Origin of the sequence: Streptomyces sp. NPDC002870 (assembly GCF_042888505.1) — a bacterium.
Taxonomy (GTDB): domain Bacteria; phylum Actinomycetota; class Actinomycetes; order Streptomycetales; family Streptomycetaceae; genus Streptomyces.
This window is the reverse complement of record NZ_JBIAPW010000021.1, coordinates 54,835-110,885: the sequence shown is the minus strand read 5'-3', so window position 1 is coordinate 110,885 and position 56,051 is coordinate 54,835. Positions and strand designations below refer to the sequence as shown.

General features: G+C 70.5%; 51 protein-coding genes and 1 pseudogene (2 of these 52 only partly in view). 25 read left to right on the top strand and 27 right to left on the bottom strand.

Annotated elements, in window-relative coordinates; translation table 11 throughout:
• Both ACFYWY_RS24415 and ACFYWY_RS24410 read left to right on the top strand, forming a co-directional pair.
• Positions 1-1,058 carry the 3' end of a BTAD domain-containing putative transcriptional regulator gene (locus ACFYWY_RS24415; protein WP_389190138.1) on the top strand. It extends 2,209 nt beyond the left edge of the window, so the window shows 1,058 of its 3,267 coding nt (coding positions 2,210-3,267); the start codon falls outside the window, past its left edge; its stop codon occupies positions 1,056-1,058.
• A gap of 80 nt (positions 1,059-1,138) precedes the next feature.
• Complete coding sequence (locus ACFYWY_RS24410; RefSeq protein ID WP_389190137.1) at positions 1,139-1,984, top strand: NAD(P)H-binding protein; 846 nt, start codon at positions 1,139-1,141, stop codon at positions 1,982-1,984.
• 27 nt (positions 1,985-2,011) lie between these two features.
• Here ACFYWY_RS24410 and ACFYWY_RS24405 read toward each other — a convergent pair whose 3' ends face one another.
• A complete protein-coding gene (locus ACFYWY_RS24405) occupies positions 2,012-2,854 on the bottom strand; it encodes an alpha/beta fold hydrolase (protein ID WP_389190136.1) in 843 nt (280 codons plus the stop codon).
• Between the two features lie 31 nt (positions 2,855-2,885).
• On the bottom strand, positions 2,886-4,316 hold the full coding sequence (locus tag ACFYWY_RS24400) for an FAD-dependent oxidoreductase (RefSeq protein WP_389190135.1): 1,431 nt from the start codon (positions 4,314-4,316) through the stop codon (positions 2,886-2,888).
• A gap of 166 nt (positions 4,317-4,482) precedes the next feature.
• Here ACFYWY_RS24400 and ACFYWY_RS24395 point away from each other — a divergent pair, with 166 nt between their 5' ends.
• The gene (locus tag ACFYWY_RS24395) at positions 4,483-4,824 is read left to right on the top strand and encodes a sensor histidine kinase (protein WP_389190134.1); all 342 of its coding nucleotides are present in this window, start codon (positions 4,483-4,485) and stop codon (positions 4,822-4,824) included.
• 2 nt (positions 4,825-4,826) lie between these two features.
• Here the strand turns inward: ACFYWY_RS24395 and hypE are convergent, their stop codons facing one another.
• Genes hypE through hypA form a run of 6 tightly spaced genes read right to left on the bottom strand, consistent with a single transcriptional unit; the run spans position 4,827 to position 11,041 of the window.
• Complete coding sequence (gene hypE, locus ACFYWY_RS24390; RefSeq protein WP_389190133.1) at positions 4,827-5,894, bottom strand: hydrogenase expression/formation protein HypE; 1,068 nt, start codon at positions 5,892-5,894, stop codon at positions 4,827-4,829.
• A 4-nt stretch (positions 5,895-5,898) separates the two neighbouring features.
• A complete protein-coding gene (hypD, locus tag ACFYWY_RS24385) occupies positions 5,899-7,035 on the bottom strand; it encodes a hydrogenase formation protein HypD (RefSeq protein WP_389190132.1) in 1,137 nt (378 codons plus the stop codon).
• Positions 7,032-7,403, bottom strand: coding sequence for a HypC/HybG/HupF family hydrogenase formation chaperone (locus ACFYWY_RS24380; protein WP_389190131.1), 372 nt, complete (start codon positions 7,401-7,403; stop codon positions 7,032-7,034). Before ACFYWY_RS24380 ends, hypD begins: the two co-directional genes overlap by 4 nt.
• A 46-nt stretch (positions 7,404-7,449) precedes the next feature.
• Positions 7,450-9,819, bottom strand: coding sequence for a carbamoyltransferase HypF (gene hypF, locus ACFYWY_RS24375; RefSeq protein WP_389190130.1), 2,370 nt, complete (start codon positions 9,817-9,819; stop codon positions 7,450-7,452).
• The gene (hypB, locus tag ACFYWY_RS24370; protein WP_389190129.1) at positions 9,816-10,628 is read right to left on the bottom strand and encodes a hydrogenase nickel incorporation protein HypB; all 813 of its coding nucleotides are present in this window, start codon (positions 10,626-10,628) and stop codon (positions 9,816-9,818) included. The genes hypF and hypB overlap by 4 nt, the downstream gene beginning before the upstream one ends.
• Positions 10,628-11,041 carry a hydrogenase maturation nickel metallochaperone HypA gene (gene hypA, locus ACFYWY_RS24365; protein ID WP_389190128.1) on the bottom strand — a complete coding sequence of 138 codons (414 nt, stop codon included), beginning with the start codon at positions 11,039-11,041 and terminating at the stop codon, positions 10,628-10,630. The genes hypB and hypA overlap by 1 nt, the downstream gene beginning before the upstream one ends.
• Positions 11,042-11,250: 209 nt before the next feature.
• Here hypA and ACFYWY_RS24360 point away from each other — a divergent pair, with 209 nt between their 5' ends.
• The 10 genes from ACFYWY_RS24360 to ACFYWY_RS24315 are packed head-to-tail and all read left to right on the top strand — an operon-like array spanning position 11,251 to position 20,086.
• Positions 11,251-12,993 (top strand): hydrogenase maturation protein, encoded by a 1,743-nt coding sequence (locus ACFYWY_RS24360; RefSeq protein WP_389190127.1) that lies wholly within the window; start codon positions 11,251-11,253, stop codon positions 12,991-12,993.
• A complete protein-coding gene (locus ACFYWY_RS24355) occupies positions 12,990-14,045 on the top strand; it encodes a hydrogenase expression protein HypE (RefSeq protein WP_389190126.1) in 1,056 nt (351 codons plus the stop codon). Before ACFYWY_RS24360 ends, ACFYWY_RS24355 begins: the two co-directional genes overlap by 4 nt.
• Positions 14,046-14,078: 33 nt before the next feature.
• Positions 14,079-15,863, top strand: coding sequence for a nickel-dependent hydrogenase large subunit (locus ACFYWY_RS24350; protein ID WP_389190125.1), 1,785 nt, complete (start codon positions 14,079-14,081; stop codon positions 15,861-15,863).
• An 11-nt stretch (positions 15,864-15,874) separates the two neighbouring features.
• Complete coding sequence (locus tag ACFYWY_RS24345; RefSeq protein WP_389190124.1) at positions 15,875-16,438, top strand: NifU family protein; 564 nt, start codon at positions 15,875-15,877, stop codon at positions 16,436-16,438.
• Complete coding sequence (locus tag ACFYWY_RS24340; protein ID WP_389190123.1) at positions 16,435-17,127, top strand: DUF5947 family protein; 693 nt, start codon at positions 16,435-16,437, stop codon at positions 17,125-17,127. The genes ACFYWY_RS24345 and ACFYWY_RS24340 overlap by 4 nt, the downstream gene beginning before the upstream one ends.
• Positions 17,112-17,318: a hypothetical protein gene (locus ACFYWY_RS24335; protein WP_389190122.1), complete on the top strand. Its 207-nt coding sequence runs from the start codon at positions 17,112-17,114 to the stop codon at positions 17,316-17,318. Before ACFYWY_RS24340 ends, ACFYWY_RS24335 begins: the two co-directional genes overlap by 16 nt.
• Positions 17,315-18,004 carry a DUF6084 family protein gene (locus ACFYWY_RS24330; protein ID WP_389190121.1) on the top strand — a complete coding sequence of 230 codons (690 nt, stop codon included), beginning with the start codon at positions 17,315-17,317 and terminating at the stop codon, positions 18,002-18,004. Before ACFYWY_RS24335 ends, ACFYWY_RS24330 begins: the two co-directional genes overlap by 4 nt.
• On the top strand, positions 18,001-19,077 hold the full coding sequence (locus tag ACFYWY_RS24325) for a hypothetical protein (protein WP_389190120.1): 1,077 nt from the start codon (positions 18,001-18,003) through the stop codon (positions 19,075-19,077). Before ACFYWY_RS24330 ends, ACFYWY_RS24325 begins: the two co-directional genes overlap by 4 nt.
• Positions 19,074-19,958 (top strand): hydrogenase maturation protease, encoded by an 885-nt coding sequence (locus ACFYWY_RS24320; RefSeq protein ID WP_389190119.1) that lies wholly within the window; start codon positions 19,074-19,076, stop codon positions 19,956-19,958. The genes ACFYWY_RS24325 and ACFYWY_RS24320 overlap by 4 nt, the downstream gene beginning before the upstream one ends.
• Positions 19,955-20,086: a DUF6893 family small protein gene (locus ACFYWY_RS24315; protein ID WP_389190118.1), complete on the top strand. Its 132-nt coding sequence runs from the start codon at positions 19,955-19,957 to the stop codon at positions 20,084-20,086. The genes ACFYWY_RS24320 and ACFYWY_RS24315 overlap by 4 nt, the downstream gene beginning before the upstream one ends.
• Before the next feature lie 103 nt (positions 20,087-20,189).
• Here ACFYWY_RS24315 and ACFYWY_RS24310 read toward each other — a convergent pair whose 3' ends face one another.
• Together ACFYWY_RS24310 and ACFYWY_RS24305 are read right to left on the bottom strand one after the other, a co-directional pair.
• Complete coding sequence (locus tag ACFYWY_RS24310) at positions 20,190-21,269, bottom strand: mechanosensitive ion channel family protein (RefSeq protein ID WP_389190117.1); 1,080 nt, start codon at positions 21,267-21,269, stop codon at positions 20,190-20,192.
• 234 nt (positions 21,270-21,503) lie between these two features.
• The gene (locus ACFYWY_RS24305) at positions 21,504-22,361 is read right to left on the bottom strand and encodes a helix-turn-helix transcriptional regulator (protein ID WP_389190116.1); all 858 of its coding nucleotides are present in this window, start codon (positions 22,359-22,361) and stop codon (positions 21,504-21,506) included.
• Between the two features lie 134 nt (positions 22,362-22,495).
• Here ACFYWY_RS24305 and ACFYWY_RS24300 point away from each other — a divergent pair, with 134 nt between their 5' ends.
• Positions 22,496-23,191, top strand: coding sequence for an SDR family NAD(P)-dependent oxidoreductase (locus tag ACFYWY_RS24300; protein WP_389190115.1), 696 nt, complete (start codon positions 22,496-22,498; stop codon positions 23,189-23,191).
• Positions 23,192-23,355: 164 nt separating this feature from the next.
• On the opposite strand, the pseudogene ACFYWY_RS24295 reads toward ACFYWY_RS24300, so the two are convergent.
• Positions 23,356-24,029: pseudogene (locus tag ACFYWY_RS24295) on the bottom strand (SDR family NAD(P)-dependent oxidoreductase).
• Between the two features lie 214 nt (positions 24,030-24,243).
• Here ACFYWY_RS24295 and ACFYWY_RS24290 point away from each other — a divergent pair.
• Together ACFYWY_RS24290 and ACFYWY_RS24285 are read left to right on the top strand one after the other, a co-directional pair.
• The gene (locus tag ACFYWY_RS24290; RefSeq protein WP_389190114.1) at positions 24,244-25,077 is read left to right on the top strand and encodes a class I SAM-dependent methyltransferase; all 834 of its coding nucleotides are present in this window, start codon (positions 24,244-24,246) and stop codon (positions 25,075-25,077) included.
• The gene (locus tag ACFYWY_RS24285) at positions 25,074-25,625 is read left to right on the top strand and encodes a nuclear transport factor 2 family protein (protein WP_389190113.1); all 552 of its coding nucleotides are present in this window, start codon (positions 25,074-25,076) and stop codon (positions 25,623-25,625) included. The genes ACFYWY_RS24290 and ACFYWY_RS24285 overlap by 4 nt, the downstream gene beginning before the upstream one ends.
• A gap of 66 nt (positions 25,626-25,691) precedes the next feature.
• Here ACFYWY_RS24285 and ACFYWY_RS24280 read toward each other — a convergent pair whose 3' ends face one another.
• Positions 25,692-26,345 (bottom strand): hypothetical protein, encoded by a 654-nt coding sequence (locus tag ACFYWY_RS24280; RefSeq protein WP_389190112.1) that lies wholly within the window; start codon positions 26,343-26,345, stop codon positions 25,692-25,694.
• A gap of 304 nt (positions 26,346-26,649) precedes the next feature.
• On the opposite strand from ACFYWY_RS24280, the gene ACFYWY_RS24275 reads away from it, so the two are divergent.
• A complete protein-coding gene (locus ACFYWY_RS24275) occupies positions 26,650-27,672 on the top strand; it encodes an alcohol dehydrogenase (RefSeq protein WP_389190111.1) in 1,023 nt (340 codons plus the stop codon).
• Between the two features lie 67 nt (positions 27,673-27,739).
• Here ACFYWY_RS24275 and ACFYWY_RS24270 read toward each other — a convergent pair whose 3' ends face one another.
• Positions 27,740-29,536 carry a VanW family protein gene (locus ACFYWY_RS24270; RefSeq protein WP_389190110.1) on the bottom strand — a complete coding sequence of 599 codons (1,797 nt, stop codon included), beginning with the start codon at positions 29,534-29,536 and terminating at the stop codon, positions 27,740-27,742.
• Between the two features lie 264 nt (positions 29,537-29,800).
• Between ACFYWY_RS24270 and ACFYWY_RS24265 the strand changes: the two genes are divergently transcribed.
• Complete coding sequence (locus ACFYWY_RS24265; RefSeq protein ID WP_389190109.1) at positions 29,801-30,517, top strand: TetR/AcrR family transcriptional regulator; 717 nt, start codon at positions 29,801-29,803, stop codon at positions 30,515-30,517.
• A 350-nt stretch (positions 30,518-30,867) separates the two neighbouring features.
• Positions 30,868-32,406: an MFS transporter gene (locus tag ACFYWY_RS24260; protein WP_389190108.1), complete on the top strand. Its 1,539-nt coding sequence runs from the start codon at positions 30,868-30,870 to the stop codon at positions 32,404-32,406.
• A 130-nt stretch (positions 32,407-32,536) separates the two neighbouring features.
• Here ACFYWY_RS24260 and ACFYWY_RS24255 read toward each other — a convergent pair whose 3' ends face one another.
• The 9 genes from ACFYWY_RS24255 to ACFYWY_RS24215 all read right to left on the bottom strand — a co-directional run bounded on the left by ACFYWY_RS24255 (position 32,537) and on the right by ACFYWY_RS24215 (position 46,153).
• Positions 32,537-35,272, bottom strand: a complete 2,736-nt coding sequence (locus ACFYWY_RS24255) for a SpoIIE family protein phosphatase (RefSeq protein ID WP_389190107.1) — start codon at positions 35,270-35,272, stop codon at positions 32,537-32,539.
• A 292-nt stretch (positions 35,273-35,564) separates the two neighbouring features.
• Positions 35,565-35,774, bottom strand: a complete 210-nt coding sequence (locus ACFYWY_RS24250) for a Trm112 family protein (protein ID WP_389190106.1) — start codon at positions 35,772-35,774, stop codon at positions 35,565-35,567.
• Entirely contained in the window at positions 35,764-36,672 is a 909-nt protein-coding gene (locus ACFYWY_RS24245) for a DMT family transporter (protein WP_389190105.1), read from the bottom strand. Before ACFYWY_RS24245 ends, ACFYWY_RS24250 begins: the two co-directional genes overlap by 11 nt.
• A gap of 4 nt (positions 36,673-36,676) precedes the next feature.
• A complete protein-coding gene (locus tag ACFYWY_RS24240; RefSeq protein ID WP_389190104.1) occupies positions 36,677-37,396 on the bottom strand; it encodes a class I SAM-dependent methyltransferase in 720 nt (239 codons plus the stop codon).
• Positions 37,393-38,763 carry a condensation protein gene (locus ACFYWY_RS24235; protein ID WP_389190103.1) on the bottom strand — a complete coding sequence of 457 codons (1,371 nt, stop codon included), beginning with the start codon at positions 38,761-38,763 and terminating at the stop codon, positions 37,393-37,395. The genes ACFYWY_RS24240 and ACFYWY_RS24235 overlap by 4 nt, the downstream gene beginning before the upstream one ends.
• A complete protein-coding gene (locus ACFYWY_RS24230; protein ID WP_389190102.1) occupies positions 38,760-43,109 on the bottom strand; it encodes an alpha-(1->3)-arabinofuranosyltransferase family protein in 4,350 nt (1,449 codons plus the stop codon). Before ACFYWY_RS24230 ends, ACFYWY_RS24235 begins: the two co-directional genes overlap by 4 nt.
• Positions 43,102-43,872, bottom strand: coding sequence for a class I SAM-dependent methyltransferase (locus tag ACFYWY_RS24225; RefSeq protein ID WP_389190101.1), 771 nt, complete (start codon positions 43,870-43,872; stop codon positions 43,102-43,104). Before ACFYWY_RS24225 ends, ACFYWY_RS24230 begins: the two co-directional genes overlap by 8 nt.
• Positions 43,869-45,035, bottom strand: coding sequence for a glycosyltransferase family 4 protein (locus ACFYWY_RS24220; RefSeq protein ID WP_389190100.1), 1,167 nt, complete (start codon positions 45,033-45,035; stop codon positions 43,869-43,871). The genes ACFYWY_RS24225 and ACFYWY_RS24220 overlap by 4 nt, the downstream gene beginning before the upstream one ends.
• Before the next feature lie 167 nt (positions 45,036-45,202).
• Positions 45,203-46,153 (bottom strand): DUF3068 domain-containing protein, encoded by a 951-nt coding sequence (locus ACFYWY_RS24215; RefSeq protein WP_389190099.1) that lies wholly within the window; start codon positions 46,151-46,153, stop codon positions 45,203-45,205.
• A gap of 165 nt (positions 46,154-46,318) precedes the next feature.
• Between ACFYWY_RS24215 and ACFYWY_RS24210 the strand changes: the two genes are divergently transcribed.
• Positions 46,319-46,483, top strand: a complete 165-nt coding sequence (locus tag ACFYWY_RS24210; RefSeq protein ID WP_389190098.1) for a hypothetical protein — start codon at positions 46,319-46,321, stop codon at positions 46,481-46,483.
• Positions 46,484-46,508: 25 nt separating this feature from the next.
• Positions 46,509-47,738, top strand: coding sequence for a PucR family transcriptional regulator (locus ACFYWY_RS24205; protein WP_389190097.1), 1,230 nt, complete (start codon positions 46,509-46,511; stop codon positions 47,736-47,738).
• 11 nt (positions 47,739-47,749) lie between these two features.
• Here the strand turns inward: ACFYWY_RS24205 and ACFYWY_RS24200 are convergent, their stop codons facing one another.
• Complete coding sequence (locus ACFYWY_RS24200; protein WP_389190096.1) at positions 47,750-49,090, bottom strand: helix-turn-helix domain-containing protein; 1,341 nt, start codon at positions 49,088-49,090, stop codon at positions 47,750-47,752.
• A 138-nt stretch (positions 49,091-49,228) separates the two neighbouring features.
• Here ACFYWY_RS24200 and ACFYWY_RS24195 point away from each other — a divergent pair, with 138 nt between their 5' ends.
• Positions 49,229-50,578: a M64 family metallopeptidase gene (locus tag ACFYWY_RS24195; protein WP_389190095.1), complete on the top strand. Its 1,350-nt coding sequence runs from the start codon at positions 49,229-49,231 to the stop codon at positions 50,576-50,578.
• 121 nt (positions 50,579-50,699) lie between these two features.
• On the opposite strand, the gene ACFYWY_RS24190 is transcribed toward ACFYWY_RS24195, so the two are convergent.
• Positions 50,700-50,867: a hypothetical protein gene (locus tag ACFYWY_RS24190; RefSeq protein ID WP_389190094.1), complete on the bottom strand. Its 168-nt coding sequence runs from the start codon at positions 50,865-50,867 to the stop codon at positions 50,700-50,702.
• Between the two features lie 199 nt (positions 50,868-51,066).
• Between ACFYWY_RS24190 and ACFYWY_RS24185 the strand changes: the two genes are divergently transcribed.
• Both ACFYWY_RS24185 and ACFYWY_RS24180 read left to right on the top strand, forming a co-directional pair.
• Positions 51,067-51,651, top strand: a complete 585-nt coding sequence (locus ACFYWY_RS24185; protein WP_389190093.1) for a TIGR03086 family metal-binding protein — start codon at positions 51,067-51,069, stop codon at positions 51,649-51,651.
• Positions 51,652-51,829: 178 nt separating this feature from the next.
• Positions 51,830-52,171 (top strand): hypothetical protein, encoded by a 342-nt coding sequence (locus ACFYWY_RS24180; RefSeq protein ID WP_389190092.1) that lies wholly within the window; start codon positions 51,830-51,832, stop codon positions 52,169-52,171.
• A 90-nt stretch (positions 52,172-52,261) separates the two neighbouring features.
• On the opposite strand, the gene ACFYWY_RS24175 is transcribed toward ACFYWY_RS24180, so the two are convergent.
• From ACFYWY_RS24175 to ACFYWY_RS24165, 3 genes are all read right to left on the bottom strand, one after another.
• Positions 52,262-52,720, bottom strand: a complete 459-nt coding sequence (locus ACFYWY_RS24175; protein ID WP_389190091.1) for a CBS domain-containing protein — start codon at positions 52,718-52,720, stop codon at positions 52,262-52,264.
• A gap of 273 nt (positions 52,721-52,993) precedes the next feature.
• Positions 52,994-53,293: a hypothetical protein gene (locus ACFYWY_RS24170; protein WP_389190090.1), complete on the bottom strand. Its 300-nt coding sequence runs from the start codon at positions 53,291-53,293 to the stop codon at positions 52,994-52,996.
• 299 nt (positions 53,294-53,592) lie between these two features.
• Positions 53,593-54,864: a hypothetical protein gene (locus ACFYWY_RS24165; protein ID WP_389190155.1), complete on the bottom strand. Its 1,272-nt coding sequence runs from the start codon at positions 54,862-54,864 to the stop codon at positions 53,593-53,595.
• A gap of 253 nt (positions 54,865-55,117) precedes the next feature.
• Between ACFYWY_RS24165 and ACFYWY_RS24160 the strand changes: the two genes are divergently transcribed.
• Positions 55,118-56,051: the 5' portion of a cellulase family glycosylhydrolase gene (locus tag ACFYWY_RS24160; protein WP_389190089.1), read on the top strand. 551 nt of this gene lie beyond the right edge of the window; 934 of the gene's 1,485 nt are visible here — the first part of the coding sequence; the start codon lies at positions 55,118-55,120; the stop codon falls past the right edge of the window.

Sequence of the window (56,051 nt, the reverse complement as noted above, 5' to 3'; positions counted from 1 at the left end):
GATGTGCGGTTGCTCCGGACGACCCGGGGGGCGACAAGCAGTTGGAACGCACGGCGGGCCGCGCCAGGGCGGATTGGTTCCTGGGCTTCGCCCAGTGGAGCCTGGGAGCGCTGTCTGCGGGTGAGGAACAGGTGAACGGCGCGCTGGCCGATTTCCGCGCGCTGCGTGACGCATGGGGGGTGGCGGCCGCGATGAGCACCAGAGCCGCCCTCGCCATGGCCCGCGGCGACCTGGAAGCGCTTCGCAGCAATGCCCTGGAGGCCCGCCTGCACTTCGCCCAACTTGGCGACGCTTGGGGTCAGTTGAAGGTGACCGAGGTGCTGAGTGTACTGGCGGAGATCAACGCCGACTACGAACACGCGACCCGGCTTCACCACGAGGGCCTACGGATCGCCGAATCGCTCGAACTGTGGTCCGAGGTGTCTCGCAAGCTGTCCGGTCTGGGGCGTATCGCCCTGCTGATGGAACGGTACGCCGAGGCGGACGAGTTCCACGCGCGGGCACTGCGGCTGGCGGTGGAGCAGGGCAACCGGCCGGTGGAGCAGTTCGCCGAGCTGGGGCTGGCGCTCGGCGCCCGGCGGCAAGGCCGGCTGGAGACCGCCGAGCGGCATCTGTGGCCGTGGCACGAGTGGAACCGCAGCCGCGGCGCAGTCACCGGGCTGGCACTGGTACTGGCCGAACTCGGTTTCGTCGCCGAGCAGCGCGGTGACGTGGACTCGGCTCTCGCACTGCACCAGAAGGGGCTCACCGCGGCCCGGGCGACCGGCGATTCGCGAGCCGTCGCGCTCGCGCTGGAGGGGCTCGCCGGGGCGCACGCCCTTGCGGGCCGGCACGCCAGGGCCGCACGGCTGCTGGGCACCGCGGGGGCGACCCGCAGCGGCTCTGGGGCTCCGCTGCCGCCTGCCGAGCGCGGCGACGTGGACCGGATCTCGTCGCATATCCGCAGGGAACTCGGGGACAGTGCCTTCAGCGCGGCACTGAAGGAGGGGGAAGCGGTGGACCACATGGCCACAGCGGACGACGAGGAGCGGTTCGCCATCGTGCACGGCCTCGAATGACTTCGTGGTCCGCTCCGCGGTGGCCGTCGACTATCGGCCGAACCGGCGTTCCGTACCTTGCGCCGTGATCTACTCGCGGCATGAGAAACAGTGGTGAACGCGGACCCTTTCTGATCATCGGAGGCACCGGAAAGACCGGGCGACGGGTGGCGGACCGGCTGCGCCGGTCAGGCCAGGACATCAGAATCGCCGCCCGCTCGGCACCGACGAGATTCGACTGGTTCGACGAAGCCACCTGGGAAGCGGCGGTGTCCGGCGCCGCCGCCGTCTATCTGGTCGACGCGCAGGACGAGCGCGCCGCCGAACGCATGCGCGTGTTCGCGCCGTTCGCCGTGAAGCACGGTGTCACACGCCTGGTGCTGCTCTCGGCGCGAGGCTGGGAGGACTCCGGCGATCCCGGAATGCTGGCCACCGAGAACGCGCTCAAAGGCTCGGGCGCCGACTGGACGATTCTGCGCCCGACCTGGTTCATGCAGGGCTTCACCGAGGACGAGACGCTGTGCGCGCCGGTGCGCGCCGGAGAGGTCAGACTGCCGTCGGGGGACGGTCTGGAGCCGTTCATCGACGCCGAGGACGTCGCGGAGGTCGCGGCCGCCGTCCTCACCGGGGAGGGGCACCAGGGACGTACGTACGCTCTGTCCGGCCCCCGCCCGTTGAGTATCGGCGAGGCCGTGGCCGAGATCGCCAAGGCGACCGGCCGCACGGTCCGCTATACGCCGGTCTCCGAGGAGGAGTACGTGGCGCAGCTCGTGAAGGACGGCCTCGCGGTGGACCATGCCGCCTTTCTCGCCCGGCTGTTCGGCTGGATACGCGACGGAGAGGATGCCCACCTCTCCGACGGGGTGCAGCAGGTACTGGGCCGGCCCCCTCGGGACTTCACCGCATTTGCCAGGAGGGCGGCGGCCGCGGGCGCGTGGAACGACTGACGGAAACCGTGCTGCAGGCAAGCCTGGTCAGCCACGACCGGCACGGCGCAGTATCTCCGCCGCGATCGTCCCTGGAACCTGTTGGGGCTGCCAGTGCGAAACTCCCTTGAGCCGTACGGCGCGGTAGTCCCCGTTCACATGGCGCGCGGTCCGCTCCGCGGCGAACCTGCTCACCGACGGATCGTCCTCGCTCCAGATGAAGGTGGTCGGCACCGACACCGGCCCCAGCGGTCCGTTGTTCTCCACGAGGGTGCCTGCCCGGTACCACTGCAGCGCGGCCCGGAGCGTGCCGGGCGTCGTGTGCGTACGGACGTACCGCGCGATCTGGTCCTCGCGCAGGACGCCCTCACCGGCCTGCCGGAACCAGCCGTCAAGGTTCGCCGCGCCGTCGTCGAGGAAGTGGTCCACGGTGCTCTCGGCGCTGAGGAACGCTATGTACTCCGAACTGGCCTGCTGCTCGGGGTCCACGCGCAGCGCGTGCTGATACGCGTCCAGGTGCGGGAACGCGACCGCTGTCAGCGTGCGGACCCGCTGCGCAGACCGGGCCGCAAGGTACCAGGAGACCACGGCGCCCCAGTCGTGTCCGACCACGTGCGCCGACGCGATGCCCAGGACGTCCAGGATGCCCACGGCGTCACCGGCGAGCGCCGGAAGCCGGTAGGCGGCTGTCTCGGCCGGCCGGGCGCCCGGCGAGTAGCCGCGCTGGTCGGGGGCGATCGTGCGCAGGCCGGCCCGGTGCAGCACCGGCGACACGTCGGACCAGGACTGGCGGTTGTGGGGGAAGCCGTGCAGCAGCAGTACAGGCTCGCCGTCCTCGGGGCCCGCCACATCGACGTCGAATACCAGTTCGCCCAGGGATATCTTCAGCAAGGTGTCTGTCCGTGGTTGGCGGGAGGCCGGCTCATCGCGCGGCGCAGATCTCGCGGCCGGTGACCGCCTCGAGCATCCGGGGAGCGCGGAGCGCCTCGGGCGGGTCGACGAGCCCGATCACCCGCGCGTACGCGGCCGCCACCTCGCCGTCGTGTATCGCCGCTTCCAGTATCCGGCCGACGTACTCCTGGTCCGCGATGATCTCCGGCGTCCGCTCTCCGTCGACCTCCGGGAAGGACAGGTCGTTGCAGAGTGCCTGCCTCCATGCCTCGTCCACCGCGTCGCGGGCGAGGTCCTGGAAGTAGGCCAGGGGGTCCGGCGTCGCGCCGCCTGTGACATGGGAGCGCAGTACCAGGGACCCGAGGGCCGCGACGGCCATCCCCTGCGCGTATGTCGGGTTGAAGCTGCACACCGCGTCGCCCATGGCGAGCAGGCCGGCCGGATAGCGCTCGAGACACTCGTAGCGGCGTCGGAGGCTGGCGGGGAACCGATGGGACACCGGGACGTCGAGCGGCTCTCCGTCGACCAGTGCCTCATAGATCTCAGGAGAGGAGAGCGACTTGAGGAAGTCCAGGAAACCCTCCTGGTCGGCGGGGGGAGCGTCGCCGAGGATGCCGTACGCGGTCACCACGTAGCGGTCACCGTCGATGCGCGCACAGATCGCACCCCGTGGATGGTCCGGCGTCGCGACGATGTCGAGGGAGACGTCCCCGGGCGACGGGGCGGCAGCCAACCGGTAGTGACGGGTCGTATAGGTGATCCCCACGCTCGTCCGGTCTTCCCGGACTCCGGCCAGCCCTCTGTCGGCCAGCCAGTGCGCGACCCGTGAGCCGCGCCCCATCGTGTCCACCACCAGATCGGCACCGAGGACCGACTCTGCGCCCGCGCCGGCCCGGTCCACCACCCGCACCCCGGTCACTTGTCCGGGCGACCGGCCGCGCACGGTGTCGTCCGGCCGGCCGTTGCGGGAGGTGAGCCGTAGCCCGGTGACCTCGTGCCGGTCGAGGAACGTGACGTTCGCCAGCGCATGGACCCGGTCGCGGATGTGCCGCTCCAGGGTGGGGCGGGCGGCGGAGACGGTGAGCAGCCCGCAAGGGTGTTTCCGCATCGATCGGCCGTCCATGATCCACCTGACGTTGCCGGTCACATCACCGGTGACGGCACCGGCTGCCACCAACTCCGCGGTGATGCCGGGGAAATGGTCTTCGAATATCTGCTGGCCGCGAGCCAGTAGACCGTGCACATGCCGCCCCTGCGGCGTGCCGCGCCGAACCCCGGGCGCGTCGGTCAACTCGTCCCTGTCCACAACGACGACTTCGTCATAAGCCTCGGACAGCACCCTGGAGGCGAGCAGCCCAGCGATGCTCCCGCCCATGACGACGGCCCGCCGCCGAACCTCGCCCGGTACGGCGGACCGACTTCCCGCTTCCGTCACCGCGTGCCCCGCTTCCTCACGGCCCACTCGTGAAACATATGTCCCCTCAGCACCAGGAACGCTACCTTCCGCGAGGTAACCAGCCGCCCACGGCCGGGTAACCGAGGCGACCCGGCCCGAGCGGCCGCCAGCGCCCACGACCACCCAGCCCGGGCAGGGGCCGACCGGCGAACGCGCGGTCAGCGCGGCACGGGTGACCGGTGACACCGACGCGCTCTCACGGGTCGTACGCAACCTGCTGGACAACGCAGTCCGGTACGCAGCCACCAGCATCGAGGTACGCCTCGGCGTCGCCGACGGGTTCGCGCACCTGGTCATCGCCGACAACGGACCCGGTATCCCCGAGCCCGACCGCCAACGCGTCTTCGATCGCTTCACCCGCCTGGACGACGCCCGGACCACAGACTCCGGCGGCAGCGGCCTCGGCCTGGTCATCGTGCACGACATCGTGGACGCCCACCACTCCAGCACCCACATCGAGGACAACACACCAGGCGCCCGCCTCGTCGTCCACCTCCCCGCCGCCCACAGCTGACGTCAGCAGATCCTCGGCAGCTGCTCCCCGAGGGGTAGGTCGACGACACGTGTACCGCCCAGTCCGGTGCGGGCCACCACCATGCCCGGATGCTCGGGCACGCACTCGCCGATCACGGCGGCTCCCGCTCCCTGGGGGTGCGCGCGCATCGCGGCGAGGACGGCGTCCGCGTCCGTGCGCGGCACGAAGGCCACCAGACGGCCCTCGTTGGCGACGTACAGCGGATCCAGCCCCAGGAACCCGCAGGCGTTGGCCACGGCGTCCGGTACCGGGATGTCCCGCTCCGTGAGGACGACGCCGGTGCCCGAGGCGGCGGCGATCTCGTTGAGCGCCGTGCCGAGACCGCCGCGGGTGGGGTCGCGCAGGACGTGCAGTTCACGGGTGACGGCCAGCATCGCCTCGACCAGGCCGCCCAGTGGCGCGGTGTCGCTCACCACCTCCACCCCGAACTCCAGGCCCTCACGCACGCTCATGATGGCGATGCCGTGCATGCCGATGGGGCCGCTGACGATGACGACGTCCCCGGGAGCCGCCCGCTGGGGGCGGATGTCCACGCCGTCCGGGACGAGACCGATCCCCGAGGTGTTGAGGTAGACACCGTCCCCGTGCCCCGCCTCGACGACCTTGGTGTCGCCCGTGACGACGGTGACACCCGCCGCCGTGGCGGCCGCCCCGATCGCGTCCGCGATCCGGCCCACGACGGGGAGGCCGACCCCCTCCTCCAGGATGAAGGCGCAGGAGAGAAACGCGGCGTGAGCGCCGCTCATCGCCAGGTCGTTGACCGTTCCGTTGACGGCCAGGTCGCCGATGCTGCCGCCGGGGAAGAACAGCGGCCGTACGACGTACGAGTCGGTGGAGAACGCCAGCCGGGATCCGTCCACGGCAAGCACGGCGGAATCGCCCAGGCCCGCGAGTGTCTCGTTGCCGTACGCCGGAGTGAAGAGATGACGGGTCAGTTCGGCGGACAGGGCTCCACCGCCGCCGTGTCCCATGACGATCACCGGGTGGTCGCGCAGCGGGGCGGGGCAGGACCAATTGGCCGGGTCGACCGGAGCCTTCGTCTCTGTCATGGTTTCAGCCAACGGTCGTCGCCTCCTGGACTTGCACGGGCCGCGCCGGGGCTTCCAGGCGGCGGTAGAGGTAGTAGGCGGCGCACGCGCCCTCGCTGGAGACCATCGTGGCGCCGAGCGGGGTACGGGGTGTGCACTTGGTTCCGAAGGCCTCGCACTGGTGAGGCTTGATCAGCCCCTGGAGCACCTCGCCACTGCGGCAGTCCCTTGGCTCATCAGTGTGCAGGCCGCCCACGTCGAAGCGCCGCTCCGCGTCGAAGTCCCTGAACGCGTCGGTCAGTCGCCAGCCGCTGCGGGGAATGACGCCGATGCCGCGCCACGCGCGCTCGGTCACCTCGAAGACCTCTTCGATCATGCGCAGAGCCGCCGGGTTCCCGTCCGCGCGGACCGCTCTCTCGTAGGCGTTCTCGACTCGGTGCTCGCCTCGTTCGAGCTGGTGCACGGTGCGGCGGATGCCTTCCAGGATGTCCAGCGGTTCAAAACCCGTCACGACGATCGGGACTTGGAACCGTTCCGCGAGGTCCGGATATTCACCGGTGCCCATCACGCTGCACACATGTCCCGCCGCCAGGAACGCCTGCACCCGGCAGTCAGGGGCGCTCATGATGGCCTCGACGGCCGGGGGGACGCGTACATGTGAGACGAGCAGACTGAAGTTGCGGATGCCGAGGCGGCGCGCCTCGTGGACGGTCATCGCATTGGCGGGTGCGGTGGTCTCGAAGCCGATGCCGAAGAACACCACTTGGCGGTCCGGATGACGGCGCGCGATGCCGAGGGCGTCCATCGGGGAGTACACGACCCGGACGTCGCCACCCGCGCTGCGTACGCGGAACAGATCGCGGCCGGTGCCCGGCACGCGCAGCATGTCACCGAACGAACAGAAGATCACGTCGGTGCGGGACGCGATCTCCAGAGCTTTGTCGATCATCTCCAGAGGCGTTACGCACACGGGGCATCCGGGGCCGTGGATCAGCTCGACCGAGTCGGGCAGTAGCTGGTCGATGCCGTGCCGGATGATCGAGTGGGTCTGGCCGCCGCAGACCTCCATCATCGCCCACGGACCGCCGGTGGCAGTGGCGTGGATGTCGTCGAGCAGCCTTCGGGCGAGATCCGGGTCGTTGAACTCGTCGATGTACTTCATCGTGGCTCCTTCCGCGCCGATGTCACCTCGGGGACGCCGACGTTGGCCAGGGCGGACTCGGTCAGGCCCGCCTCGGTCAGGGCGGCCCCTGTCAGGCCCGCTTCGGCAGCCGCTCGGCCCCAGGGGTCGCCGAACTCCTCCTCCAACAGGCCCAGTTCCTCGAAGAGGCGCAGTGAGGCCATGGCCGACTCCTCGTCCAGACGCTGGAGGGCGAAGCCCACATGGACGATCACGTACTCGCCGACCTCTGCCTCCGGTACATAGGCGATGCAGACTTCCTTGACGACGCCGCCGAAGTCGACGCTCGCCATAGGCGTGCCGTCCCGTTCTCCGAGCCCGACCACTTTGCCGGGCACTGCCAGGCACATGGTGTTCTCCGTTCCTCGCTGGTTCGTTGGCTGACTGGCTGGCTGACTAGCGGTCCTGTTTCTGAGCCGCCACGACGAGCTGGCCGAGGGCGAGTCCGCCGTCTCCCGGGGGCACTTGCCGGTGGCGCAGCACCGTGAGGCCGGCGGCTGTCAGGCGCTCGGTGCACTCCTCGTCGAGGAGCGCGTTGGCGAACACGCCTCCGGTCAGGCCGACCGTGCCGATTCCGGTCGCGCGGCGCGCGGTCAGGCAGGCGTCCGTCACCGCTGCCGCGACCGCCCGGTGGAACCGGGCGGCGACGACCGGAACCGCGACACCGTCGCGCCGGTCACTGACGACCGCGCGCAGTACGGGTGCCGGATCGATCCGGGTGGTTCCGTCGCCGTGTGTGTTCCGCAGCCCGAAACGGTAAGTGCCGCTGTCGCCCCGGCCCCAGGCGAGCGCGGCGGCGGCTTCCAGTTCGACGGCGGCCTGGGCCTCGTACCGCGCACGGTGGCAGATGCCCAGCAGAGAGGAGACCGAGTCGAACAGCCGCCCCATGCTGGAGGTGGGCACGCAGGCGATGCTCCGTTCCAGCTGCCGGGCGAGCAGCCGCAGTTCCTCGGGTGAGCAGGCGGCCACGCACGGCAGGTCCGGCGTCCACGGCAGGCCCGCGGTGCGCAGCCGGGCCAGTGCCGTCCGGCAGGGGTTGCCGACACCCGCGTCGCCGCCGGGCAGCGGGGCGTACGTGAGATGCGCGAGCCGCCGGTATCCGCGGTAGTCGGCGAGGAGCACCTCGCCGCCCCAGACCGCTCCGTCGTCGCCGTAGCCGGTGCCGTCGAAGGCGACGCCGATGACGGGAGTGCTGCCGTCGAGTCCGTGCTCCGCCATGAGGGAGGCGATATGGGCGTGGTGATGCTGGACCAGGCGCAGGGTGATGTCCGTTTCGGCCGCGCGGCGCGCGGCCCTGCGGGAGGAGTGGTAGCCCGGGTGCCTGTCGGCCGCGAGCAGCCGGGGCGTGATTCCGGTCAGTGCCGTGAGGCCATGTGCCGCTTGTTCGGACGCCGTCATGGTGGCGAGGTCACCCATGTCGCCGATGTGCGGGGAGAACCACGCGTCACGGCCGGCTCCCAGACACAGCGTGTTCTTCAGGTCTCCGCCGACGGCCAGCGTCGGCGGCACCAGGACCGGCAGTCGAACCGGCGCGGGGGCGTACCCGCGGGAGCGGCGCAGCAGAAGTTCGGAGCCGTCGGGGCGCAGCCGGACCACGGAGTCGTCACAGGGCGCGGCGACGACCCGGTCGTGCCACAGCCAGGCATCGGCGATCCCGGCGAGCCTGCAGAGCGCTTCGGCGTCGTCGGTGACGATCGGCTCACCGGAGCGGTTGCCGCTGGTCATGACGAGGACGCGGGGGCCCGGCGGATCGCCGGGCAGACCGAACAGAAGCTGATGCAGCGGCGTGTAGGGCAGCATCACGCCCACCTGCGGACTGCCGGGGCACACGGCGTCGGCGAGTCCGCCCGCTCCGTCGCCGCCGCGGCGGCGCAGCAGCACGATGGGACGCCGGTGTCCGGTGAGCACCGCTCTCTCCGCGGGGCCGACGCGGGCGATCCGCTCGGCGGCGGCGAGATCCGCGCACATCACTGCGAACGGTTTGCCATCGCGTTCCTTGCGGGCGCGGAGCGTGGCCACGGCGCCCGGGTTGTCGGCGGCGCAAGCGAGGTGGTACCCGCCGAGGCCCTTGACCGCGAGGATCGCTCCCCGCGCGAGCAGTTCGCGGGCGCGGAAGAGGGCATCCGCATCGTCTGCCGGGCCCAGCTCCGTACCGGTTGCCGGGGTGAGGCGGAGCCGGGGCCCGCAGGACGGGCAGGCGACGGGCTGGGCGTGGAAACGGCGGTCCGCCGGATCGTCGTACTCCCTCGCACACAGGGGGCACAGGGGGAAGACCGCCATGGTGGTGGTGGACCGGTCGTAGGGGAGACCGGTCGCGATGGTCAGGCGAGGCCCGCAGTGGGTGCAGGCGATGAAGGGATGTCGATAGCGGCGGTCACCGGGGTCGGCGAGCTCGCGCAGGCAGTCCGCGCAGGTCGCGGTGTCGGGCGGGATCGCCGGCGTGCCGTTGCCCTCGGTGCGCGAGCGCCGGATGGTGAAACCGCCGCCGCCGAGTGGCGTCACTGTCTCGTAGCCGATGTCGCGTACGTCGGCCAGCGGAGGCGGCTGTTCTCGCAGCCGGTGGCAGAACTCCTCGACGGCCGCCGGCGTGCCCTCCACTTCCGTGACGACTCCGTCGGCGCCGTTGAGCACGAAGCCGGACAAGTCCAGTTCGGACGCCAGCCGGTGGACGAAGGGACGGAAGCCCACGCCCTGCACCGTTCCGCGCACGGTGACCTTGCGGCGCAGGGCCCCCTGTTCCGGAGTGCCGGGGAGTGTGGTCGTCATACGGAGGAACGGGTGCCGACGGCCCCGTGGTCGTGTGTGTGACCCTCCTGGCCGTTGTGACTCTCCTGGCCGTCGTGCTCGTGCGGCTCCTCGCCGTGGTTGTGGCTGTGGGCGCGGGCGTGTTCCGCTGCGAGCAGCGGGGTCTGCGGTACGGCGCCGTCGCACACGGCCAGCACCCGGTCCAGCAGATCGTCGACGCCCTTGGCACGGCGGGCGCTCGTGCGCATTACCTCCACTCCGGGGTTGATCCGTTCGACGTTCGCCGTGAACTCCGCCTCGTCGAACCCGGCGGCATCCGCGAGGTCGGTCTTGGTGAGCACCACCAGGTGCGCCGACCCGAACGCGGTGGGGTACTTGACCGGCTTGTCCTCGCCCTCCGTCACGGACATCAGTGCTACCCGGAGCGTCTCCCCGAGGTCGTAGGAGGCGGGGCAGACCAGGTTGCCCACATTCTCGACGAAGAGGGCCCGGGCGCCGTCCGGCAGCCACCCTTCGAGATGGGCGCGCAGCTGTGCGGCTTCCAGGTGACACAGGCCGCCGGTGAGCACCTGCTTCACCGGCGCTCCCGATCTGGCGAGCCTGCGGGCGTCGTTCTCGGTCGCGAGGTCGGCGGTGAGCGCGGCCACCCGCACTCCGCGTTCGGTTGCACGGCGCAGCACGAGTTCCAGCAGTGCGGTCTTACCACTGCCGGGGCTGGACAGCATGTTGACGACGCTCACGCCTCTGGTCTTGAGGTCGGCCCGCAAGGAAGCCGCCAGGCTGTCGTTCTTGGCCAGTACCGCTTGGCGCACATTGACGCTCCGGCACATCAGATGTCCTCTCCTGGGCCCTGTCCGAGCCCTGCTCGGCGTGGGGCGGCGGCCGCGCAGGTCTCCGTCTCCGGCAGCCGCACTTCGACCAGTTCCAGCTCGCGTCCGGTGAGCAACTGCGCGGCGGGACGGTCGCATCCCGGGCACCACAGGTGGGGCGGCGACCCGACGGCGAACTCCTTGCCGCAGCCGCCGCACCGGGCCCTGGCGGGCACGTCCTCGACGATCAGCTCGGCGCCGGCGACCACGGTGCCCTCGGCGACGAGCTCGAACGAGAACCGCAGGGCGTCGCCGACCACGCCCGCCAGCTCACCGATGCGCAACCGCACCGCCTCCACCGAAGTCGCTCCATGTGCGCGGGCGGTGTGCCCGGCCTTCTCGACGACGGCCGCCGCGATCGACAGTTCGTGCATGGGGCCCACGCTAGGCAGCCGCGGCGGGCGGCCCCCGGATGCCGTAGGCGGGGCGGTCCCGATTCCCCCCGGTGGCCCAAGCACGGCGCGTCCGGCCGGGCCGCGGCGGCGCAAGAGCGAACATCTGGTGTGCGCGTGCCCACCGGGACCTCTGCTCCGGACCCGGTGCACGCGCTCCGACTCACTCACCGCTCGGAGGAGGCGACGTCATGCGCGTGCTGCTGGTCGCGAGCGCGTTCAACAGCCTGTCGCAGCGGGTCATGTGCGAGCTGCGGGACCGGGGGCACAGCGTCGCGGTCGAACTGGCCGGCCGTGACGTGCCGAGCTTGGAGACGGTGACCCGTCACGCGCCGGATCTCCTCATCGCGCCGATGCTCACCACCGCGATCCCCAAGGAGGTGTGGTCTGCCCGCCCATGTCTGATCGTGCATCCGGGACCGCCGGGAGACCGGGGGCCCTCCTCGCTCGACCGGGCCGTACAGGAAGGTGCCGGACGGTGGGGGGTGACGGTTCTTCAGGCTGTGGAGGAGATGGACGCCGGTCCCGTCTGGGCGTCGGAGGCCTTCGACGTTCCGGCCGTCGGCAAGAGCGAGCTGTACCGGGGCGAGGTGACCGATGCCGCCGTGAAGGCCGTTCTGCGGGCGGTCGAGCGCTTCGCCTCGGGCACGTTCGAACCACGGCCGCAGGGCTCGGAGGGCTCGTTCCGCCCGTATCTGCGCCAGGAAGAGCGCCGGATCGACTGGCCCTCGGAGCCGACCGCCGCGGTGCTGCGGAAGCTGCGTGCCGCCGACTCCCATCCGGGCGTGCTGGACACCTTCCTGGGAGGCGAGTGGTACCTGTGCGGCGGGTTCGAGGAGGACGCGCTGACGGGCGCGCCGGGCGAAGTGCTGGCCACCCGGCACGGCGCGGTGTGCCGGGCCACCGTCGACGGGGCCGTGTGGATCCCTCAATTGCGTCCGCGCGGTCGGGCGGGCGGCCCCCGGACGTACAAACTCCCGGCGGTCCTGGCGCTCGGTGACCGGCTGCCCAAGGTGCCGGAGCTGCCCGCTCCGCTCCGGTCGGCGGCCGGGCGGCGCACCTGGACGGACATCCGGTACGAGGAGGCGGGGACCGTCGGCTTCCTGCGCTTCTCGTTCCCCGGGGGTGCCATGAGCACCGATCAGTGCCGCCGGCTGCTCGACGCGTACCGCTTCGCGCTCTCCCGGCCGGTCGACGTGCTGGTGCTCGGCGGGGCCAGGGACTTCTTCTCGAACGGCATCCATCTCGGTGTCATCGAGGCCGCCGACGATCCCGCCGCCGAGTCCTGGGCGTGCATCCACGCGATGGACGACCTGGTGGAGGCGGTGCTGACGACCACGGACCGGCTGGTCGTGGCGGCGCTCGCAGGCAACGCGGCGGCGGGCGGGGCGATGCTGGTCATGGCGGCGGACGAGGTGTGGTGCAGGTCCGGGACCGTGCTCAACCCCCACTACCGGCTGATGGGGCTTTACGGGTCGGAGTACTGGACCTACACCCTGCCGCGCCGGGTCGGGGCCGAGGAGGCGGAGCGGCTGATGTGCGAGGCGGCGCCGGTGAGCGCGGCAACCGCGCTGCGTCTGGGGCTGGCCGACCGGGTGTTGGACTGCGGGCCTGAGGAGTTCGCCGGAGAAATCGCCCGTTCGGCTCAGCGCCTCGCCGCCTCTGCCCGGCTGCGCGAACTGGTCGGCCGAAAGAAGGCGGAGCGGGAGCGCGACGAGGCCATCAGGCCGCTGAGCGGCTACCGGGCCGCGGAGTTGACGCGAATGAAGGAGATCTTCTTCGATCCGGGCTCGCCGTACCACGCCCTCAGGTCGGCGTTCGTACGCAAGCAGCCGTCTCCTGCTCCGTCCCCCGACGGACGCGTCCGAATTGTGAACAATGTCGGCCTGTGTGAATCTGCGGCGGAAGCTTTCGGCAGAAAGGAACGCGCATGAGCACCGAAACCGAGGCTCCTACGAGCGCCGTCGATGAGGTCCACATCCTCTGGACCTCGGAAGGGATGAGCTGCGACGGGGACTCGGTGTCGGTCACGGCCGCCTCGCTGCCCAGCCTGGAGGACGTCGTCCTGGGCGCCATCCCCGGCCTCCCCAAGGTCGTCCTGCACAACAAGGTGCTGTCCTACGAGTCCGGCGACGACTTCATGCGGGCCTTCCACCAGGCGGCCCGGGACGAACTGGGAACGTTCGTCTTCGTCGTGGAAGGGTCCGTGCCCAACGAGCGCATCAACGGGGACGGCTACTGGACCTCGATGGGCAACGACCCGGAGACCGGTGAGCCGATCACCTTCAACGAGTGGATCGACCGGCTCGCACCCAAGGCGTTCGCCGTCGTCGCGATCGGGACCTGCGCCGCCTATGGCGGTATCCATGCCATGGCCGGCAACCCCACCGGCTCCATGGGCCTCGCAGACTATCTCGGCTGGGACTTCCGCTCGGCCGGCGGCATGCCGATCGTCAATGTGCCCGGCTGCCCCGTACAGCCCGACAACTTCATGGAGACCGTGACGTGGCTGCTGTACCAGGCAGCCGGGCTTGCCCCGCCCATCCCGCTCGACGAGCAGCTGCGCCCGACCTGGCTCTTCGGCAAGACGGTGCACGAGGGCTGCGACCGGGCGGCGTACTACGAACAGGGCGACTTCGCCAAGGACTACAACTCTCCCAAGTGCCAGGTGAAGATCGGCTGTTGGGGACCCGTAGTCAACTGCAATGTCACCAAGCGCGGCTGGATGGACGGCGTCGGCGGCTGCCCCAATGTCGGTGGCATCTGCATCGGCTGCACCATGCCGGGCTTCCCCGACAAGTTCATGCCGTTCATGGACGAGCCCCCGGGTGGCAGCGTCTCCTCCGCGATCCTCAGCGCCTCCTACGGCCCGCTCATTCGATCCCTGCGCGCGATCACCAACAGGGCGGCGAACCGCGAACCCAAGTGGCGCCACCGCCACGCGGAGCTGACTTCCGGTTACGCCCCGCGCTGGCCCCGCCGCTGACTACCCCCGCCGACGCCCCGAAAGGACTGTGCCTTGTCGAGCGAGACCGTTCCGCCCGAGCAGCGCGAACTCACCGATGTCGCCTTCGATCCCATCACCCGGATCGTCGGCAACCTCGGCATCTACACAAAGATCGACTTCCCCCGCCGCGAGGTGGTCGAGTGCCGCAGCACCTCCTCGATCTTCCGCGGCTACAGCGTTTTCATGAAGGGCAAGGACCCGAGGGACGCTCACTTCATCACCAGCCGGATCTGCGGCATCTGCGGTGACAATCACGCGGTGTGCTCCGTGTACGCGCAGAACATGGCGTACGGGGTCAAGCCGCCGCCGCTCGCGGACTGGATCATCAATCTCGGCGAGGCCGCCGAGTACATGTTCGACCACACGATCTTCCAGGACAACATGGTCTTCGTCGACTACTGCGAACGCATGGTCAAGGAGACCAACCCCGGGGTGTGGGAACGCGCTGAGCGCACCCCCGCCCCGCACGCCGAACAGCACGGCCATCGCACCATCGGCGACATCATGAGCTCGTTCAACCCGTTCGAGGGGGCGACGTACAAGGAAGCGCTCGTGATGAGCCGCCTCACCAGGGAGATGATCTGCCTGATGGAGGGCCGGCACGTCCACCCCTCCACCGTCTACCCGGGCGGGGTCGGTACCGTCGCCACGCCGCAGGTCTTCACCGACTACCTGGTGCGGCTCACCCGCTGTCTGGACTTCGTCAAGCGCGCCGTCGCCATGAACGACGACGTGTTCGACTTCTTCTACGAGGCCCTGCCCGGCTACGAGGAGGTCGGCCGCCGACGGACACTGCTCGGATGCTGGGGCGCGTTCCAGGACCCCGAGATCGTCGACTACGACTACCGGACGATGAACACCTGGGGCAACGCCATGTTCGTCACCCCCGGCATCATCGTCGACAACCAGCTGGTCACCACCGACCTGGTCGACATCAACCTCGGGATGCGCATTCTGCTCGGCAGCTCCTACTACGAGGACTGGACGGGCGAGGAGACCTTTGTCGACAAGGACCCGCTGGGCAACCCCGTCGACAAGCGTCATCCGTGGAACCAGACCACGCTTCCCGCGCCGCAGAAACGGGACCTCGACGGCGGCAACTACAGCTGGGTCATGAGCCCCCGCTGGTACGACAAGCGCACCGGCGACCATCTGGCGCTCGACACCGGCGGAGGCCCCATCGCCCGGCTGTGGGCGACCGCCCTCGCCAACAAGGTGCACACCCCCTACGTCCGCTCCACCGGGCACAGCGTCGAGATCGACCTGCCGAAGACGCCCAGCAGCCCCGAAGTGCGGCTGGAGTGGAAGCCGCCCGCATTCCCCAACACCATCGAGCGCAACCGCGCCCGCATGTACTTCGTCGCCTACGCCGCCGGGATGGCGCTGCACTTCGTGGACAAGGCCCTCGCGGAGGTACGGGCCGGGCGCACCAAGGTCTTCCAGGACTTCACGGTCCCCGACGAGGCGATCGGCGTCGGCTTCCACGAGGCCGTCCGCGGTGTCCTCTCCCACCATCTGGTGATCCGCGACAAGAAGATCGCCAACTATCACCCCTACCCGCCCACCCCATGGAACGCCAGCCCGCGGGACATGTACGGCACACCCGGGCCGTACGAGGACGCCGTGCAGGGCTGCCCGATCTTCGAGGAGAACGGCCCCGAGGACTTCAAGGGCATCGACATCATGCGCACCGTGCGCAGCTTCGACCCGTGTCTGCCGTGCGGCGTGCACATGTATCTGGGCGGCGGGCGGACCCTGAAACAGTCCCACTCGCCGACCTTCGGCGCACTCTCCTAGGAGGCGGGGGCATGCCCTGGGACGATGAAGAGGCCCGCCGCAATGTGCTGAGGCTCGAGGATCAGCTCGCCGCGCTGGACAGCCTGCCGGACCACGCGGCCGCGGCCCGCGCGAACGACGCCGTTCAAGCGCTGGTGGATCTGTACGGGGAGTGCCTCCGGCGGATCATGGACCATCTCGCGGACGGGGCCGAGGACGTACGACGGCTCGCCGCCGACGAACTGGTCGGCCATCTGCTCCTCGTACACGATCTCCACCCGGACCCGGTGGCGGCCCGTGTCGAGGCGGCCATCGCCGAGATGCGGATCGTGCTGCGGCGCCAGGACGGTGACATCGAGCTACTGGGCCTGGACGGGGCCGTCGCGCGTGTACGGCTGACGGAAAGTGGCGGTGGCGGTGGCTGCGGCTGTTCGGCCGAGCCGCCGGACGCCGCCGTGCGGGACGCGGTCATGGGCCGCGCTCCCGAGATCGAGCAGGTCGAGATCGAGACCGTGCGGGCTTCCAGACCCCAGGCGTTGATCTCGGTGGACTCGCTCTTCCGGAGCCCCGTCACGGCCGGCCGGGAGACGGGATGACGACATCGACGTTCGCCGCCCGAGGGCTGCGCCGACTGGCTCAGGGAGGGACGCCGTCCCGGGCCCGGCTCACCGCCTGGGACGGCGCCGACGACGAGCGGTGCGACCTGTGCGCCGAACCCATCCCGCCGGACCACCGGCATCTGCTCGACCCGGGCGCGGGCACGGTCTCCTGCGCCTGTCCTGCCTGCTCGCTGCTCTTCGACCACGGGCAGGCAGGAGGCGCACGGTATCTGCTGCTGCCGACCGCCCGGCGACGGCTGGAGGGTTGCGGCATCGACGACATGGCGTGGGCGGGGCTAGGCGTTCCCGTCGACCTCGCGTTCTTCACCCGGTCCGCGACGTCTCCGCAGGTGAACGCCGCCTACCCCAGCCCTCTCGGGCTGATGCGGTCCGTCGTCGACCTGGCCGACTGGTCCCGGGTGGAGGCCGCCCATCCCGCCCTGCCCGCCATGGCTCCCGAGGTCGAGGCGCTGCTGGTCCACCGCGCCCGCGGCGGCGGTTCCCAGGAGCCGCAGTACTGGCTGGTGCCGCTCGACGACTGCTACCGCCTCGCCGCCCTGGTACGCGCACACTGGAAGGGGCTGGGCGGGGGGCCCGAAGTGTGGCGGCAGGTCGACGGTTTCTTCCGGGCATTTTCCACCAGCCCTTCCCCCGACACCGAGGAGGCGTCATGGGCATCACCGTAGGCAAGCCGGATGTACGGACCGACAGGGCCGCGCACGTCGCCGGGGTGCGCCGCGGCAATCACCGCGGCCTCAGCAAGCGCCAGCCGGGACACCGGCCCGACGACACGTCGACCGCGCGGCGCTCCACGGGCATCAACGCCCGGCACCGCGAGCCGATCATGCCCGACATGCCGAACCTCTCGCCGGCATGACCGCATCGCAGCAGGATGCCGTCGTCACCCGGGCCTGTCCCGATCTGACGTTCGCGGTCACCGCCGCGGAGGCGGAACCCTTCGCGGCGGTACCGACCCTCCGGTTCACGCTGGAGGTCGTCCGTGAGGGTGGCGGACCGGTCCGGGGGATGGCTCTCACGACCACCGTCCGGATCGACGTGACCAGGCGGGCGTACGCCCCGGACGCGCACCGGGCGCTGACCGAGCTCTTCGGGCTGCCCGAGGAGTGGAGCCGCACCATGGGGCCACTTCAGTGGGCCCGGACCACCGTGCAGGTGCCGCCCTTCGACGACCGCACGTCCGTGCCGCTGTTCGTGCAGTGCGGCACCGAGACCGAGCTGGCCGTGACGAAGTATCTGCGCGCGGTCAAGGACGGTGAGGTGCCTCTCGGGTTCCTCTTCAACGGCATGATCTTCTACGAGGCATCCGGTCCGCCGCCGGGCGGCATGTTGCGGACCGCCCCCGTTCCCTCGTCGGCGGAGGCCTTCTGCCGTCTGCCCGCGGGCCTGTGGCACGAGCTCATCGCGCGCTACCACGGCACCACCCCTTGGCTACGGCTGCCCCAGGAGATCTACGACCGGCTCGACCACTACCGCGCGCGGCACACACTCGGCAGCGCCGGCGACGCCGTACGCGCTCTGCTCGACCGCTCAGGAGCACTATGAACACCGCTGCCGCCGCCGCTTCGACGGCCGTCGACACCATCGCCCGCACCTGCCTGTACGAGGGCTATCTGCTGTGGCCGTATCGCAGATCCGCGCTCAAGAACACCAAACGCTGGACCTTCGGCGGTGTCTTTCCGGGGGGCGAGTGCGCCGATGTGCTCGGTGAGCCCGCGTCCATCACGACCGAGGTGCTGCTGGAGCACGGCGGTACGCCGCGAGAGGTGGCCGTACGCCTGCGGTTCCTCCAGGTCGTGGACCGGCAGGTGGTGCGCGAAGGCCCGAACGGGCCGGAGCCCGTGGACGAACTCACCGTCGACGGTGAACGGCATCTGGCCTGGCAGGAGGCCACCGAACGGGAAGTCCTGATCGCGGTCACCGCTCCCGGCGGGCCCCGGCACACCGCCATTGCCATCCCCAAGGGCTCGCAGACCGAGCACCTGACCGATTCCGCCGGGCGCCGCGTCGGCAGCGTCATCCGCAGCTGGCAGCGGCTGACCGGGGTCCTGACCTATGAGTCGCAGCCGACAGAGCACGGAGTTGACAGGCTCACCGTGCGCGTGGAGAACACCACTGCCTGCCCGCCGCCCGACCCCGCCGACCGGCACGCCCGCGAGCGGGCCGCCCCGTACGCCTTCTCGTCCACCCATGTGATCCTGCACAGCGACGAAGGCCTGTTCGTCTCGCTCCTTGACCCGCCGGAGCGGCTGCGGGGCGCCGCGGCGAGCTGCGCCAACCGGGGCGTGTGGCCGGTCCTCGCCGGGGACGGGAACGGGCACATGGCACACACCGTGCTGGCTTCCCCCATCACCCTCTACGACTTCCCCAGAGTGGCCCCGGAAAGCCCCGGCGATCTCTTCGACGGTACGGAGATCGACCAGCTCCTCGTGCTCAGCGTGCTCAGCATGACCGAGGAGGAGCAGGCCGAGGCCAGAGCCTGCGACCCTCGGGCCCGGGAGATTCTGGACCGCTGCGCCGGGCTCGACCCCGAGGCGATTGCGGCGCTGCACGGCACGATTCGTGAATTCCGCCCTTCAGCCGCACCGCCGGCCGTCGCCACGCTGGAGGACGTGTGAATCAACGACGAGAGCCGGTCGCGACGGACGAGGCCGTGCCGACGACCGTCCTGGTGGACGGTGTGGCGGTGGGGCGCGGGTCCCGGGTGCGACTCAAGCCCAAGCGCAGGGCCGACATCCTCGACCTGGCGCTCGTCGGGCGTGAGGCCGAAGTCGACGCCGTCGAGGAGGACTTCGAAGGCCGGCTCCACCTCGCCGTGCTGGTGCAGGACGACCCCGGGCGGGATCTGGGGGCGAGCGGGAAGATCGGACATCGCTTCTTCTTCACTCCCGAGGAGGTGGAGCCTCTGAGTCCCGACCACGAGAGTGCGTCGCACCGCTCCCGAGTGCTGGTCGCCGGCATCGGCAACATCTTCCTCGCCGACGACGGGTTCGGACCCGAGGTGATCGCCGCCCTGCGGGAGTGGAGGGTCCCGGCGGGCGTGCACGTCGTGGATTTCGGCATCCGGGGCATGGACCTGGCCTATCGGCTGCTCGACGGTTACGACGCCGCCTTGCTGGTCGACGCGGCGCCCCGCGGCGAAGCACCGGGCACTCTCACCGTCATCGAGCCGGACCTGCCCGCGGAGGCAGGTCTGCCCGAGGCACACGCCATGGATCCCGTAAAGGTGCTCGCTCTGGCCCGGCGGCTGGGCGAAGGGCACCTGCCGCGAGTACTCGTCCTGGGCTGTGAGCCACAGGTACGTATGACGGGCGAGGAACCGGATGTCGTGGTGGGACTCAGCGAGCCGGTGCGGGACGCCGTCGCGCGTGCTGTGCCGCTCGTCGCTTCCGTCGTCGACACCCTGCTGAAAGAGCCCGTCCGAGGGTTCGGCGAACCACCTCCTGAAAGGGCGGCGGCCCGAACTAAAAACGAGTCGAGAAAAGGTGAGTCTCTGTGAGGAACGGTATTTTCATTCCGGCCGGCGTGGTGCGCGTCGCCTTGGGCGCTCTGGCCGTCGCGGTGACCGCGATCGTCATTTCGGAACTGCCCGAGGCATGGCGCTACTACAAGATGGAGACCATGTGACCCGCTGAAAGGCGCTGCCGGTCGCGGGGCCGGACCAGGGCCGGCCGGGGGCCGGCCGGACCGAGCCCCTGGGCCTGGCCGCCCCGCGCCCAGCCCCGCCCCGTTACGGCACAGACTCCGTCGCCTCGCGTTGGTGCGGGAACGCTACAGGCGCATCACTCTGCTGCACCGTAACGGTCCGCTTCGGAACGGGAACCGAGATGCCCTCCTCTCGATATCGCCGGTGCAGCCGCTTGATGAACTCGTGCTTGATCCGGTACTGGTCGCTGAACTCGCCGATCCCGAGGATCACCGTGAAGTTGATCCTGGAATCCCCGAACGTGTGGAAACGGACGGCCGGTTCATGGTCGGGAACGGCACCGGTGATGTCGACCATCACGTTCTCGATGACTTCGGTCGTCACCCGCTCGACGTGTTCGAGGTCGCTGTCGTAGCCGACTCCGACCTGGACCATGATCGACAGCTGTTGCTCCGGTCCGCTGTAGTTGGTCATGTTGGTGCCGGCGAGCTGGGCGTTCGGGATGATCACCAGGTTGTTCGACAGTGATTGCACCACGGTGTTGCGCCAGTTGATGTCGACGACATAGCCCTCCTCGCCGCTGCTGAGCCGGATGTAGTCGCCGGGCTGAACCGTCTTCGAGGCGAGGATGTGCACGCCCGCGAACAGATTGGCCAGGGTGTCCTGCAATGCCAGGGCGACCGCCAGACCGCCCACTCCCAACGCGGTGAGCAGCGGCGCGATGGAGATGCCCAGGGTCTGCAGAACGACGAGGAAGCCCATCGCCAGAATCACGATGCGCGTGATGTTGACGAAGATGGTGGCCGATCCGGCCACCCCCGACCTGGACTGTGCCAGGGACTGCACCAGACCGGCGATCACCCGGGCCACTGTGAGAGTTGCGGCGAGGATGAGCAGCGCCGTCAGCGTCATATTGACGTTGTGTCCGACTCTGGCGGTCAGCGGAAGCGCCGTGGCGGCCATCGCCGCGCCCGCGGCTATCGCCGCCCAGGGGACCAGGGTCCGCAAGGCGTCCACGACCACGTCGTCTCCGCTCCATCGCGTTCTGCGCGCCCGTTCTCCCAGCCATCGCAGGGTCGCGCGCAGCAGCAGACCTGCCGCGATGCCGACGGCCAACGCGATCCCGGCGACCATCAGGTCGTGCAGCGTGAGGGTCCGATTCATCGGCCCGCTCCCGTTGTACGGGGGAGGGGCCTGACGGTCGAATTCGCCGCAGAGCGCCGGATGTGATGTTTCGTCACCTTGTTATGTGCTCGATTCTCGGGTGTGCGGTCACGTCGGGACATGCGGACTGGTCCGACGCGATCGCCATCCTGCCGCATGTGGCCGTACGCGCCGCTGCTGGCCCCACCTCGGTTCAACCACGAGGCGCGGCAGCCGTCCCGGACACGTTGACTCTTACACCGGGGTGCTGCCCTTGGTCATGGCCTGGGTGCCGATGACGTTGAGGAGCTTGAGCCGGTCGGCGGCGTCGCTGCCGGGGGCGGCGGTGTAGGCGACGATACGCAGATCGCTGCCCGCGGCTACGAGCACGTCGCAGTCGAGGGTGAGCGTTCCGACATCGGGGTGGTGGATGGTCTTGGTGGCCGTCTCGTGGACACCCACGATTCCCGTCTCCCACAGGCGTGCGAAGTCGGTGCTGACCCCCTGCAGGTCCTGGATCAGGGAGCGCAGGCCGGCATCGGCGGGGTACCGGGCGGTTGCCGCCCTGAGGTCGGCGACCACGGCCGCCTCGAATCGGGCCTCCTGCTCGGGGGTGTGGCTGACCCGGCCGGGCAGGCCGGCGAAGTGGCGCCACGCGATGTTGCGCTCGCGTCCGCGCAGCGAGGACGCGTCCCCGAACAGGGCGGCCCACAGCGGGTTCCACAGGATCAGGTTCCAGGCGGCGTCGTGCACGCTCAGCGGTGCGCCGTCCAGCTGGTCGAGCAGTCGCCTCACCCCGGGTGAGATGTGCGCCGACAGCTGGCCGGGGCCGGGCGCCGGCTGGCCCGCGAGGAGGAACAGGTGCTCACGCTCGGCCGCCGACAGCCGCAGGGCGCGGGCGAGCGCGGACAGGACCTGCTGGGACGGTGAGGTGGCCCGGCCCTGTTCCAGGCGGACGATGTAGTCCACCGACAGGCCGGCGAGCTGGGACAGTTCCTCGCGCCGAAGGCCCGCGGCCCGCCGTACTCCACCGGTGGGCAGTCCGACCTCGGCGGGGGCTGTCCGGTCGCGCCAGCCGCGCAGTGCTGTGCCCAGTTCCTTGGATGCGCTCACGCCACCAGTATCCGGCCGCCGCGCCCGGACAGCCTGGTACTGGCAGTCCACAGGCAAAGGCGGGTACTGCCTGTTCGTCCCCGGTGCGACGACGGTGGAGGCATCACCAACCCACCGATCAACGGAGTGAACGCATGACCACCACACTGATCACCGGAGCGAACAAGGGCCTCGGCTTCGAGGCGGCCCGCCGCCTGATCGAGGCTGGGCACACCGTCTACATCGGGGCACGCGACGCCCGGCGCGGTCAGGAGGCGGCCGCCGAGCTCGGCGCCCGCTTCGTCCAGATCGACGTCACCGACGAGGACTCCGTCAAGGCCGCCGCCGAATTCGTCCGCGAGGACGCCGGCCACCTCGACGTCCTGGTCAACAACGCCGGGATCATCGGCGCGGGCAAGCCGGTCGGCGAGGTCACCGGGTCCGACATGCAGACCACCTACGACACCAATGTCTTCGGCGTCGTGCGCGTCACGCACGCCTTCCTGCCGCTCCTGCAGGCCGGCGACGCCCCGGTCGTCGTCAACGTCAGCAGCGGCCTGGGCTCGCTGGCGGCGACCTCCGACCCCAACCGCATCGAGTTCCAGGTGGCGCTGCTGGACTACAACTCCTCCAAGACCGCACTGGTCATGATCACCTCGCAGTACGCCAAGGCGTACCCGGCCATCAGGTTCAACGCCGTCGACCCCGGCTACACCGCCACCGACCTCAACGGCCACCAGGGCCTCCAGAGCGTCGAAGAGGGCACGGACGCCATCGTCCGCATGGCCACCATCGGCGCCGACGGTCCGACCGGCGGCTTCTTCGACAAGACCGGCCCGGCCGTCTGGTAACCCCAGCCTGCGCCGCATCCGCCCGCTACTCCAGCGAGATCTACACCGACCGCACCGGTCGCCGCAGCGCAACGTCCTGAACTCCACCGACTTCGGCATCAAGTCGCCCGCAGCCGACACCGCGAAGAACTCTGTGCCGCGACCCGGCCGACGGCCTGCCGCTCTCACGGGCGGCGGGTCGTACCCAAGGTGAAATCGATACCGGTGAGTTCGGCTGACAGCTTCCACAGCCGGGCGGCCCGCTCGGGATCAGTGGCCCAAGCACTCACTCCGCCGCCCAGAGCTGTGTCCTTCGCTGCGGGCTCGGCGATGTCACAGTCCTCGCAGTAGACGCCACCTACACCTGCCAGCTGTGGTGAGGTCGCTGCCCACACCTGCGTGGCCGCGCCTTGTTCGGGCGTCTTCAAGCCGCTGTCCGTCGCACTGGCGCCGATCGTCGCTACCAGCTCCTCCAGCTCCTCCTTGGACATGTGACGGCCCAACTGGGTACGGATCGCGCCCGGGTGCAGCGAAAACGCCCTCACTCCCGCGTCCCGTCCCAGCGCGTCCAGATGCAGGGCGAACAGGCTCGGCGAAGGACCGCACGCTCTCCAGGTCCGTCAGGTCCAGCTCCCCTGTCGATCCCGTTCACGGCCTCCTGGGCAGTGGTGCGGCGCCGTGCGGGGACGACGACGCGTGCTCCCGCGCCGGCGAGGGCCCGCGTCGTCTCCAGACCAATTCCCGAATAGCCCCCGGTCACGATCGCGAGTTTCCCGGACAGGTCGATGCACCGCAGAACACCTGTCGTGGTGCTTCGCACTCCGAACCCGGAGTTGATTTTGCGCTGTTGGCTGGTCATGGCATCGAACCTACGGATTGGAGCGCACTTCAAGGCAAGCCTGGCTCATCGCGAGCGGAATTCTTCGGCCGATCGGTACAGGGCCGGGTGCGACAGGAAGCGACCGGGCTCAACGGTCATAATGAAAGGGTACGAGTCGGCGGCTGCCCTCTGCCACCCGCGCCCGGCAGCGCCCCGTTCGCGCGACGTCCCGAGCTAAGTTGGTGACGCGTACATGTCTCTGCCTCACCAGGAAGATACTCAGTCTCCGTCCCGAAGCGGCTATGGAGAAGCGGTGTTCAGGCCCGAGCGGAGCGGCGAGGCCGAGCGCATCGACCTTGGCGGGCTCACCTATGACGCCACCACCCTGGCCCGTCTTGAAGAGCTGGGAGCCGGCCCAGGCTGGCACTGCCTGGACGTGGGCGCGGGCACCGGCACAGTCGCAAGGCAGCTGCTGAGCCGGGCCGGGGTCGCTTCCGTGCTCGCGGTCGACCGCGACGTACGCTTCCTGGCGGCAACCCCGACTGCCGGGCTCCGGGTACTGGAGGCCGACATCAGCGCCCCGGACTTCGACCCGGGCCGGTTCCGCCTGGTCCACGCGCGGTTCGTCCTGATGCATCTGCCCTCCTACCGGCGCATGATCACCAAGCTCTGCGAGCTGGTGGCCCCGGGCGGTGTGCTGGTTCTCGGCGACGCCGTCGACCTGACGACGGCAGACGCCCCCAGCACCCCGTACACCGAGGTCATGCGAGCGATGTGGCAAGGGCTGCGAAACACCATCGGTACCGACGTCACCTGGGTGGCACAGTATCCACGACTGCTGCGCGACGCCGGTCTCACCTCCGTCGCGGCCGAGATCTATGTACCTCCTTTGCTTCCCGGCAGCCCCATCAGCCGCTTCTGGGCGGAAACTTGGGACCGCGCGAGGGCAACCATCGTGGACACCGGGCTGGTTGACGAAGCGACGGTCGACGCGGCCATCCGCTCTCTCGACTCGCCCGAATGTGCCGCGCTCTCACCCGGACTGATCACCGCTTGGGGATGGAAGCCCGAGGAGGCCCTTCCATGACGACCGACTCCGTCCGCTCGCAGCTGGAGCGCGTGTGGGAGCTCCACACCAGCAGCGAGTTCACCACACTCGACGTCGACACGACGATGGAGACCATGACGGACGCACCAGCGGTGCTCCATGTGCCCACTGCCATGGGCGCCCGCGGCAGGGAGCCCGTACGCGACTTCTACCGCCGATGGTTCATCGGCCGCAATCCACGGGACTTCACACTTGAGACCCTGACCCGGACCACCAGCGACGACCGCATCGTCGAGGAGATGCTGGCCTCGTTCACCCATGACGTCGAAGTCCCCTGGATCCTCCCCGGCGTGGCTCCGACGGGGAGGGCGATGGACATCGCGGTTGTGGCGGTCGTGTCGTTCGACGGCACCCTTATTGCGAGCGAGCACATCTACTGGGATCAGGCATCGGTCCTGGGGCAGGCGGGTCTCATCGAGCCCTCCGCCATGGCACGGCTGCCGGTGGTGATCGACCAGCGCGCCACGCTGACCGACGGCCCTCTCAATGAACTGGCTGGTGCCGGCCGGCGTCCCGTGGTGGGGTGATACCGGATCGGGCGGGCGGGAGCCGGCGGGAGCCGACCGACGCGCAGCCCGCCGCCGGGCCGCGGCTCAGTGGGCGAGGAGCATGTAGGTGTTCTCCAGTTCGTCCTGCACGACGTGGGCATCTCCCGCGACGGTCCGCACGACAAGGTCGTCTGCCGGGATGTGGACCCGATACCGCCACCCTTGGGGGAGTTGCAGCCGTTGGCCGAGCGTGGCCAGGGAGTCCATGGTCTGGCTGTCGTCCACGGTGTGGGAGTACGCCTGGAGGACGTATGTGCGGTCGCCCGGGGCGAGTAGCGCGTGCACCGGTTTGCCGCTGGACAGGACGTACTCGGTGTCCCGTTTCACCGTGGAATCGACATAGAACTTCCTGGCCGTCGCCCCGGTGACGTCGATCTCCACGGGGATGCGGAGTTCGGCCACGCAGCGGGCCTCCAGGCCGTCGAACATCGCGGTGTCCCCCCACTCGAACGCCGTGACTTCGTCGATCGTCCAGAAGCGGGGTCCGTTCAGGAACACCATCGGCACCTGGAACTGCTCCGCCAGCGCAGGGGGGTCGAGCGCGTTCCACCGCTCCGGCGGACAGTCGTTGAGACCGAAGGTGTTGTAGACGGCTGCCTTGAGATGACCGTCCTCGCCCGGCGAGATGAGGAGGATCTCGCCGTAGCGAGCGTTCCGCAGGCCGCTCAGGTGCCGGGGCGCTTTCGTCGTGTCGGACATGGCTCCTCCTTCTCACAGCCCGTCTCCGCTCCTGCGCGGAGACCGCCTGTGGGGAAAGGCCGCCGGGGGTCGGGCCCGGGTAGTGCCGCGGGTCGTCCACTCCATCAAGCGCATCACACACGTGGTGAAGTCGCACGCCGTCCCCGGTGGCGTCGAGCGACGGCCGGGCCGGCAGACGGCGTCTGTGCGTGCGAAGCGTCTGCTGCCGGGTGCTCACTTGATCCGCTTCGGCGCGCGCGATCGGGCCTGAGCTGGTCTGCTGATTGAGGGGGCCTGTCGCACCCGCACACCGGAGAGACCTCAGATGAGTACCTATCGAGTCGGGCAAGTAGCCGCCGCAGGCGGTCCGTTCGAGATCGTCGAGCGCGAGGTGCAGCGGCCGGGCCCCGGCCACGTACGCATCGCCGTGGACGCCTGTGGGATCTGCCACAGCGACTCCGCTTTCGTGAACGCCATGTTGCCGGGCCTGCGATATCCGCTGGTTCCCGGGCATGAGATCGCCGGGCGCATCGAGGAGACCGGCGAGGGAACATACAGCGGCTGGCAGGTGGGCGACCGGGTGGCAGTGGGCTGGTTCGGCGGCAGCTGCGGCCACTGCACGCCCTGCAGACAGGGCGACTTCGTCGTGTGCGAGAACCTGAAGCTTCCCGGAGGGGCTTACGACGGCGGTTACGCCGAGACGGTGATCGCACCGGCCGACGCCCTGGCCCGCATCCCCGACGCACTGGCGGCGACCGATGCGGCGCCCTTGGCCTGCGCCGGGGTGACCACGTACAACGGACTGCGGCGCAGCGCCGCACGGCCGGGTGACCTGGTCGCCGTACTCGGCATCGGCGGCCTTGGCCACCTGGGGGTGAAGTACGCGGCCGCCATGGGCTTCGAGACCGTGGCCATCGCCCGCGGAGCCGCCAAGGCCGACTTCGCCAAGCAGCTCGGCGCGCACCACTACATCGACAGCACGGCGGACACCACCGTCGCGGATGCACTGCAGTCACTCGGCGGTGCCAAGGTCGTCCTGGCCACCGCCGCCAACTCCGACGCCATCACGGCGACCGTGGACGGGCTGTCCCACCGCGGCGAGCTGGTGGTCATCGGCGTGACCCCCGAGCCGCTGGGAATCAACCCAGTCCAGCTGCTCATACAAGGCAAGATCATCCGCGGTCACCCGTCCGGCACGGCGCAGGACGTGCAGGACACCATGGCATTCAGCGCCCTGCACGGGATCCGCCCGATGACCGAGATCGTGCCGCTGGATCAAGTCGGTGAGGGTTACCGAAAGATGATGTCCGGCGCCGCCAGGTTCCGGATGGTGCTCACCACCCGCTGACGGTGCGCGTGCGGGAGTCGGCACGGCGCGGGCGGCGCGCTTGCCCGGGGACGCAGGCGGACGCGAATCAGCCGAGGCGGTCGCTGTCGGGCGTTGCTGTCGCGCGCGGTGCGTCCGGTTGATCCGCCGCCGCTGCGGGGGCGGGATCCTCCGTGCACGTGACCTTGTCGCGAGGCGTGTAGTGGGTCTTGAAGTCTTCGCGTCTGACCTGCCGGCCGTCCTGGACGAAGACGCGGCCGACGACGACGTCGAACCCTTCGAGCGGGGTCTGGACCTCGCACTTCGGGCCGCTGCCCGTGCGCGTTGCCGGCTGCTTGATGTTGGTGCGCGGCCCCTGGGTCGCACGTATCTCGTCGTACTTCTTGGTGCCGAGGAAGGTGATGGTCACCGAGGTGCCGGTGGACTCGGCCCGGATGTAGAGGGCGTGGTCCAAGTCGTTGGTCCAGCGCAGGTCGAGAGTGCCCCACGCGACCGTGGCCTCGCGGCCTTCGGGGTAGCGCTCGATGTAGAAGGAGTGGGCGCCGTACTCCACGGGCTTGACCCCGGCAAAGAACATGGCGTTGAACATGGTGCTGGCGACTGCGGAGACGCCGCCGCCTGGAGACTTCACATACTGACCGTTGTTGATCATGATGCCGTCGACGAAGCCGTTCTCCTTGGTGCGTTCGCCGACCGTTCGGTTGAAGCTCCACTCCTGTCCGGGGAGGACGACCGAGCCGTTGATGAGCTCCACGGCGCGGCCGATATTGGTGCTGCGGTAGGGGGCGGCCGGGAAAGCGACGGTGAAGGACGAGACCTTCTCCTTGATGCCGAGCCGCTGTGCCGATGCGCTCGTGAGCTGCGGTGGGACCACGACAGTGGCGATCTCGCCGGTGCGGGCCGCGCCGGAGGCGGTCAGCAGGGGCAGGACGGCCTTGCCGAGTGCCTTCTCGGTGACCAGCCGTCCCACGCGGCCCTCCTGGGTCACCACTACGCGGTCGTCGCCGTCGAGCCCGAGCGTTGCATCCCGAGGGCCCGGGGCGGCTTCCCGTACGGGACGGGAGACGGCGGGGTCGGCGAGCAGGCCCTTGGAGTCGAGGGCCGGCACGAGGCGGTTTCGGCCGTCGGGCTTCATCGTCAGATGCCTGCCGAGCGCGGAGGGGCCGATGGATATGCGTTTGTCGGCGAAGGTGACTGTGACCGGGCCGGACATCGCGGGCCGGGCGAACTCCTTCACGGCCCGCTCGGTCTCCCGCGGGCCGATCCGCGGCTGCGTCTGCCTCACCGGCAGCACAGCGGGGCCCGAATCCGGCGTGCGAAGGTAGGCGTCGCGAATGGGGTCCAGCGCCCGGTCTGTGATCAGGGTGACGCCGGTGACCGGGGCGACGGCCTTCGCTCTGCCGTTCTCGAACGATATGGCCCCGTCGCGGACCTGCCGCTTGGCGGCCGTACCGATGCGGTCGATCTCGGCCCGGCTCTTCTGCTCGTCCACGCGTATCACCGGCTCGACGTCCCCGCCGTCGGAGGCGAAGAGCCTGCCGATCACGTTGACCGGATCGGATCCTGGGCTTGCGGCACGGTCGGCGGACGCGGCGGCGTCCAGGGACAGCCCGAGTGCGCCGGGATCGGCCTTCTCGACGCGGTCACCGATCTTCAACGCGACCGGCGCCGCGAAGGCCGGCCCGAGCTTTCTGTCCAGGACCCGCTGGGCCTCTGCCCGGCTCATCCCGCCAATGTCGACCCCGCGCACCCGTGTGCCTTCGGCGATGTCGTCGCCGACCGCGAGGCCGGTGGCGTAGAGGCCGCCGAGCCCGAGCACGACAGCCCCGCCTGCGACGGACAGAACTGTCCGCCAGTTGCCAGTTCTGGTGGGTGCGCGTCCCAATGTCTCTCCCTGTGGCGCAGACCGGCCGGAAAGCGCTTTGAGCCGCCAGGGCAGCTCGTCGTAGGTGGATTCGCACCAAATAATTCACCAAAACAGATGAAATGCGGCATAGATGTAACTGATGTCACGCTGGAGGAGCCCGCCTGGGCGCCTGGCTCCCGGCTGCGTCGTACGGCCACGCTGCGTCGTACGGCACGCCGAATAGGGAAGGGTCATTGCTTGAGTTACTGTCTATAACTCAAGCAATGGGGAGGTCGGAGCGGTATGGCGGTCGGCAACACCACACCACGTCAGCGCTACCGAGAGCAGGTGCGCGGCGAGATCAAGCAGGCCGCGCTGGAGCAGATCCGGGCCGGGGGTATCGCCGCGCTCAGTCTCAATGCCGTGGCCAAGCAGATGGGACTCACCGGCCCGGCCCTGTACAAGTACTTCAAGAACCGCGACGACCTGCTCACCGAGCTGATCTGCGACGCGTACGACGGAGCCGCCGCCGCGATGCGCGGCACGGCCGCTCGCACGGTGGACGCTTCGCCCCGTGAGCAGTTGCATGCGCTGGGGACTGCCTACCGGGAGTGGGCCGTCGGCGCCCCTCACCTCTACCTACTCCTCGCGGGTACACCGTCGCCCTCCTGTGAAGCACCGGCCGAGACGGTCGACCGGGCCAGGGCGGTCCTCGGTCCCCTGCTGCCCGTCCTTGGACGTGGGCAGTGCCCGCCGGGGGTCGGGGAACTCCGGGAGCAGATGCAGCAGTGGCTCGACGAGACGCCGGCGGTCGCCGACTGGGTGCGCGGTTGCGCCCCGGACGCGGGCGTGGACCCGGCCATGGCGCTCGCGGGGACGGTGGTGGCGTGGGCGCGCCTGCACGGCATCGTCAGCCTCGAGGTGCAGGGTCAGTTCAGCAGCATGGGGCACCGGGCGGCGACGCTGCTGGACGCCGAGATGCAGGCGCTCGCCGACTCCATGGGGCTGCCGGGGGCCTGACGGCCCGGGCGAAGAGGCTGCGACGCATGTCGTGCAGACTGTGGCGGCAGCCTTCCGTGTCGGCGACCGGGGCGGTTTGACAGTGAAATGCGTGAGTGGTTGACTACTCACATGCACCGTCGATTGTCCACGGCTGAAGAACGCCGAGACACGGTGCTCCGTACCGCCGTTGGAGCCTTCGCCGCGCGGAGGTACTTCGGCAACACGACCTCGCGGCGGGCGTCACGCACTACTGACGACTGTTCGTCGACTGTCCCGGCGGGGCGGCGGTCCGCGTTTCTCCGGGGGTCGGCGCCTCGCTCTTTCTTCGGGCAACCAAGTGAGTGTTTAACCACACATAGGAGATCTCGATGTCTGAAAGCTTGGACGGACCCGCCGACGGGTCCGGCGTCCCGCCCCTGGCCGCGGACCCCGGCGGTTCCTCCTCCGCCGTACGGCCGGGCGCCGCGCTGGCGGTTCTGGCCGGCGCGCAATTCGCCGTCGCGCTCAGCACCTCCATCGTCAATGTCGCCCTTCCCGCAGTCCGCGACGGCGTCGGCCTCTCCGAAACCGGTATGGCCTGGGTCGTCAACTCCTACGGGCTCGCGTTCGGAGCGCTGCTCCTCCTGGGCGGACGCGCCGCCGACCTCCTCGGCCGCCGCCGCGTCCTCCTCGCCGGTCTCGGGCTCTTCTCCGCCGCCGCGCTCGTCGCGGGCCTGGCCACCACGCCCTGGATGCTGATAGCCGCACGTACCGCACAGGGCGTCGGAGCGGCCGCCGTGGCACCCGCGGCGCTCTCCCTGGTCATGCAGCTCTTCCCACCGGGGCCGGGGCGCGGCAAGGCGCTCGGGGTCTGGGGCGCGGTCTCGGGTGCGGGCGGTGCGGCCGGAGTCCTCCTGGGTGGGGTGCTCACCGAGGGGCTGGGCTGGCCCTGGGTCTTCCACGCGTCCGCGATCGGCGCGGTCCTGGTCCTCGCCTGCACGATCGTCCTGGTGCCCGCCACCCCGCGGCCCGACGGCGCTCCCCGGCGCCTCGACCTCGTCGGAACGGTCACCGTCACGCTCGGCCTGGTCGCCCTCGTCTACGGGCTCACGGCCGCCGGCCGCTCCGGCTGGAGCGACCCCCTGGTCCTGGGCTCCTTCGCGACCGCGTGCGTCCTGCTCCTCGTCTTCGTCCTGGTCGAACGGCGCCACCCCGCACCGCTGCTGCCGCCGCGCCTGTTCTCCGCGGGCCTGGTCGCCCCCGCCAATCTCGTCATGGCGCTGCTGGGTTCCGTCTGGGTCGGACTCTTCTTCTTCCTGCCCCTCTACCAACAACAGGTGCTCGGCGCCGGCCCCCTGGAGGCGGGACTGTCCCAACTTCCGCTGGCGGCGGCGAACATGCTGGGCTCGTCGCTCGCACTGCGGCTCGCCCGCCGGCTCGGCCCGAACGTCGCCCTCGCCGCGGGGCTGCTCACCCAGACCGCGGGACTGCTCTGGCTGTCCCGCATCTCCGCAGACGGCACGTTCCTCGCCGACGTACTCGGCCCCATCGTCGTCATCGGCCTCGGCCTCGGAATCGCATTCGTCCAGCTGACAGGCGCCGCGGTCACCGGCGTACGGCCTGCCGACTCGGGGCTCGCCAGCGGGCTGGTGAACACCACCCGGCAGATCGGTGGAGCCATAGGCCTGGCCGTCCTCGGCACACTCGCCGCATCGACCACTGCGTCGTTCTCGGCGTACCACTCCCGCGCGGAGGCCCTCACCGAGGGCTACCGGACCGCGTTCCTCGTCTCGGCGCTCATCCTCGCGGCCGGGTCCGCACTGACCCCCTACCTGGCGCACCGCTCGGCCCGCCAGGCCGAGGCGGACGAGGAGGAGGCGGCGCCCGATCCTGCTCCGCGGCACCCCGCGCCGACGACGTCGCGGTGAAGCGCCGCGTGCCGCGAACGGCCGCGTGCCGCGAACGCGTGCCGCGAACGGCCGCGTGCAGCGAAGGATCGTGCCCGGCGAGCGCATCGTCCGAGAGCCGGCTCGGGCATCGGCGGGCGGACTCGGTTGATCAGCCGGGGTTCCGCGTCGAGGACATCGAATTACCAGGTCCGTCCAGGCCCCCGCCGGACCGGGGCAGCGACAGCTCCGCCCAGATGACCTTCCCCTGGGGGGTGTAGCGGGTGCCCCAGCGTTCGGCCATCTGTGCGACGAGGAACAGGCCGCGGCCTCCCTCGTCCATGGTCGCCGCGTAGCGCAGGTGGGGCGCGGTGCTGGTGCCGTCGGTCACCTCGCAGGTCAGGGTGCGGTCGCGCAGCAGTCGCACGGTGACCGGTGCGGAGCCGTAGCGGATGGCGTTGGTGATCAGCTCGCTGAGTACGAGCTCCACGGCGAACGCGAGCTCGGACAGTCCCCAGTCGTCCAGCTTCTCGGCCACGGTTGCGCGCATCACTGCCACGGCAGCAGGTTCGAAAGGCACGTCCCAGCAGGCGACTTGGTCGGGCGGGATGGCCCGTGTGCGGGCGATGAGCAGCGCCACGTCGTCCTTCGGCCGGCCGGGCAGGAGCTCCCCGAGCACCGCCCGACAGCTCTCTTCCGGCTGCCGGTCGGGATGGGACGCCAGCGCCTGGCGCAGCAGCTCGATTCCCACGTCGATGTCCCGGGTGCGGTCCTCGATGAGCCCGTCGGTGTAGAGGACGAGTTGCGTGCCCTCTGCCAGTTCCAGTTCGGCGGTCTCGAACGGCATACCGCCCAGTCCCAGAGGCGGCCCGGCCGGAAGGTCGGGGAACGAGACACTGCCGTCGGGGTGGACCAGCGCGGGCAGGGGATGTCCGGCCCGCGCCATGGTGCAGTGGCGGGAGACGGGATCGTAGATCGCGTACAGGCAGGTGGCGCCCATGACCCCTCCACCGGCGGCCGCCGCCCCCACATCCTCCTGGTCGATACGCCCGACCAGGTCGTCGAGGTGGCTGAGGATCTCGTCGGGCGGCAGGTCGAGCGTGGAGAAGTTGTGCACCGCTGTGCGCAGCCGTCCCATCGTGGCGGCGGCATGCAGGCCGTGGCCGACGACATCCCCGACGACCAGCGCCACTCGACTGCCCGGAAGCGGGATCACATCGAACCAGTCGCCGCTCACCCCGGACAGCGCGGGAAGGTAGCGGTGGGCGACATCGAGGGCGCTCTGCTCGGGCAGGGCCCGCGGCAGCAGGCTGCGCTGCAACGTCACGGCCAGGGTGTGCTCACGGGTGTAGCGGCGGGCGTTGTCGATGCTGACCGCCGCCCTGGCAACCAGTTCCTCGGCCAGGGAGAGGTCGTCCTCCTCGAACGGCTGGGGCTCCTGCGAGCGCCAGAAGTTGGCCACGCCCAGGATGACTCCCCTCGCCTGGAGCGGCACCGCGATGAGCGAATGGATGCCGTACTCGACGATCATCCGCGTCCGGTCCGGGTCCTGGGCATGCCAGCCCGTCGCGGCGGACAGGTCGGGCACCAGCTCCGTGCGGCCGCTGCCGAAACCCCGTGCCTGCGGTGTGGAGGGAAGGAAGTCGATCAGGCGGCCGAGCTCATAGAGGGGATGGTCGTTCCGGATGCCGTGGACCGCGGTGCGGCGCATGTCCGTGCCCGTACCGGCCGGCTCCTCGCCGCGCAGGACGGGGTCGGCCAGATCGACGGTGACGAAGTCGGCGAACCGTGGGACCGCGACCTTCGCCAGTTCCTCGGCGGTGCGGACGATGTCGAGGGTGGTACCGATGCCCAGACCGGCGTCGTACAGCAGTTGCAGCCGCTCGCGGGCCATCTCCGCCCTGCCATACAGCGCCCGCAGCTCCGTGGAGTCACGCAGGGTCGCGACCGTCCCCTTGGGGCCACCGTGGACATCCGTGGGCTGCTGGTTCACCGCAAGCAACCGCTCCCCGGCCAGGTGCACCTCGTCCGTGGCCACGCGGCCCGAGGCCAGCAGGTCCAAGGTACCGGGATCAAGGCTGGGCAGCTCCGAGATGTGCCGCCCCTCGGCGTCCGGCGGCAGATCCAGCAGTCGTCTGGCCTCGTCGTTCGCCAGCACCAGCTGACCGTCTTTGTCGATGATGAGCACACCTTCGCGTACGGCGTGCAGCACCGCGTCGTGATGCTCGTACATGCGGGTGATCTCGGCCGGGCCCAGACGGTGGGTCTGCCGCCGCAGCCGCCTGGCCACCAGCGCCGTCCCGGCCGTGGCCAGGACGAGCGCGGCCGCTCCTGCGCCGAAGATGATCGGCAGCTGCCGCTCCACCACGCTGGTCACGTTCTTGACCTTCAAGCCGGCCGACACCAAGGCCACGACCTTGCCCTTTTCGTCGTAGACGGGGACGACGGCCTGTACCTCGTGGCCGAGCGGGCCGTAGACGCTCTCGGTGTACACGCGACCGGCCAGCGAGGGCTCGATGGTGCCGACGAACCTGTGCCCGATCCGGTCCGGCTGGGGATGCGTGTAGCGGATCCCCTTCGTGTCCATCACCACGATGAAGTCGACGCCGGCTGCCTTTCGCCCCGCCTCCGTGAGCGGCTGGAGCACTTTGGAGGGATCAGGGGTCTTCAGCGCGTCCAGGACGCCCGGAGAGTGCGCGAACGTCTCCGCGACGGCGATCGAACGGCGCTTGGCCTCGGTGTTGACGTCGTGCCGGGACTGCAGCACAAGCGCCACCACCGCGGCGGCGACAAGCAGCACCGCCACAGCCACCTGCAGGGCGAAGACCTGCCCGGCGAGGCTCCGGCGGCGCTTGTCGGTCAGTGACCGAGCCGGTGCGTTCCGGAATCGGTCGAAACCTTTGACCATATTGACCTTTCTAACACCGCAAGGTCCTCCGTGGTCAAACATTGACGATCTGCTGCCGGGGCGTCCACCGCTGCGGCGCGGTGCTTCGGCGGCGCGGGCGGCAGGCTCGGCCGACGGGTGCGGGAGCCGTGCCGCACCGGGCGCCGCTCGGGGCCGCCGCGCACCGGCGGGATCCGTGCGCCTGAGGGCGTGGCGGGTAGGAGTGAGCCGCGCACCGCTTTCTCTTTGCCCCGGGCCGCCGGCCTGACCGCCGGCGGCGCAGGACCGCCATGGGGCGGCCTGGGCGGCGATGTCACGGACCGATCCGCCTGAGGATCCGCTCGTGCTCCTCGTCGGGTACCCGTGCGCCGGAAGAGGGAAGCAGTTGCGGGATCCCGTCGATGATCGGATAGCGGCGGCGCAGCCTCGGGTTGTAGAGGAACTCCTCGGGCAGGAGCAGCGCGAGCCGCCCCTTGTCGATCGGGCAGGCGATGATCCGGAGCAGGGGATCGTCATGCTTCATGGGCCAATTCCTTTGCCGGGGTGGGGGGTTCGTCATGACGCGGAAGGATCAGCAGTACGGAGACGGCGAGTGCGGTGCCGCCGAGTCGCAGCGCCAGCCGCAGCGGGTCTTCCGGCAGGGACTCGCCGAAGACGAAAGTGCCGAGCGCCGCCGTGAACAGACAGGTGACGGTGGTGCACACGGGCACGATCAGAGATGCCCGGCAGCGCTGCAGCGCGGTCTGGGACAGGACCAGGCCGGTGACTGAGGTGACGAGCAGGAGGTACGGATAGGGGGATGTCAGCAGGGCGAAGACGGCGTCCCCCATATCGCGGGTCGTCAGATGCCCGGAGACGCCCTTGATGGCGAGCGAGCTGACGCCGTACAACAGCCCGACGGCGACGCCGTACTCGACGCCCGCGGTCGGCAGCCGGTGGCGGCGGCGGGCTCGGCGTTCCACGGCCCAGTACAGCCACAGCCCCGCCGCGAGCGCGGGCAGGCAGATCAGCAGGACACGTCCGGCCGAGGCATGCCCGCCCACGGCGTCGGTGTCCTGGAGGGAGGCCACCACCATCAGGAGGGCGAGGGTGATCACGACAACGCCGCGTCGCTCGCGGCCGGTGGGGCGCTCGCCCAGCACGACCGCGGACAGCAGCAGAAGCAGCACGAGACCGGAGACGAAGATGCCCTGCGCGGCAGCGATGGGAAGGGTGCGGTAGACGGCGAGCTGTGCCGCGAAGCCCGCGGCGAGCGCGAGCGAACCGCCGAGCCACAAGGGGCTGCCGATGAGCAGCCGTACGACTCGGGCCGGTTGTCCCGAGCTCAGTGGCGGCAGGCCGGACAGTGCCCGCTTCTCGAGTACGAAGCCTGTGCTGTAGAAGACGTTGGCCAGCAGGGCCGATGCCACCCCCCACCACACGGCGCTACACCCGCCTGGCGTGCACCAGGAGGATGGAGGCCACGGACGGCGCGGCACAGGCGGCGCGGTCCACAAGGCGCAGTGGGCGCGGAACACCGTGGAAGGGCGCGCCGGCCAGGGTGACCACCTCGAAGCCCGCGGCGGTGAGGAATTCCCGCAGGGCACGGGCGGTGAACAGGCGCAGATGGCCCACAACCTGGGATCCGGGCCGGCCGTGGATGCCGCGCAGGCTGACCTCCGAGAAGACGGGCTGCACTCCGGCGGCCAGCAGCAACCGGTTGTACCAGGCGGCCAGGTTCGGGGTGGAGAGCATCAGATGGCCACCCCGTTTGAGGATGCGGCGCAGCTCGTCCATGGCACTGTCGGGGTCCACCAGATGCTCGATCACCTCGCTGAAGAGCACGGCGTCGGCGGTCGCATCGCCCAACGGCAGACCGCCCGACGTCAGCTCACCCCGCACGACATGGTTCATTCGGGTGGCGGCGCGGCGCAGCGCGTCCTGGGACCAGTCGACGCCGACGATCCGGTGAGGGGACAGAAGCGGCCCCGCGGTGGCTGCCGCGGAGCCGTCGCCGCAGCCGACGTCGACGACGAGGGAGGGCTCGGGAGGCAGTACTCGGGCCAGCATCAGCGCCTGGCGGCGGCTGCGCTCGTCTCCGGAGGCGACGGGGACGGCCGGGTTCTCGTAGAACTCGCGCAGCTCCGCGGGGAGAGTTCCCGTCATGGCCCGTCACCTCCTGACTCGGCCGGCAGGGCCGCCATGGCCGACATGTCCGCCAGATATTCAGCGAAGAAGTCGCACAGCTGCTGTCCTGCCGCGTCGTCGAGGAGAGCGCGCGACCAGCGCAGCGCCAGATGCAGCCGTCCCCCCGTGCTGGCGGTGGTCACGGTCAGCCCGCGCGGCATCGCGGCGGGAGCCGAGAACCAGACGGCCTCTGCCCGGCCCGCCTCCGCGAAGTCCAGCGGGTATGGAATGCGCCCGATGTTGCTGAGCAGCGTCGTCGAGGTCCAGGGAGCGGCAGCCCGCCGAGCGCCGCGGGTCAGGGCGGCCCGTAGCCCGACAGGCAGGGCGGGTGCGGTGAGGAGGGCGGCGGCGTGGCCGAGTTGAGGGCGTGGCGCCGACTTCAGGGCGCGGGTGCGTTCCGCGGTGCGGTGAAGCATGGCGGCGACAGCCTCGGGGCCGGGCTCCCGCGCGCACTCCCGCGCCGCGAATCCGACCTCCACGAGACGGGTGCCGTTCCCGATGGGCATCTCGGCGCCCCGGGGCCGGTCGTCGACGGGCATGGTGATGCGCATCGGACGGGGTGGGGCATCGTGCAGCCGGTTCCAGCGGGCGATCATCAGGCAGGTGGCGACGAGGAGTTGGTCGTTGACGGTGTAGCCGGACCCGGCGGGGCGGCGCGGCACCGGCAGTTCGGCCAGCAGCAGGCCGTTTCCGCCGGTACGCCGGACGTCGCTCGCGGGGGCCACCCGAGCGGGCCTGGCGGGTCCGACCGTGCGGGTGGGCGGCGGTGGCCCCGGCCGCCCCGGCCCGCCGGGCGGATTGCGTACGGGTGGTGTGGGGGAGACGGCAGCGCCGCCGCCGTACAACTCGGCGGCCGTGGCCAGTACGCGCAGACAGGCGGGCCCGTCCAGGGCGGTGTGGTTGAGCGTCAACAGCAGCACACACGAGCTGTCCGTCGACGAGGGCCTCACCACGTCCAGCCGGACGGGCGGGGAAAGGGACAGCGGCGGAGCCTCCCCGAGCGCTCTGGCCCTGGCCCGCTGTAGTGCATCGGGCCCCGGCTCCGGGAAGCCGACGGGATCCACGTCCGGGGTGCCGGTCAACTCCCACTCGTAGCGTCGCCGGTACCAGGGGCCGGGTGCCTCGCGCACCAGAATCCGCGGGTGCCGGCGCAGGGCCTCGCCGAACGCCGCCCGAAGCCGGTCCGGATCCGGCTGCCGGGGCAGGCACACCTCTATGTGTACGGTCTCGGGCTCCTCCTTGCGGAGACAGTGCCGGGAGATCTCATCGACGGTCGGGAACGGAATCCTGCCGCCGAGAGCGGGCTCGGTCGGCGGCCCGGGCCGGGCGGGTTGCAGGGCGGTCATCTCGGCGGGGCCTCCCGTGTGTTGAGCGGTAAGACGCCGGGCGGATCAGGGTCGGGGACCGGGCTGCGCCCGGTTTGTTCGGCGGGGTCCGGCCCGGTTCGTTCGGCGAGGTCGGGCCCGAGACGCTCGGCGGGGCCGCTTGCCGACCGCGCGCGCCGGGGCAGGGCCTGCGGCTGCGGGGCCGCGGTCGGCGGGGTCGGCGCCGCGGAGGCTGGTGTGCCGCCCCGCACCCGCGGTTCCACGGTGACCACGGCCGCGCACAGCGCGATGAGCGCCAGCAGTTGGGCCACCGGACCGAACGCGCCCTGGCCAGCGGAGACCGGATCGCCCGCCCCCGTCGCGGCCGCGACCCCTGCGCCGGCCATCGCCACCAGTGCGATCGGCACCAGCAGGGAGTGCCGCAGACGGGCGACTACCGCCAGCGCTGGGACGAGCAGCGCGAAGGGGCCCGCCACGACCGCGACCACGAGGGTCAGCGCGACGCAGCCCAGAACCCATCCGGGCGCAGGCGGGGCCGTTGCCGCGAAGTCCGGGGCGGTGCTCCGGCGGCGTACTAGTGCGAGAGCTGCCAGCAGCGCCACCGCCACCGCGCCGCCGATCAGCCCGATGTCGTAGAGCAGCACGGGTTCGTACTCGAGCTCGACCGTGCCGCCCGCGCCCGCGGGGATCAGCCAGGCCTGTTGCCAGCCGTCGATCCGCAACGGGATCAGCTTCTTGCCGTTCAGGGTGGCTTTCCAGCCGTCGTTGGCGTTCTCGTACATCTGGAGGTAGCCGGCCTCGCCCGCCCCGACGGTCACGGACCGCCGGTCGCCGCGCCAGTCGACCGCGGTCGCCTCCCGCTGTCCGCTCACCGCAGGCGGGCGGACCTCGCCGCCGGTCAGCGTGATGTCGGTGAGCGCGAGGGGACCTTCGTCGCCCGCCTCCACCTGGTGCAGTCCACGGCCCAGCGCAAGAGTGCCGCCCGGTGTCCGGCAGAGCTTGACCTCGACGGGCCGGCGCTCGGTCAGGTCGCGCACCGTCCCCGACGCGCTCGTGGCGTGCAGCGTGCCGTCGACAGCGACGGGAGGGCCCTCGCCGCACGGCACGGAGAACCTCAAGTGCGAGGCCGGTGGCGGTGTGCGAAGGTCGGCGAGCGCCGGCACGTAGACCTCGCTGAGGCCCACCGGCAACTGCATCCGGTTGTCGGCAACGGGGTTGTGGACGGTCAGCGGCGCGGCCCGGCTGATGGTGATGTCGAGCCGGTCCGTGGTGATCGGCTCGAAGCGGGCCAGGCCGTTGTCGTCGACTGCGGCCGTCACGGCGCCGTTCGGGGTGCTGATCAGTATCTGCTCGGGCCGGGTGGAGAGTCCGCCCGCGGCCGCGAGGACGATCTCGTCGATGGTCTTCCGGCCGGGCCAGCGCAGATGGATGACCGGCCGGTCGCCGGCGATCCACGCGGTGGTCAGGTCCTCATCGACCAGATTGCGCGGGCTGAGACCGTTCCCGAGCCGGCTGGTCGAGTCCGCGGTCGCCGTGATCCGCCGTCCCTGCCGCGGATCGGCGCCCGTGACGAGCCGGTCCAGTCCCTCGCCCGGCACCGGCAGCGCCTGCGCGGTGACGGCGAAGTCTCCGCCCCGGCCGACGCTGAGCCGGCGGTGCAGGCCCTCCTCGGCCGAGACCGGCGAGAGACCGCCCGGGTCGCTGCCGCGGTGGAGCGAGAACACCTCCGCCCGGGCCTCGGTGTCGCGTGCGTCGGTGGGCAGCCGGAGCAGCCGGGTCACCTGGACGCCGGGGACGGATACCTCGCTGAAGCCCGCGCCGCCGAGTCCGGCCTTCGGCGACTGGGCCGCCAGGACGGTGATCTTCAGCCACTTGGCCTGTCCCGCGGGTGCCTTGACCGGCTGCGGGTTTCCGTTCGGGCTCAGCGGGCTGTCCTCGAAGCCCTGGTCGGTCTCGACTCGTACGAGGGTGGGGGCGGCCCGCATGTGGTCGCCGGGCAGCGGAGTGAGCTGAAGCGAGGCGGGGATGTCGGTGGGCGAGGAGAAGCCGATACGGAGCCATTGGCCCGCGGCGTCTTTGGCGCTGCCCTCGGCCCACGCGGTCCCCGGGTTGCCGTCGAAGGCGTTGACCGGGTCGTACTGCGGCAGGTGGAACAGCCAGTTGCCGCTGCTGGAGGCGGTCACGGAGGCGGCGCCCCGCAGGACGGCCGTCGTCTGGTGGCCGGCGCCCTTCACCGGCAGGATCTGCCGCGGTTGCTCACCCGGGTCCTGCAGGCTCCCGGTGGGGTTCCGTTCGTCCGCGGTGTAGGTGTACGAGGTGTTGCTGTTGACCAGTCCGAAGCGGGTGTCGGCGCGGCGCAGCCCGTCCGCGACGTACTGCGCCGCGGGTGTGCCGAGCCCCGGGTGGTTGTCCCCGGTGAGCACGGTGGGACGCTCCCGGAGCCGCGGATCGGCGGACAGTTGCAGCAGCGCTTCGGGACCGCCGCTGACCACCGCGGTGTCGGCGACCGGCTGCAGGCCGACCTGGCCGGGCCGCCGGGTGCTGGCCGGCTCGTAGATCTCGACGGCCTGCATCCGCGGGAAAATGCCCTGGACCTGCAAGGGTGTGTCGCTGGGGATCCTGCCGGCGGTGAGTACCGGGTCGAATCCGGCGACTCTCCGGTAGCCGGAGGCCTCCAGGGTGCGCTTCACGGTGATCGGCGGGACGTATCCGATCTGGTCCGGGTCGAGGTCGTTGCGTACGACGACGAAGTACAGGCCGGCGCGTGACAAGTAGTCGCGCAGGCCCGGAACTTCGCTGCCACTCATGAGCGCCTGTTCCACCGCGTCCATCGCCCGTCGCGAGCCGGGCGTCCCGAAGGGCACGAAGTCGCGTTGCGCCCAGCGGGAGTCGGCGAGCACGTCGAAGGGCTGGTCGATGGGGGAGCCCCAGGTGTAGAGCCCGTGGGCGGTGGCGGGGACGACGAGGGCGCGGCTGTCGGGCGAGTTCTTCTCCAGCCAGTCGGCGGCCTGTGTCCACTGGCCGGGCAGCTTCTTGAAGGCGCCGGGCTGCAGGACCGTCCCGTTCACGTACGGCCAGGCCAGACCGGGCAGTACCAGCAGCGCGGCGATCATGGGGGCGTAACGCCGCGCCGGGTACGGCCGGGCACCACGGCTCTCGCTCGCCGTCGCCACCAGGTGCATCAGGCCGAAGGTGAGCGCGAGAGCGAGCCCGGGCTGGAATTTGTAGATGCTCCTGAACGGCCGCAGCGGCCCGTTCAGCCAGTCCCGGACCGGTTCGTGGAAGGGTGCGCCGAGGGAACCGGCGTATCCGGCCAGGGCGATCAGGACGACGGCCAGCACGGTGAGCAGCAGCCAGCGTCGCTCGGGCAGATCGCGCCGGGCCAGGCCCGCGAGACCCAGCGCGGCGGCGAGTGCCGAGCTGAGGATGGTGACCGTCGCGGTCGCCACGGTCCAGCCGGCGGGAAGCCAGGCTTCTCCGAAGTGGAGGTAGGCGACCCAGTTGCCGGCGCCGCGCAGCAGTTCGGTCGCCGACATCGTGCCGGTGGTGGTGTCGGCCTGTTCGACGTACGGCATGAAGTCTTCGCCGTAGACGCCGAGCAGCAGCAGCGGGATCACCCACCATGCGGTGGCGAGCACGACACCTGGAACCCACCAGGCGATCAGGGCGCGCTTGCGAGGCCCTGCCGGGCGGCTGAGCAGATAGAGCCCTACGGGCAGCAGCGCGGCGAGGGTCGATGCCGCGTTGACCCCGCCCATGAAGGGGATCAGCAGTGCGGATGTGGCAGCGGCCACCCGGGGGCCGGTGCGGGTGGCGGTGAGCGGCAGCAGTACCCACGGAAGCAGCGCGCCGGGGAGTGCGGCCGCCGAGGTGGAGCCGACGACGATGGTGAAGGTGGGCCACAGTGCGTAGGCGACGGCCCCCAGCAGCCGGGTCCGTGCGCTGCCGATGTCCATGCGCTCGGCGAGCCGCAGGGCGCCCCAGAACGCGGTGGCAACGATCAGCGAGAGCCACAGCCGCTCGGCCAGCCACACCGGGATGTGCGCGAGGTCGGTGAGCGCGTAGTACGGGAGGGTCGGGAAGGCGTATCCGGCGTACTGGTTGGAGAGCCCGCCGAAGCCGGCGCGGCTCTGCCACAGCTCCCCGAGGTCGCCGATGAACTTCCATGGGTCGGCGGCCACTGGGAGCTTGGTCTCGAAGGTCATCCTGCCCGGTGACACGGAGAGGAACGCGACGAAGACCGCCGCCCAGAAGGCCAGCAGCCACGATCTGCGTCGCGGCCGGCCGGTCGGCGGCTGGGGCGGCGGCGCGGTGGGCCCCGGCCTGCCGGGCCGGTTCGGGGGGAGGGCCAACGTCGTTTCAGCCACGGGTGGCTCGCAGTGGACTGTTCATCGCTGCTGCCGTTTCTGGTCGGCGCCGGAGGATGAGGAGGAGGTTCCAGGTGGCGATCTCGCGCAGGCCAGGGACGCGGGTGACGGCCTGCGCGAGGAACGGCCAGTACCGCGAGCGGGCCGTCACGAGGGACACGTCCTCGCGGGCCCGTACCTGACGCAGGGTCGGACCGATGTGGATCGCGAAGAGGTTCTCGCCGAGGGCGTGCTTGGCGGGGCGCCCGGTCCGTCTCGAGTACCGGGCGCGGGCGCGCTCCGCGCCCAGATAGTGCCAGGGCGCCCACTCGTGACCGCCCCACGGGGAGAGCCAGTTGGTGAACGAGACGTAGATCAGCCCGCCCGGCCGGGTGACGCGGATCAGTTCGCTGAGGAACGTCTGCGGGTCGGCGACGTGTTCCAGCACATTGGAGGAGAAGCAGATGTCGGCGATGCCGTCGGCCAGTGGCAGCAGGTAGCCGTCGGCGACCACCGAGCCCGCGGGGAGGGTGCCCCGCGCGCCCAGTTCCCGCAGATCGGGCTCGAAGAGATAGCTCTGCGCACCGCGCCGCCGGAACTCCTCTGTGAAGTGGCCGCGTCCGCCGCCCACGTCCACCACCAGCCGGTCGCGCAGCGGAATCTGCCGCTCGAGCTGCTCGGCCGCGTCGTGCGCGAGCAGGGCGTAACACCGGTCCGGGTCGGTCTGCTCGCTCATGAATGCCCGGAAGAGAGTGAGGGATCTGCGGATGGAGGGGTCCTTCACAGCCGGTCACTCCGCCGCGGCGCGGCCTCCGCGGCCGCCGCCCGGAACTGCCGGACCGTTGCGCCCCAGCGGAAGTCCGCGGCCCGCCGGCCGGCCGCCCGGCCGAGGGCCTCGCGCCGCTCAGGGCTGAGCGCCAGCGTGCACCAGGCCGCCGCGAACGAGCTCTCGCCGCGGGCCAGCATGCCGGTGACGCCGTCCTCGATCGAGTCTCTGAGTCCGGGTACGTCGAAGCCGATGGCGGGTGTGGACCGGGCCGCCGCCTCGGTCACCACCAGCCCCCAGCCCTCGACGAGCGAAGGGTGCAGCAAAATCCAGGCTGCGCACAGGAGCCGGTGCTTCTCGGCCTCCGAGACCCGGCCGGTGAAGGTCACGCCCGGCCCGGCGAGAGCCTCGAGACGGGCGCGCTCCGGCCCGTCACCCACGATGACGAGCCGGCCTCCGGTGACCGGTCTGACCCTCTCCCACAGACGCAGCAGCAGCTCGATCCGTTTGTATTCGACGAGGCGTCCCACGGCGAGGAACAGCGGCTCGGGCGAGGTGGGGGCGAGCGGGCCCGGGTCCTCGACACCGTTGTGGACGAGTCGGATCCGCTCGCGCGGTACACCGAGGCCGTGGAGCGCGTCGGCCGTCGAAGGGGATACGGCGACCAGCAGGTTGCCGCTGTGGGCACGGGTCAGCGCCCAGCGTTCGAGCCGTCTGCCGAGCCGGGCGGCGGGGCTCGGGAAACGCTCGGCCCAGATGTCCGTGTGGACATGGTTGACCAGGCAGAGTGTCGGTCCGCGGTGCCACAGCGGGGCGAGGTACGGCATGCCGTTGCACACCTCGACGAACAGGTCGCAGTCACCGACCTGCCGTTCGAAGGCGTGGCGGGCGCGCAGGAAGTGCCCGGCGTCCGACCCGGCCGAGACCACGCGGTAGTCGCGGAAGGCAGCGGGACCGCCGCACAGAAGCGTGACCTGGTGTCCGTGAGCGGTGAGCCCGTCGGCGATACGGTCGATGAGCAGTTCGGAGCCGCCGGCGGCCGGGTTGCCGAGGTCGCGGCGGGCGAGGAAGACGATCCGGCGGGGATGCGGAGGAGGGCCGGAAGGAGGGTCGTGCTGGGGGGACTTCGGCGGGTGGTGGGGGAGTGGCGCGCGCAAGGTGGGGGGTACGTGCTGGGGCATTCGAGCTCCAACTCGCCTTGGGGTGCGGGACGGTGGGGATGCTGAGGGTGCGAGCGGTCTGTGGCGGGGTGGGGTTGGTAGTGTCCGCCCGCCTGTTCGATGCCGCTACTCACGTCGGTGACAAATTTGGCCGACCGTGGAGCTGACGCTGCATCACATTGTGCGCATTACTGGGTATTCGGGCGTTCCCTGCCGCGCACGACGAGTACGACACCCGCGGCCGCCAGCACGAGCCCGGCCGCTCCCGCGCCGATCGGCACGGTGTCGCCCAGCGCCCGCAGTCTGCCGCTGTCCGCCTTCGCCAGCGCCACCTGCTCACGCCTGGTGTCGGGGGTGAACTCCAGACCCGCGCTGTCCAGCAGGACCACCTTCGCCTCATCGGAGCCTGGTGCGCGCAGCGTCTTGCGGGGAGCGATCCTCGCGTTCATGATGCGGCCGGTCCGCCGGTCCACGACGAGCTCGATGCCGTCGTTGGAGTACCACTCCTCGGCATGCACCTGGCTCTGCTTCGGCAGGCCGACCAGCCGCCCCGGTACCTGACGGGTGCCCGTCCGGGTGTCCTTCACGGATCCGGTGAACCGGTAGCCCTCGTACCCCGCAACCATCTTGGTGCCCTTGAACTCCAACCGGACGGTGGCTCCCAGCGTGCTGTCCCACCAGGTGTATCCCCGCTTCTGCACGTCGAAGGGGAACTTGAGGTAGGCCTCGCCCTGATACTCCGGCGTCTCCCCGCAGCAGTGCACCGGAGCGTTGGTCCGGCGGTCGGTCACCCAGCGCTCCAGCGTCCACTGGTAGGACCTGCGCGGGTCGCGCAAGGCCAGCGTGTCCGGGGTGTCGATGGCTGTGGACACGTCCCACACCGCCCGCCCGCTGCGCTCGCTCGCGGCGACATCGCCCAGCACCCGTCGGGTGATGGTGATCGGTTTCGCCCGGACGGGTCTGAGGCTCTGGGTGTCGAAATATTCGCCGGTGCCGGTGAACACCGTGGTGACATCGACATCGGTCGGGGTGCGTTCGGCACGTGGCTCCACGTACCAGGCGAGCATCGGAGCCAGTACCAGCAGAAAGACGCCGACACCCAACAGGACCAGCGACAACGGCGAAGCGGTACGACGCATTCGGGCACTCCCGGGAACGAGGGCGGGCTGAGGACGGTGCGCGTCTGTACGGCCCGGGACCGTAGGCGTCCTCTTGACGGAGTGTCAATGACGCTCGCAGACTGGGCACTCGCCGAGCCGGTGCCGTGGGGCGGGGTGCCTTCCGACAGAAAGGCTCGCTGAACCATGCACAGACTGACCGCTGCCGTGCTGACCACCATGGCCGCCGCCGTCCTCGCCGTGGGGACGGCCTTCGGCATCGTCGCCGCCCTCAACGCCACACCCGAGCAGCCCAATGTGCCTCTCGTCTCCTTCGAGACCGGTCGGCCGACAGCGTCCCCGCAGCCGTAGCCGACCAGCAGCGAGGGAGGAACCCATGCCCGTGCGCACGGCCTGGCGGGACGTGCCCCGCCTGCGGGCACGCAGATTCGCATCCCTGGCCATGGCCGAGGTGCCCGCACTCGCAGAAACCATCCTGGGCGAGATCCGCAGTGAGTACCCCGGCCTGCCGCTCGTCGTCGACGACTCGGGCGAGCCCATGGCCCTGATCGGCATCCGCGAGGCGCTGGAGGACTTCGTGGGCCACCTCGTGGTCGAGGAGAACCGGCCGCGCGGGCGTCAGCTGGAGGTCTTCCAGGAGTTCGGCCGCGGCGAAGTGCTGCAGGGCCGCAGCCTGGACTCGCTCCAGGCCATCTACCGGCTCGGCGTGCGGCTTGCGTGGCGTCGCCTCGCCGAGATCGGTCAGCAGGTCGAGATCCCGCCGCCCGCCATGTACGAGCTGGTGGAGTCGGGATTCGAGTATCTCGACGCGCTCGTCGCACAGTCCGTACGCGGCTACGTCGAAGCCGCCGCCCGCCAGGCCGGCGAACGGCTGCGACTGCAGCGGCAGTTGATCAGCCTGATGCTCAGCGAGCACCGCACGGATCCCACCGACGCCCTTGCCGAGCATGCCGAGCACATCGGCTGGCCGCTGCCCGAGCAGGTCGCCGTCGGAGTACTGCTGCGACCGGCACCGGAGGCCGTCGCCCCGGCCGTGGGCCAGGACGTGCTGCTGGACATGGAGTACGAGCAGCCGCGCATGGTCGTCCCGGAGCCGGACGCGGCCGGCCGGCCGGAACTGCTGGAGCGTGCGATGACGGGCTGGTCCGGTGCGATGGGACCGCCGGTTCCGCTCGTCGAGGCCGCCAAGTCGCTGCACTGGGCCCTGGCCGCCGTACGCCTGATGGAACGCGGGCTGCTCCCGGCCGGCCAGGTCCTGCACTGCACGGAGCACACAGAGGCGCTTGTTCTGCTGCCGCCCGAGGAGCTGATCGAGGACCTGGCCCGTCGCTGCCTGGCGCCGCTCGACCAGTGCGCCCCCGCGCACAGCCGACGACTCGTCGAGACGCTGCTCGCCTGGCTGGAGACACGTGGCGGCGCCCCCGAGGTCGCGGCACGACTCGGCGTCCATCCGCAGACCGTGCGCTACCGATTGCGCCAGATCCGCGAACTGCTGGGCGAAGAGGTGGACGATCCCGACCGGCGCTTCAAGCTGGAGCTGGTGTTACGGGCCCGCCGCCTGCGCGATGCGGGGGTGACTCGGAACGTGCCGAATACCTGGGGTTAGACCGCCCGCCCTCAGCGCTGCGGGATCGACGGAGCCGCCGGGGCCGGTCCCAGGGTCGTCGTGCCGGGGGCTGCCCGGTGCCCAAGTCCCGTGCGGTACGCGTCCAGAGCGGCCTCGGTACGGCCGCCACGGCGCAGTAGGTCGCCCAGCAGACGGCACAGGTCGGCGAGGTCTCCGCTGGCCCCGCTGCGCTCCAGCAGCCCCAGCGCCAGGACATAGTGCTCCTCGGCGGCCTCGGCCTCCCCCCGCTCCTCGGCGATCAGCCCGAGCAGCCGGTGCGCGCCGCCGGCGTGCACCGCGCCGTGCCGGTCGCCCAGTTCCAGCAGCGCCGAGAGCAGGCCGGTCGCCTCCTCGTACCGCCCGAGCCGCCGCAGTACATCGGCCAGCTCCACCTCCACCTGGGCGGTGTAGAGCACGGCGCGTTTGGCGGTCAGCATGTCCCGGGCAGTGCGCAACTCCTGCTCGGCCAGGGCGAGTTCGCCGTTCTGTGCCTGGACGTAGCCGCGCATCCAGTGGCAGTGGGCGAGATCGGTCCGCAGTCTCAGCTGCCGGTAGATCGCCTGGGCCTTGGCGAGGGATGCGTCGGCGTCGGCCGTACGTCCTTCGGCGAGGAATGTACGGGCAACCTGCCGGTGCATGCCCGCCACCAGCACCGGATCGCTGACCTGTGGCGCCAGGGCCAGGGCGAGCTCGGCGGCGTGTGCGGCGCGGGCGTGGGCGCCCATGTCGATGTACGGGCCGATGACGGCGGCGTACAGCAGTACCAGTGCCTCGGGGTCGGCCAGGCCGCTCGCGCCGAGCTCGTCAATGGTGGACTCGAGGAGATAGCAGGCGTAGCGCAGCTCCCCGGCCAGGAGGTGCGCGATGGCGCGGCCCCGGATCGCGCGGGCACGGCGCGGCAGCGGTTCACCCGCCAAGAGCCGCTCGGCAGCCTCGAAGTGCCGCCCCGCGTTGGCGAGTTCACCTGTCTCCAGTGCGCATTCACCGAGTCCGAGCAGCGCCTCGGCCTGCTCAGGAGCGAGGTCGAGATGTTCCGCGTCGGTGAGGAGCCGGCGATAGCGGACGGCAGCCTCGTCGGCGGATCCGGTGGCGAGATCCTGCTGGGCGTCGGTGAGGGCGAGCCGCAGCTCGGTGGCCACATGGGCGGGGCGTCCGGTGGCCAGCTCCTCGAACGTGGTGCCGAGCCGCTCCGCCAGGAAACGCAGCGCGGTCTCGGAGGGCCGGACCTTGCCGGACTCCAGTGTCGAGACGTACGCGGGCGTGTACGACGGTTCGGCCAACTGCCGCTGCGTCAGCCCGCGTTGGTTACGCAGTTGCTGCACCCGGCGGCCGATCTCGGCCGGTTCGTCCATGGGGTCCCCCTTGGTTCTCGAACTCCCCAGTATTCAGGGGCAGTAGCCATTGCGCACGTCCTGTTCCTCCGCCTAGTTTAAGCAACTCGTTCATCGCATTTACTCGGTCACTTAACTTCCGTGTCAGGGGGAGGATTCATGCGTTCAGCGCGTCGCAGAGTCATGGCGGCGGTCGGCGTGGCCGCTGCCGTCGCGGCCGTACTGGCCGCCGCACCGGGCGGCGCGGCCGCCGATCCGGCGACACCCGGCAGCGCCGGGGTCGAGGTCGAGATACCCGGGCCGGAACACGGCACAGCCGCCGGATCCGGCCACACGCGCGTACCGCAGGAGGGCCGGGACCAGCCGCCCTCCAGGCTCTCGGCAGCCGAGGAGGCCGCTGACGGCGAGGTCACCAAGCTGGTGGACAACGGCTCCACCGCCGACCGGCTGGACATCGTCGTCGTGGGGGACGGCTATACCGCCGCCGAGCTGGCCCAGTTCCACACCGACGCCAAGGAGAAGTGGGCCGAGCTGGCCGCCGTCGAGCCGTACACGACGTACCAGGGACTCTTCAACGTCTGGGCGGTCGACGCCGTGTCGAACCAGTCCGGCGTCTCGGGCGACCCCGGTCCGGACGTCGTCCGGGACACCGCGCTCAGCTCGTACTTCTGGTGCGACGACATCGAGCGGCTGCTCTGCATCGACCAGGACAAGGTCGACGGGTACGTGGCGAAGGCGCCGGAGGCCGACCTGGTGCTCGTCCTCGCCAACAGCGCCAAGTACGGCGGCGCGGGCTACAACGAGCCGAGCGAGACCCTCGGCTACGAGGGCATCTCGACCGCTTCGGCGGGCAACGAGAAGTCCGGCCAGGTCGCCATCCACGAGACCGGCCACTCACTGGGCAAGCTCGCCGACGAGTATTACTACCCCGGCCAACCGGACTACGAGGAATACACGGGCGCCGAGCCGGCCGACTCCAATATCTCCACGCTGGCCGCCGCGGACATGTCCGGGCAGCGCGCCAAGTGGCACCGCTGGCTCGGCGAGGAGTCGCCCGACGGCGGCCCCGTCGGTACGTACGAGGGCGGGGGCTACTACGTCAAGGGGCTGTACCGGCCCACCGACAACTCCCTGATGCGTTCTCTCGACAGGCCCTTCAACCTGCCCGGCGTCGAGGCGATGATCGGCGGCTTCTACCGCCACGCGCGGATCGTCACCGCGGTCACCCCCACCGCTCGCACCCTACGGCTGGGAGACACCGCGAAAGCCGCCGTACCCCGGCTGACGGGCGCGGACGGGCGTCAGCTGAGGATCCGCTGGTATCTGGACGGCAAGGAGTTGAAGCCCTTCGCGGGCCGTACTCAGGTACGGGTCTCGGAGCTTGCCCTGTGGCTGCTCGACCGGCGCACGCACAAGTTGTCGGTCACGGCAGAGGACCGTACGCCTTCAGTGCGGGACCCGGAGATCGCCGCGCTTAAGTCCACCATCAGCTGGAAGGTCCGGCTCTGATGCCCTGAGTGCTGGTCATCGGTGCGGGCGGGGGCGTCGGGACCGAGCGGCGATGCCGTCACTGCGGCGGCGGACCGGCCGCCGCCGCTCGAATTGACGGCGGCAGTCGCAGCGGCCCCCGTTACTCGGCCGAGAGGACTTCCTCGGCGTCTTCAAGGGATCCGTCCATGACGGTCGGCACTGCGAGCGGCAGCCCCAGGGGGTTGTCGAGCGTGTCGGCGTGCGCGCTGGGGGAGGGCGCGATGAGGGATGCCACGACGCCGGTGACGAGGGACGCAACAGCGGCCATGCTTCGCTTCTTCATGGCTTGGTCAACGTCCTGTGAGCTCCGACGTCACGGTGCATGTGCGCCTCGAACATCGGGCCGCAGGCAGATCCCGTGTCCCCGGGGGTCCGCTCGACCGATGAGTCCTGGCCACGACCACAGTCCAAGTGCTGCGCCCTCAATAGGGTTCCAACCCCTGCCCGCCAACGGGAACGAGAAGGAAATGAACACGATCGCCGACCGTTATCGCAGACACGCCGACGCCTTCGAGCGCAAGGTCGCCGCCGCGGGGTCCGACCAGTGGTCCAGCCAGTCACCGTGTGAGGACTGGACGGCCAGGGACGTCGTGGGCCACGTCATCGACATGCACGGGGTGATGCTGCGCCCCCTCGGGCGCTCCCTCAGCCCAGCACCGTCGCTGGAGGACGACCCGCTTGGAGCCTTCAAGTCCGCCCGCGCCGACGTCCAGGCCGTCCTCGACGACCCCGAGAGCGCCGGCACCGAATGCGACACCCCCAACGGCCGTATGACGGTCGAGCAGCAGATCGACCAGGTCATCAGTGACGACATGGTGCTTCACGGGTGGGACCTCGCTCGAGCCACCGGGCAGGACGACACGATGGACCCGGCAGACGTAGAGCGAATGTGGTCGAACACCTCGGCGCTCCCGAAGGAAGTGCTGGAGATGCTGCGCACGCCGGAAGCGTTCGGGCCGGGAGTGAAGGTCTTCGGCCCGGAGGTGTCGGTCCCGGAGGACGCGCCGCTGCAGGACCGGCTGCTCGGTCTGATCGGGCGCGATCCTCGATGAGCCCAACGCCTGGACCGGCATCGGCGATGTCCGGGGCCGACCAGGGTATGTCCCCTCGTGCGGGCGGTCGGCCGGTGGCGGTGCTGTAGCCCGGCCGGCCGCTCACCGGATGCCGCCCCGCCGGGAACCCGGCAGGGTGGCCTCCACCAGGACTTCTCCGCACAGAAGAGGACTGCCCATGTCCGTGACCGATCACCGGCGCCTCGGCGTTGCCGCTGGGGCGGCGCTCCTGACCATCGCCGTCGCGGGCTGCTCCGACCTCGGCCGCGACGCGGTGGGCACCATCTCCTACGAAACAGAGGGGGAGCGCCTGGTGATGGTGTCCAACCCCTCGGTCAAGGGCTGCCACCGCCTCGCGCCGGCAGGCGCCACTGAGGTCATCAACAACACCATGGTCGACATCGTCCTGTACCCCAGCCCCGACTGCTCTGGGGGTGACACGACGTATCTGGCGACGGAGTCGTCCAACCGCATCGCGCCCCGCGCCCCCGCCTGGCGGAGCTACACGATCGTCCACTGAGCGCTTCTCTCCGAAGGTCCCGCCAGACCCCGGCCTGTCAGAGCTGTGAACCGCCGTGACGCTGATCCGTCCGAGGTTCGATCAGACACCTCAACCTTGGGACTGACCAGACTTCCGAGCAGTCGCGTACACACGGCTCGCGAACTCCGCGATCTGTTCGTCGCTCAGGTTCTTCGCGAGATTCGCCTCCGTGATCATGCCGACCAGACGGTGGCCGCTCTGCACGTCGATCACCGGCAGCCGCTTGATCTGGTGTTCCTCCATGGTCGTCAGGACCTCGGTCGCATCCGCTTCGGCGTCGATCCAGTGCACCTGGGCATTGAGAGATCCGGCCTGCACGGTTGCCGGGTCGATGCCTTCGGCGCAGCACTTGACCACGATGTCACGGTCGGTGATCAAGCCTGTGAGCTTGTTGTTGTCGCCGCAGATGGGCAGGCAACCGACGTCCAGATCGCGCATCATCTTCGCCGCCTCGAACAGCGACTGGTGCGCGCCGACGCACTGCACGCCACCGGACATGATGTCGCGGGCTCGCAGCTTCTCAGCCATGATTTCCTCCCGTCCCTGAGAGCGTTGTGTCCTCCGCCATCGATCACAACACGAATGGCTCAACACCGCTCCCCGGACGTCGGCGAGCCGGAGGAACCGGATCGGCCGCGATCGACCACGGATCCAGTTACTCGCATACCCCATGAGCGAGCATCCATGACGTGCGACGACGCCCGGTCCGGCGCGCGCGACGGTTCAGGCGGGCCGCTGTGTTCCGTCACGCCGGAAGGCATGGTCGTCCAGCTGCGCGCGCCAGTGGGTGGGTCTGCGCGGCTATTGCTCCAGGTGACTGAATCCCACCTCGAAGCGTTCGACCGACACGACCCGTTGGCCTTCCCGCTTTGCGGCTTCCTCGCGGAGTCGGGTTCCGCGGCCCTCGCTGGCCTGCATGGTCGCCTCGTTCTCCCACAAGGTCAGCGACTTGGCCCTCCCGGAGGCTCGGTCGACGAGGTAGTACACGCCCCGGAAGCCTGGAACCTCCTGGACCTGCTTGAGAACCGCTTCCCAGTTCGCGGTGAGGTTGCCCTCCGCGGGAACTGGTGATCCCTGATAGGTGCTCAGCCTCGCGAACATCGCTGCCAACCCTTTCCTGCCCGGCTGCCGGCCGGGGGGACAGGCAGCTCCAGGACCAGGGTGCTCCGGCACGCCGCGCGCCGCATGCCGAGCAACCGTCCCACCCATCCACCAGCCCTGTGGGCGCGGCATTCGGACGATACGAGATGCGCGCCGGGCGACAAACTGCTAGCGGCGGCATGTCGGAAATGGCTCGTGCAGGACGACGCGGACGAACGTCCGGTCGTTCGACGGTCTCCAGCAGTACGTGGTGGGCTGGACCGGAGGACCGGCGCCGAGCAGGGCTAGGTCCCGCCTGGCTAGGCCGGGCGGCCCGAGTGCAGGCTTTCCAGGCGCCTTTGCAGCACCTGCAGCGCCCCGCGCTGACGGCCGGGAACGCTGCGGCGCAGCCGTACGAGACCCGGCGCGAGCGCCCGCGCCCGCGGCAGGTCCCGGATCTGCTCCCACTGGTGGTGGGCGCGGTCGACCGCGCCTTCGACGTCCCGGTCGTCCGGGGCCTGGCGGCGCGTCAGCCGGGCTTCGGCGGCGGCCATCCACAGCTCGCAGCTGAGGCCCGGATCCTGGGCGAGCCGGGCGAGGTCGGCGCGTACTTCCAGCCAGTGGATCGCCTGCACCGAGCCGGGCCCGTGGATCCGCAGCTCCTGCTGCTCCCAGGCGGCGGCAGCGGCGGCGGCCTCGCTGTGCCGCCCGGACTGCGCGGCCGCGAGGATCGCCGGATGCGGGTCGTCGGGCGAGGGCAGGGCTTGTGCGGTCGCGAACTGCGTGGTGGCTGCCTGCCGCTTGGCCGCAGCCTGCGCAGCCGGGTTCGGGGCGGTCGCGATCTGCGCAGCCGGATTCGGGACTGTCGCGACCTGCGGGGGTGCGACCTGCGTAGCCGGTCTCCAGGCGGCCGCGGCCTGCTGTTCGGCCGGAGAGGTCCCGGCCGTCAGCAGCAGCGCCTCATCGCCGCCGGCCCGCGCCGCGGCCTGTTCGTGCAGCACGGCCAGGTCCGGCCGTGCTCCGCTGCGCCAGATCGCGGCGCACGCCTTCAGATAGTCGGGCGTGGCCGCGCCCCGCCGCTGCCGTGCCGGGGCGACCCGCCCGTACAGGCGGATGCCCTGCCCCAGGGCGAGGCCCCGCGACGTGACGTGCCGCCATGCCTCGGCGTCGGCGACCAGGTCGACGACCACGGTCGTGGTGCCGGGGGGCCGGATCGTCGTTTCTGCGGTCAGCCAGTGCCAGGGAAGCGCCGTGTAACGCATCGTCGTCGGCGTGGTGCGGGCGAGTGCGAGGTGCAGCAGCCGCTGCTTCCGGTCGAGTTGGAGCTGCCCGGCGATGTACAGGAACAGCGGCCCCTCCGCGGCCGCCGTCGCCCGGATCCGGGTCAGTACGGTCTGCGGGTCGAGGGGATCGGCGAGTTCGATCACGGTCGCGGCCGGGGTGCCGGTCAGCGCGCTGGGCGGGACGGCCGCGAGCGCGGGCAACACGGAACTCGCCTCGATCAGACGCCCCTTGCCGACCGGCGCGGCCGCGATCAGCAGCGCGGTCCCCGGCGCCGCTGTGTCCCCTCCGGTGATCACCACACCCAGCACCGTAGCCGACGTCGCAGACACCGAGTGCGCCGTACGGTGTGGTCCTCACCTCGCCACGCCCCGCCCGGAGCGGCGTTCACTCTTCAGCACCACAGCACGGCACCACTGCAGTGCGACGCGCCCGATCTCACCGCCGCCGCCGATCATTCTTGTCATGGCCCTTGCGGGACGGGGTGGACGCTGCTATTCCATCCGGTTAGGAAAGTTTCCTTTCAGTTGAGCCGTCCCACCAGCCCAGGCAACGGAGACCCCCATGAGACCGGCACGGTTCTGGTTACGCTCGCTCGGCGGAGTCGGCACGCTCAGCGCCGCCCTGCTCCTCGGCCTCACCGCGGCACCCACCGCCCCGGCCGCCCCCACGGCGTCCGAGGCCCCGGCGGCAGCCCCCGCAGCCGCCGTCACCCACGAGGCCGAAAACGCGGCCGTCTCGCAAGGAGTCGTGGAGTCCAACCACGCCGGCTTCACCGGCAGCGGCTTCGTCAACTACAACAACAACACCGGCAGTTACGTCCAGTGGACAGTGAACGCCGCCCAGGCGGGCAGCGCGTCGCTCACCATCCGCTACGCCAACGGCACCACCACCAACCGTCCGATGGACATCACCGTCAACGGCGCCGCCGCGGCCACATCCCGCGCCTTCCCCGGCACCGGCGCCTGGACCACCTGGACGACGACCACCATCAACGCGAATCTCAAGGCCGGCGCCAACACCGTGCGGGCCACCGCCACCACCGCCAACGGCGGCCCCAACGTGGACCACCTCGCGATGGACGCGGGCGGCCCCGCCCCCGGCGGCAAGACCCCCGTCGAGATCAACGGGCAGCTCAAGGTGTGCGGCACCAAGCTCTGCAACCAGTACGGCAAGCCCATCCAACTGCGCGGCATGAGCACCCACGGTCTGCAGTGGTACAGCCAGTGCGTGACCTCGGGATCGCTCGACGCCCTGGCCACCGACTGGAACGCCGACGTCCTGCGCATCTCCATGTACATCCAGGAGGGCGGCTACGAGACCGACCCGCGCAAGTTCACCGACCTGGTGCACTCGATCATCGAGCAGGCCACCGCGCGCGGCATGTACGCGATCGTCGACTGGCACATGCTCAGCCCCGGCGACCCGAACCACAACCTCTCCCGCGCCAAGACCTTCTTCACCGAAATCGCGCAGCGCCACGCCAACAAGAACAACC

Excerpts from the sequence above, each read along its gene's own strand:
- hypB (WP_389190129.1), bottom strand. The coding sequence starts at position 10,628 with ATGTGCCGGAGCGTCAATGTGCGCCAAGCGGTACTGGCCAAGAACGAC.
- ACFYWY_RS24290 (WP_389190114.1), top strand. The coding sequence starts at position 24,244 with ATGTCTCTGCCTCACCAGGAAGATACTCAGTCTCCGTCCCGAAGCGGC.
- ACFYWY_RS24260 (WP_389190108.1), top strand. The coding sequence starts at position 30,868 with ATGTCTGAAAGCTTGGACGGACCCGCCGACGGGTCCGGCGTCCCGCCC.
- ACFYWY_RS24170 (WP_389190090.1), bottom strand. The coding sequence starts at position 53,293 with ATGTTCGCGAGGCTGAGCACCTATCAGGGATCACCAGTTCCCGCGGAG.
- ACFYWY_RS24220 (WP_389190100.1), bottom strand. The coding sequence starts at position 45,035 with ATGCCCCAGCACGTACCCCCCACCTTGCGCGCGCCACTCCCCCACCAC.
- hypF (WP_389190130.1), bottom strand. The coding sequence starts at position 9,819 with ATGACGACCACACTCCCCGGCACTCCGGAACAGGGGGCCCTGCGCCGC.
- ACFYWY_RS24215 (WP_389190099.1), bottom strand. The coding sequence starts at position 46,153 with ATGCGTCGTACCGCTTCGCCGTTGTCGCTGGTCCTGTTGGGTGTCGGC.
- ACFYWY_RS24195 (WP_389190095.1), top strand. The coding sequence starts at position 49,229 with ATGCGTTCAGCGCGTCGCAGAGTCATGGCGGCGGTCGGCGTGGCCGCT.
- ACFYWY_RS24380 (WP_389190131.1), bottom strand. The coding sequence starts at position 7,403 with ATGTGCCTGGCAGTGCCCGGCAAAGTGGTCGGGCTCGGAGAACGGGAC.
- ACFYWY_RS24265 (WP_389190109.1), top strand. The coding sequence starts at position 29,801 with ATGGCGGTCGGCAACACCACACCACGTCAGCGCTACCGAGAGCAGGTG.
- ACFYWY_RS24285 (WP_389190113.1), top strand. The coding sequence starts at position 25,074 with ATGACGACCGACTCCGTCCGCTCGCAGCTGGAGCGCGTGTGGGAGCTC.
- ACFYWY_RS24410 (WP_389190137.1), top strand. The coding sequence starts at position 1,139 with ATGAGAAACAGTGGTGAACGCGGACCCTTTCTGATCATCGGAGGCACC.
- ACFYWY_RS24240 (WP_389190104.1), bottom strand. The coding sequence starts at position 37,396 with ATGACGGGAACTCTCCCCGCGGAGCTGCGCGAGTTCTACGAGAACCCG.
- ACFYWY_RS24200 (WP_389190096.1), bottom strand. The coding sequence starts at position 49,090 with ATGGACGAACCGGCCGAGATCGGCCGCCGGGTGCAGCAACTGCGTAAC.
- ACFYWY_RS24185 (WP_389190093.1), top strand. The coding sequence starts at position 51,067 with ATGAACACGATCGCCGACCGTTATCGCAGACACGCCGACGCCTTCGAG.
- ACFYWY_RS24180 (WP_389190092.1), top strand. The coding sequence starts at position 51,830 with ATGTCCGTGACCGATCACCGGCGCCTCGGCGTTGCCGCTGGGGCGGCG.
- ACFYWY_RS24310 (WP_389190117.1), bottom strand. The coding sequence starts at position 21,269 with ATGAATCGGACCCTCACGCTGCACGACCTGATGGTCGCCGGGATCGCG.
- hypD (WP_389190132.1), bottom strand. The coding sequence starts at position 7,035 with ATGAAGTACATCGACGAGTTCAACGACCCGGATCTCGCCCGAAGGCTG.
- ACFYWY_RS24355 (WP_389190126.1), top strand. The coding sequence starts at position 12,990 with ATGAGCACCGAAACCGAGGCTCCTACGAGCGCCGTCGATGAGGTCCAC.
- hypA (WP_389190128.1), bottom strand. The coding sequence starts at position 11,041 with ATGCACGAACTGTCGATCGCGGCGGCCGTCGTCGAGAAGGCCGGGCAC.
- ACFYWY_RS24175 (WP_389190091.1), bottom strand. The coding sequence starts at position 52,720 with ATGGCTGAGAAGCTGCGAGCCCGCGACATCATGTCCGGTGGCGTGCAG.
- ACFYWY_RS24360 (WP_389190127.1), top strand. The coding sequence starts at position 11,251 with ATGCGCGTGCTGCTGGTCGCGAGCGCGTTCAACAGCCTGTCGCAGCGG.
- ACFYWY_RS24335 (WP_389190122.1), top strand. The coding sequence starts at position 17,112 with ATGGGCATCACCGTAGGCAAGCCGGATGTACGGACCGACAGGGCCGCG.
- ACFYWY_RS24250 (WP_389190106.1), bottom strand. The coding sequence starts at position 35,774 with ATGAAGCATGACGATCCCCTGCTCCGGATCATCGCCTGCCCGATCGAC.
- ACFYWY_RS24275 (WP_389190111.1), top strand. The coding sequence starts at position 26,650 with ATGAGTACCTATCGAGTCGGGCAAGTAGCCGCCGCAGGCGGTCCGTTC.
- hypE (WP_389190133.1), bottom strand. The coding sequence starts at position 5,894 with ATGACAGAGACGAAGGCTCCGGTCGACCCGGCCAATTGGTCCTGCCCC.
- ACFYWY_RS24280 (WP_389190112.1), bottom strand. The coding sequence starts at position 26,345 with ATGTCCGACACGACGAAAGCGCCCCGGCACCTGAGCGGCCTGCGGAAC.
- ACFYWY_RS24210 (WP_389190098.1), top strand. The coding sequence starts at position 46,319 with ATGCACAGACTGACCGCTGCCGTGCTGACCACCATGGCCGCCGCCGTC.
- ACFYWY_RS24190 (WP_389190094.1), bottom strand. The coding sequence starts at position 50,867 with ATGGCCGCTGTTGCGTCCCTCGTCACCGGCGTCGTGGCATCCCTCATC.
- ACFYWY_RS24345 (WP_389190124.1), top strand. The coding sequence starts at position 15,875 with ATGCCCTGGGACGATGAAGAGGCCCGCCGCAATGTGCTGAGGCTCGAG.
- ACFYWY_RS24340 (WP_389190123.1), top strand. The coding sequence starts at position 16,435 with ATGACGACATCGACGTTCGCCGCCCGAGGGCTGCGCCGACTGGCTCAG.
- ACFYWY_RS24235 (WP_389190103.1), bottom strand. The coding sequence starts at position 38,763 with ATGACCGCCCTGCAACCCGCCCGGCCCGGGCCGCCGACCGAGCCCGCT.
- ACFYWY_RS24300 (WP_389190115.1), top strand. The coding sequence starts at position 22,496 with ATGACCACCACACTGATCACCGGAGCGAACAAGGGCCTCGGCTTCGAG.
- ACFYWY_RS24325 (WP_389190120.1), top strand. The coding sequence starts at position 18,001 with ATGAACACCGCTGCCGCCGCCGCTTCGACGGCCGTCGACACCATCGCC.
- ACFYWY_RS24255 (WP_389190107.1), bottom strand. The coding sequence starts at position 35,272 with ATGGTCAAAGGTTTCGACCGATTCCGGAACGCACCGGCTCGGTCACTG.
- ACFYWY_RS24330 (WP_389190121.1), top strand. The coding sequence starts at position 17,315 with ATGACCGCATCGCAGCAGGATGCCGTCGTCACCCGGGCCTGTCCCGAT.
- ACFYWY_RS24205 (WP_389190097.1), top strand. The coding sequence starts at position 46,509 with ATGCCCGTGCGCACGGCCTGGCGGGACGTGCCCCGCCTGCGGGCACGC.